Here is a 41674-nt window from a genome sequence, read left to right as displayed (position 1 = left end):
GAAGACCTCTTAGATTCAGTTGGCAGTTGTGGTAAACCACCAACCTAAGAGGTCTTCACCCTTTCACCGTGTAACCAACGTCCTGTCGCAGTACACCTAGTCGGCGGGGATCTTTGGGCAAACCCGGCCGCCGTGACCGGGATGAAGGTTCGATTTCTCTCTGTGTCGGCGGACTGCTAGAGTTTTATTCGCTTCATTCCCCCGTAGCTCAATTGGCAGAGCATTCGACTGTTAATCGAAGGGTTACTGGTTCGAGTCCAGTCGGGGGAGCTCGAGAGAAAAAGATCCCGCACCGTTGACCGGTTGCGGGATCTTTTTTATGGGGCGGTGTCTATCTGGTTGCTCGCCGCGACCTGCGCATACCAGCGCCCGCTGTCTTTGACCGTCCGCTCCAAGGTGTTGTACTCCACCCGGGTCAATCCGAAGCGTTTGTGATAGCCCCAGGCCCACTCGAAGTTATCCATCAGGGACCAGCCGAAGTAGCCCCGAAGATCCACACCGGTCTGGATCGCGCGATGGCATTGAACGATGTGGGCGCGCAGGAACTCGAGCCGCTGCGGGTCGTGGACGGCGCCGTCGCCGGCGACCTCGTCATCGAAGGCCGCGCCGTTCTCGGTGATGTAGAGCGCCGTCCCGGCCGGTCCACTGTATTCGTCCTGCAGCCGCAAGAGCAGCCGGTACAGCCCCTCGGGTTGGACTTCCCAGCCCATGGCCGTCGTCGGCAGGCCGCGGGAGACCGAACTGACATGGTCGGCTGCCGGATAGGCCGGCGCCACAGGGCGGTCCACCGGGGCGGCATGGGCGTTTGCGGCATCCTCACGCGGATGCCCGGTCACCGCTTCACCGTGGTAGTAATTGACCCCCAGCGTGTGGATCCGGGTCCGGATCAGGTCAAGGTCTCCGCCCCTGATCCTGGCCTCCAGTCCGTACTGCTCCACGTCCGCCAGAAAATCGGGCGGATACGCCCCGTGGAAGATCGGGTCGAGGAAGGAGCGGTTGAACTGGCCGTCGATCCGCCGGGCGGCATCGACGTCGACCTCGTCGTCCGGGTCCAAAGGATCCGCCACGGTGAAGTTCAGGGTCAGGCCGAGCTTGGCGCCCGGATCACGGCGGCGCAGTTCGTCGACAACCAGACCGTGGCCGAGGAGCAGGTGGTGCATGGCGGCCAGAGCCTGGGGCCGTGACTGTATGCCAGGCGCATGGACCCCTGAACCGTAGCCCAGGAAGGCCGAGCACCACGGCTCATTGAGGGTGGTCCAAACCCGCACCCGGTCCCCGAGCGCCTCGTGGACGTTGAGCGCATACTCGGCGAAGCGGTAGGCCGTGTCCCTGTTGGCCCACCCGCCCTGTTCCTGCAGAGCTTGGGGCAGGTCCCAGTGGTAGAGCGTGAGCCAGGGCTTGATGCCCGCTGCGCAGAGCTCATCCACGAGCCTCGAATAGAAATCCAGGCCGGCCGGATTCACCGCGGCGTCGTTCGGCTTGATCCGCGGCCATGCGGTGGAAAACCGATAGGCGCCCAGATTCAGCGAGGACATCAGGGCCACATCCTCGCGGTACCGGTGATAGTGGTCGCACGCCGTCGCGCCGGTGTGGCCGCCGACCACGGCTCCGGGCATCCTGCAGAAGGCATCCCAGATTGAGTCGGTGCGGCCGTCCTGATCCGACGCACCTTCAATCTGGTACGCGGCCGTTGCCGCACCCCAAAGGAATCTCTTCGGAAACTGCAGGACCTTGCGCATCGGTTTGTCTCCTGGCGGGTGCGGACACGGACTGCCTGCCAGCCTAGATGGCGCGCCAGACGAACGTAAGCGTTTACTCATATTTTTTGTCCCACGGCACTTCTGTGAATGTCCTCCCTACGACTGAGGGGCCGAGCTGGGGCAGAATGATAATTTGATGGTGTGGACACTCGCGCACTACCGACAATGATGGAGGCAGAGCCCATGACCGCTCCGGAAGGCCCCAGGAGCACCGCAACCGGTGCGAAGATGTCGACGGTGGAACTGGCACAGCTCGCAGGCCAACTGACACCGCGCCAGCTCCAAGACGAATTCTCGCTGGCCCTGCTCGAGCTCAAAGGCAAGGGCGTCAAAGTCGGCGTTGCCGCCGGGATCCTGCTGGTGGCCGTGGTGTTCTTGGTCTCCATGGCCATTTCCATCTTGGTGGCGGCGATCATGGGCCTGGCGCTGGTCATGCCTGCGTGGCTGGCGGCGCTGATCGTGGCGGCGGTCTTCCTGGTCGTGGGAAGCATCCTGGCACTGATCGGATACTTGGCGATGAAGAGGACCGTGCCCCTCCTGCCGGCAGAAGCCATCCGGGGCGTCAGATACGACGTCGGTGTGCTGCGTGAGGGCAGCAGCTTCGATCCGGCGACGCTGGAGGAGAAGCCGGTGAAGGAGGCCAAGCCGGAGAAGGCGGAGCGGGAGGAACCCAAGCCGCCGGCTCCGACGCTGGAGGAACTGCGTGCCCGCACATCCGAACGCCGCGATCATCTGGCCACACTCAGGGACGATCTTGGCCGCCGGGTCGACCTCCGTCCCCGGGCGGAGCAGGCCAAGGCCCGCGCGAAGCATGCAGCGGATGCCGCCACCGAGCGGCTGGTAGCCGGTGCGGACTCGTTCGGCGAGGCCGCCCCGGAGTTGAAGGAGCGCTGGAAGCCGCTGGCGACGCTGGCAGTCTCGCTGACGGCGCTTGGCGTCATGCTCCGGCGCCTGCTGCACAAATAACCAATGCAGTGGTGCCGCACAGCGGCATGGCAGCCGGCTGCAGCGCAGCCGGCTGCCGAGCGTGGAACGACGGCTGAGGGGAGGGACAGCGTGAGGATTATCGGTGCCGGGACGCGGCGCGACTTCGAGTACCGTGAACTGCACACGTTCTGGACCATCCCGAACCTCGTCACCGTGCTGCGCTTTCTGGCGGTGCCGCTGTTCGTCTGGTTCATCGCCCGCGGAGCGTACGGCGCTGCGACCATCACACTGGTCGTGCTGGGGTCCACTGACTGGGTCGACGGTTATATCGCGCGGCGCTTCAACCAGATGTCTTCCGTTGGAAGGTGGCTGGACCCCGTCGCAGACCGGCTGGCGCTCATCATTGTGGCCATCACCTTCGTTGCCGCAGGCATTGCACCCTGGTGGCTGCTGCTGTCCATCATCATCCCGGACGCCATCCTGCTGGTGTTTTCGCTGATCCTTTTCCACGGCAGCCCGGATCTTCCCGTCACAAACATCGGCAAGATCCGCACCGCGTTGCTGCTGGTGGGGACTCCGTTGCTGCTGCTCCACAGGGTGGAAGGCTTCGGCCACGACTGGCTTCTGGCAGTTTCCTACATCATCCTGGCTGCGGGGTGCATCGGCCACGTGCTCGCCTGGCTGGGGTATATGCGGGCTGCATGGCGGAAATACAAGGCCCTGCCCGCCGCAGCCGGGGACGGGCCCAGCCGTGGTTGAGCCGCGATCGGTGCAGCACCGGGCCTCTGCTGACGGGGCCTCATGGTCTGGTTAGCGATCCTCTGCGCCCTGCTCGGCGCCTTCTTCCTCGCGCTCGGAACGCAGCGCCAAGCCAGTGCTGTGCAGGCCAACACCGGCGGCCTGGCCATGAGCGTGTCAGGCTTGCTGCGGATGCTCCGCAACCCCCGCTGGGTTCTGGGCCTGTTGATGTTGGCCGTCGGCATGGGCCTGAACGTCTTCGCCTTAGTCAGCGCACCGCTGACCGTGGTGCAGCCGATCGGCGCCATTGCTTTGGTGATCACCACCATCATCAATTCCAAGGACCAGGGGATCCGGCTCAACCGGATCACCGTCGTGGCGATCTCCGCCTGCGTGGCAGGCAGCGCCGTCTTCGTCCTGCTGGCCGTCAATGTCACCGGCGAAAGCCATCAGGTGCGGCCGGATGAGGAACTCTCGGCAGTCTTGCTGCTGGCTGTTGTTATTGCCGTCTTCCTCTCGCTGGAACTGATGTTCCGGCACCGGCTAAACGCCTTCGCCTACATCCTGGGCGCCGGCATGCTGTTCGGTTTCGTCGCCGTTCTGGTGCGGATCATCGGATTGCGGTTGCTCGAACCCGGCGGCGGTTTCATAGCCAACGTGCCCATCTATACCCTGATTGCCGTTGCCGCCGCGGGCGGGTTGGGGTCATGGTTTGTGCAGAGCGCCTACGCCAGCGGACCACCCGATCTGGTGATCGCCGGACTGACCGTCATCGATCCGCTGGTGGGCATCTCGATCGGCATTTTCATCCTCGGGGAACTCCGGCCGGACGTCGAGCCGGTCTTCGCGATCGGCATGGTGGGAGCGGGATTGGTTGCTATTGTTGGGGTCATCGCCCTCTCGAGGCACCATCCCGACGTCCTGCAAAAGCAAGAAGAAGCCCGGCGCCGGGCCCAAGCCTCGGGCAAGAAGCCGTAGGCCAAGTGCCGATGAAGAAAACTGTCACAACCAACCAAGGAGTCCTGCCGCAGGTGAGCGACGACATCGGACCTAAGCCCCTGAAGATCCTGATTGCTGCCGATACCTACCCGCCGGATGTCAACGGAGCGGCGGTTTTCGGATTCCGGTTGGCCACAGCGATGACCAAACGCGGTCACAGCGTGGACATCATCGCCGGCAGAAGCGACAAGGGCCCGACCTTTGTGGAACAGCGTCCGGAGGCGCAGGTGCACCGGCTGCGCTCGCACTCGGTGCCGACGCACGAGACGTGGCGCATCTGCCTGCCCTGGGAAATCAAGCGCGACATCAAGCGGATCTTCGATGAGGTGCAGCCGGATGTGGTGCACATCCAGTGCCATTACATGATTGGCCAGGCGACCATCGCCGAAGCGGTGCGCCGCGGCATCCGCACCATTGCCACCAACCACTTCATGCCGGAGAACCTGGAGCCGTTCCTGCCATTCCCGCAGTGGTTCCTCAACATCGTCGCCAAGAATTCGTGGCGCGACATGGGCAAGATCATGGGCAAGGCAGCCGTCGTCACGACGCCGACTCCGCTGGCTGCCAAGGCCATGCGGGACCATGCCTTCCTGCACAAGGTGCTGCCCCTGTCCAACGGTATCGACGCCGCCGCCTATGAATTGGCGACGGGGGAGACGATCAACAAGCCGGAGCACCCGACGGTGTTGTTTGCCGGTCGGCTCGCCGTGGAGAAGAACGTGGATACGTTGATCGAGGCGCTGGCCATGACGGACCCCGCCCTGAATGTCCATCTCGAAATAGTCGGCGACGGCGACGAGCGGAAAAACCTCGAAGGCCGGGTCGCCGCCATGGGGCTGGGCCGACGGGTTTCCTTCCTGGGCCATGTCGACGACGACGAGCTGCGCCGGGCGTACCTGCGCGCTACTGTTTTTTGTCAACCGGGAACCGCGGAACTGCAGTCTCTGGTGTCGCTGGAGGCCATGTCCGCCAGCAAACCGGTGGTGCTGGCCAATGCGATGGCCTTGCCGCATCTGGTTGAGGACGGAGTCAACGGGTACTTGTTTGCTCCCCGCGACCCTGCCGACCTGGCGGCCAAGCTCAACGCGGTCCTCGGGCAGAGCCCGGATCGGATCGAGGCGATGGGCGAGGCAAGCCATGCGAAGGCGGTACGGCACGGCATCGACGAGACCATGGACACCTTTGAGCAGCTCTACCGCGGCGGTTCTGCGGACGATTACCTCAAGTAGGCCGCCGCGGCCGGCAGCGCCGGTTTCAACATCGCGGCCTGCATTCAGTAACATCGTAGGGCACGGGGCGGTAGCTCAGTCGGTTAGAGCAAACGACTCATAATCGTTCGGTCGTGGGTTCAAGCCCCACCCGCCCTACAGTGTGCAACGCGGACCGGGTCCGGAAGCCAGCGCTCCCGAACCCGGTCCGCTCTTTTGTGCGACGGAACGTGAGTGCAGCGGCCCCCAGTCGACGGTGCCCGCTCACAGAAATGTGCGGAGCAGCGGGTGGATGATCCCGCCGTTCCGCACATCTGGTCCGGAGCCTCACCCCGGGTAACTAGTGCCAGTTTTAGTAACGGTCGTGGTGCCGGTAGTCGCAGTCCCTGTACCAGCCGTAATCCCAGTGATCGTGGTGGCGGTACCAGCCGTAGTTCCACTCGCACCGATCGTGATGCCGACGGTGTCCGCGGTCGTGACGGTCACGGTGGTCCCGATGGTCGCCTCGATGGTCGCGGTCACGGTGGTCGCCCCGATCATGATGGTAATTGGTCGACACGCTTTGAACCGTGCTGGCCGACGCAGGAGCGGCGGTCATTGCCAAGCCAGTGAAGCCGAATGCAGCAACAAGCAGCGAGGACCCGACAATGCGCAGCTTTGTGTTGTACATGGTGTTTCTCTTTTCCAGTTTTACCTCTACAGCGAATGGGATTTTTCGCTGCAGTTCCGGACAAGAAAAACGCTACTCGTCCTGTGATCTACGTCACCCGAAGAAGCATTTGTTACGTGGTGAACCGTCACGACACGCCGGTCATGAGACGCGCGGTTAAACGTGCGAGATCGTCCCCGAGGGGCGCAAATAATGGCATCGACATGGTTGCTGAAACGTACAAACTTCATCTGAATATTAACGTTCTATCAGGCAACCTCCGGCGCTCGTCCCGGGCCGAAACCGCGGCATCGCTGTTGCCTCCCTTCGGCGACCTGGCAGCGGGGCCCGCTGGGGGAACCAGGCGGTGGTGGCCGGCAGTCCGGCGCGCGCTCCGGGTGTTAGTGAATGCCGCTGCTGGACGAGGGGGCCGGCGCCCGGGACGAAGGAGAAGGGCGTATGGCGCCTCAGGGCGGAAAGCAGGGAAACCGTTGCCTGCGGACTCGTTCGTGCGCTATGTTACTGCTCAGTAACTTCGCGGCGTCCGCCCCTACCATCTGCACGGCGCCTGCCTGACTGAAAAGGAAGCCACTATGGGCCAGCGCGTTATCGATCCGAACGATCTTCCCTACGCCGACGGCGACTTCTATGCTTTCGAGTCCCTGCTTTCCGAGACGGAACGTGCACGGCTGCGCGACGTGCGCGACTGGCTGGCCAAGGAAGTCCGTCCGATCGCGGTGGACTATTGGAACCGGGCCGAGTTCCCGATGGACATCATTCCGAAGCTGGCGGATCTGGACATCGTCAGCCCCGTCCGCCGGCAGGGCTACTCGAATCTGTTCGCCGGTCTGATGCACGCTGAATTCACCCGCGCTGACACCTCGATTGCCACTTTCATGGGAGTCCACGACGGGCTGTTCACCGGGTCAATTGAAGCGCTGGCGTCGAAAGAGCAGCGGGACGCCTGGCTGCCGGACATCTACGCCATGAAGAAGATCGGCGCCTTCGGCCTGACGGAACCGCTGGGCGGCTCCGACGTCGCAGGCGGCACCCGCACCACCGCCCAGCGCGACGGAAACAACTGGATCCTCAATGGCGCCAAGCGCTGGATCGGCAACGCGACCTTTTCGGATTGGGTGGTCATCTACGCCCGCGACGTGGCCGACAATCAGGTGAAGGGATTCCTGGTGGACACCTCCACGCCCGGCTACAACGCTACGAAAATTGAGAACAAGATCAGCCTGCGGACGGTGCAGAACGCGGACATCACGCTGGTGAACCTGGTGGTCTCCGATGACTTCCATCTCAAGGGCGCCAACAGTTTCCGGGACACCAACAAGGTCCTGAAAGTAACTCGGCTCGGGGTGGCCTGGCAGGCGGTAGGGCAGCAGTTGGCTGCCTTCGATGTAGCGCGGCGCTATGCAGTGGAGCGGCACCAATTCGGAAAGCCGCTGGCGTCCTTCCAGCTGGTGCAGGATCAGCTGGTCCAGATCCTCGGCAACGCCGTGGCCTCGATGGGCATGATGGTCCGGTTGGCGCAGATGGAGGACGCCGGCCAAGCCAAGGACGAGCACTCGGCGCTGGCCAAGGCGTTCACTACGGCGCGGATGCGCGAAAGCGTCGCCTTGGGCCGCGGCATCCTGGGCGGAAACGGCATCGTTGCCGACTACGAGATGGCCAAGATCTTCGCCGATGCCGAAGCCATCTACTCCTACGAAGGGACCCACGAAATCAATTCCCTGGTCACCGGACGGGCTATCACCGGAGTGGCGGCGTTCGTCTAACCATCGGGCACCGGCAGCAACACCGACGGGCGCAGGTCCATGACGAACTGCAGGGGATTGATATAGGTCTCGCCGCGCCGCACGCCCCAGTGCAAGCAGGCGGACGGGCAGTGTCCGCTGTCGGCGACCTGTCCTACCGGATCGTCGGCGGAGACGGCGTCGCCGGCCTGCAGCTCGGATTCCACCGCCAGCAAGCTGCTGCGCAGCCCGTTGCCATGGTCCACCGTGATCACCTGGCGGTCCACGACCCAGCCGGAGAAGCTGACTCGGCCGTCGGCGGGGGAGCGGACCGTGGTCCCTGCCGGAACGGCCAAGTCGACCCCGCGATGGCCGCTCAACCATGGTTTGGGCGGCGGGTCAAAGCTGCGCAGCACGGCGGGCGCCGGTGACACTGGCCAGCTCCATAGCGGATCGACTGGGTCTGCGGGCGGGGCGGCCGGACCGGCCGCCAGCAGCAGCATGGCCCAGGCCGTGGGGGCTGCGCAGCGAGTGAAGGGGTTCATGCCACCCATCGTCACCGCACGTACAGGCTCGGTGGCGGCCCTCGCCCAAGGTGTGCGCTAATCCGCTCGGATCTGCGGCTGTGGAGGACCAGAACGGGCGGGAACGGCTCCCCTCCTGTAGTACACTGGGCGAAGCAGTTTTCCGTCCATGACGCATGTCCGGACTGAGGCTGACTACGCGTGTCTGAAATCCACCGCCGCAATTTTGCTGCGATGGAATGTGCCCAGGCGGTCCGGAAACCCGGTCCGGGCGCATGCACCGCCGTCCAGGCGGAGCCGACAGATGCCAGGAGCTTCGCCCGCCGGGCGAGAAGCTAATAACCGTCTATGAGGCAGCAGATCAGGCACAGCCGGATGCTGCCGGAAGGAGTGACGACATGCCAGTCGTTACCATGCGCCAGCTGCTCGACAGCGGCGTGCACTTCGGTCACCAGACCCGCCGTTGGAACCCGAAGATGAAGCGCTTCATCTTCACCGAGCGCAACGGCATCTACATCATCGACCTGCAGCAGTCGCTGTCCTACATCGACCGCGCCTACGAGTTCGTCAAGGCCACTGTTGCCCACGGCGGCACCGTGCTCTTCGTCGGTACCAAGAAGCAGGCTCAGGAAGCCATCGCCGAGCAGGCCACCCGCGTTGGCCAGCCGTACGTCAACCAGCGTTGGCTCGGCGGCATGATGACCAACTTCCAGACCGTCTCCAAGCGCATCTCGCGCCTGAAGGAACTCGAAGAGATCAACTTCGACGACGTTGCTGCCTCCGGCCGCACCAAGAAGGAACTGCTCCTGCTGCAGCGCGAGAAGAACAAGCTCGAAACCACGCTGGGCGGCATCCGCAACCTCACCAAGACCCCCTCGGTCATCTGGATTGTGGACACCAAGAAGGAACACTTGGCCGTCGACGAGGCCCAGAAGCTCGGCATCCCCGTGGTGGCCATCCTGGACACCAACTGCGATCCGGACGAGGTCGACTTCCCGATCCCGGGCAACGACGACGCCATCCGGTCCGTCAACCTGCTGACCCGCGTGGTCGCCGACGCCGTTGCCGAGGGCCTCATCGCCCGTAACAACCGCGCCGCAGGCAACGCCGAAGCTCCGGCCGAGCCGATGGCCGAGTGGGAGCGCGAACTGCTCGAGGGCGCAGCCGAAGCACCGGCCGCCGCCGCCGAAGCACCCGCCGCCGAAGCACCGGCCGCTGACGCTGCCGCCGCCGAAGCACCGGCTGCAGAAAGCCCGGCTGCCGACGCACCCGCCGCGGACACCGAGAAGTAAATCCGACTCAACCGGCGGCGCCTTGTGCGCCGACGGACTTCCGCTGGCGGCCGGGCCCATTGGGGCCCGCCGCCAGCGGCACCGCACACTACGTATTACGGGAGGACTGGAGTCCAAATGGCGAACTACACCGCTGCTGATATCAAGGCCCTGCGCGAGCGCACTGGCGCCGGCATGATGGATGTCAAGAAGGCCCTGGACGAGGCCAATGGAGATGCCGAGAAGGCCATTGAGCTAATCCGCATCAAGGGCCTGAAGGGCGCCACCAAGCGCGAAGGCCGTTCCACCGCCGAGGGCCTGGTTGCTGCCAAGGTCATCGACGGAACCGTCGGTGTCATGATCGAGGTCAACTGCGAGACCGACTTCGTCGCCAAGTCCGCCAAGTTCATTGAACTCGCTGACAAGGTACTGGCCGTGGCCGTTGAATCGGGTGCCGCCGACCTCGAGGCGCTGCTGGCGGCAAACGCCGACGGCAAGCCGCTGGGCGACGTCGTCGTCGAAGAAGGCGCCGTGCTGGGCGAGAAGGTCGTCGTCCGTCGCGTGGCCCGCGTCGAAGGCAAGACCGTCGATGCTTACCTGCACAAGACGTCCAAGGACCTGCCGGCTCAGGTTGGCGTCCTCTTCGCTGTCGACGGCGAAGGCGACTCGGCCTTCGAGGCCGCCCACGACGTTGCAGTGCACAGCGCTGCCTTCGCGCCGACCTACCTGACCCGCGACGAGGTCCCGGCCGAGACGGTGGAGAACGAACGCCGCATCGCCGACGAGACCGCACGCGCCGAGGGCAAGCCCGAAGCCGCGCTCACCAAGATCGTCGAAGGCCGGCTGAACGGTTTCTTCAAGGAGATCGTGCTGCTGGACCAGCCGTTTGCCAAGGACCCGAAGAAGTCCGTCGGCAAGGTGCTGGAAGAGGCCGGCGTCAACGCAACCGCCGTTGCCCGCTTCCGCGTCGGGGCGTAACCTCGGTCCAACCGCCACGGCGAACTGACTGATTTCAATGACGAGGGGGTGGTCACCAACCGGTGACCGCCCCTTTTTCATGTCCGGATCGGCAGCTGGCCCGCGCCGCGCGGCAGCCGCTAAGCCTTCACGTAATCTTTCCCCCAGAACCACGCACGCCGGGAGGCACCATGGAATCCCAGACCACCCAGACCACCACCGATACCGTCAAGCGCCGCCGTGTGCTGCTGAAGCTGTCCGGCGAAGTATTCGGCGGAGGCAAGCTCGGCGTCGACCCTGACACCGTCCGCGGCATCGCCAAGCAAATTGCCGCCACCGTGGGGCAGGTGGAAGTAGCGATCGTCGTTGGCGGCGGCAACTTCTTCCGCGGCGCCGAGCTCTCGACGTCGGGCATGGACCGCTCCCGGGCCGACTACATGGGCATGCTCGGCACCGTCATGAACTGCCTGGCCCTGCAGGACTTCCTCGAGCAGGCCGGCGTTGACACCCGCGTGCAGAGCGCCATCACCATGGGCCAGGTCGCCGAGGCCTACATTCCGCGCCGCGCCATCCGGCACATGGAAAAGGGCCGCGTGGTCATTTTCGGCGCCGGAGCAGGACTGCCCTATTTCTCCACGGACACCGTGGCCGCCCAACGTGCACTCGAGGTACACGCCGACGTTGTCCTGATGGCCAAGAACGGCGTGGACGGCGTCTACACGGCTGATCCCAAGAAGGATCCGGCTGCCGAAAAGCTGGACACCTTGACCTACGACGAAGCCATGCGCCGGAATATCCGGGTCATGGACCAGACCGCGTTCAGCCTGTGCCGCGACAACAAGCTCTCCATGGTGGTCTTTGGGATGGAGGGCGAGGGCAACGTGACGCGCGCGATTCTGGGCGAGCAGATCGGCACCTACGTCACCGCCTGACGGTCGCCGGCCCAACGGCCGGATAGCCTAGGATGGAAAGCAGAGCCAGGACCGCGGACCCCGCGGAGTGAACGAAGGACGTGAAGGAGAGACCGTGATAGACGAGACGCTGCGCGAAGCTGCCGAAAAGATGGACAAAGCAGTCGAAGTGGCCAAGGAAGATTTCGCCACCATACGCACCGGCCGCGCCAATCCGTCCTTGTTTTCCAAGGTCACGGTGGACTATTACGGTTCGCCGACCCCGCTGCAACAGCTGGCGTCTTTCCAGAACCCTGAGCCCCGCACGCTGCTGATCACCCCGTACGACAAGGCTGCCCTGAACGATATCGAGAAGGCCCTGCGCGAATCCGACGTTGGCGCCAATCCTGCCAACGACGGCGTGGTGATCCGCGTGGTCCTGCCCGAGCTGACCCAGGAACGCCGCAAAGAGTACGTCAAGGTCGTCCGCGGCAAGGCCGAAGACGCCAAGGTCTCCATCCGCAACATCCGCCGCAAGGCCATGGACACCATCGGCAAGATGGTCAAGGACGGCGACGTCGGCGAAGACGAGGGCAACCGGGCCGAGAAGGACCTGGACGCCAAGACCAAGTCGCACACGGACAACGTGGACGAGCTTCTCAAGCGCAAGGAAGCCGAGCTGCTCGAGGTCTGATGAGTACGGACCAGCCTCAACCCATGGCTGGCGGTTCGCCGACTCCGGCGGCTGGTCCGGGATCGCCGTCGGGCGGGTCCGGCCGGCGTGCGCTGCGTGCCGCCGCCAAGCCTTCCCGCGCCGGACGCAACCTGCCGGCAGCCATCGCCGTCGGGCTCGCGCTGATGGCTGTTGTCCTGGTTGGGCTTTTCCTCCTGCCCAGTACGCTCGTTGTGGTGGTGGCGGCATTCTCCGCTGTCGGTGTGTGGGAGGTTTCCCGCGCCCTGACCGTGAAGAACATCAAGGTGCCGCTGCCGCCGCTGTTCGCGGGAGCCCTGGCTATGCCGGTGGCCACCTACTACGGCGGGCCGGAAGGGCTGGCTTTCGCGCTGGTGGTGACATGCGTTGCCCTGATGGTGTGGAAGTGCCTGGACAGTACGGACGGAGCGGTCCGCAGCGTGCTCAGCGGCACCTTCATCCTTTGCTGGGTGCCGTTCTTCATCAGCTTTGCCCTGCTGTTGCTGCTGGAGGAATCGGGGGCGCTAAAGGTTGCCACCATGCTGCTGCTGGTGGTGTCCAACGACACCTTCGGCTACATCGTTGGCGTACTGTTCGGCAAGCATCCGATGGCGCCCAAGATCAGCCCCAAGAAGTCCTGGGAAGGTTTCGCCGGTTCGGTCAGCGGTGCCATTCTGGTCGGCATTCTGTGTTCGGTGCTCCTGCTGGACTTGCAGTGGTGGTTCGGGCTTGTGCTGGCGGTCGCCACGGTGGCCGCTTCCACCGTGGGCGACCTGGCCGAATCCATGGTTAAGCGCGAACTGGGCATCAAGGACATGAGCAACATCCTGCCGGGCCACGGCGGGGTGATGGACCGGCTGGATTCCATCGTGTTTGCCGCTCCGGTCGCCTACCTGCTGGCATCGCTGCTGGCGCCGGGAGCGGTGTAGGCGCGGGGAATGCCCCGGAATCCCCGCCACTCCGGCATAGACTGGGCAGCGTAGACAAGCGGATCGTTTGAAGGAACAGGAACTCACAGGACACCATGGCGCGACGAACCATTGAAGCCGGCAAGGGCACTGCCCCGTTCGACCATGTGGACCGACGGGACTTCGGCTACAACGCCCGCCAGGTGGACGACTTCCTCGGTCGGGCCCGGGAGTACTACAACAACCCCGAGCCCGACGACGTCCCGATCACCAGCCGCGATGTGCGGGCCATGACGTTCGATCCGGCCAAGGGCGGATACGACCCGCGCGCCGTGGATGCCGCGCTCGACCGGCTGGAGGATGTTTTCGCCCAGCGGGAACGCGACGCGCTGATCAGGCGCGAAGGTGAGCAAGCATGGCTGACGCAGATTGGCCGCACGTCCGCGATGCTGCGCGCCAGGCTGCATCGCGCCCCCGGCGAACGCTTCCGCCGCCCGACCAAGCGGAATGCCGTTAGCTATGACATCGAGGATGTCGACGCACTCTGCGTTGAACTGCTGGGCTATTTTGAGCACGACCAGCCGATGAGCGTAGACGTGGTCCGCCGGGCCGTGTTCCGTGAAGCCAAGGGCAAGGACGGCTACGAGGAAAACCAGGTGGACGCCTTCCTGGACGGCGTGGTCGAACTGATGGCTTCCATCGACTAACCAGCCCGGCGGGGCGGGTCAATTCTGCGGCCCGGGTCCATTCGAGCGGTCGGGTCATTCCGCGGGACCAGCGTTCCCGGCCCGGAAGACCGGCTCCCGGACTTCCGTACGTTCGGGGGTGTGCAGACGCGCCATTACGCGGGCAACCGTAGCCGGCCTGCGCGCAGCGGTGGCCCGGGAAACGGCCACGGTGACCAGGAAGGCGGCCGGAACGGTCCACGCCGCCGGCTGTCCCAGCGGCTCGGCCCAGCCGCCAAGGGCCGGCCCGGCCACCGTGGCCGCCAGCAGCGAACCGCCGCAGAGCACGGCTCCGGACACCATGCCTGCGATGGCGCCGACGTCGGTGAGCCCGCGCCACCAGATGCCCAGCAGCAGCAGCGGGCAGATTGTCGACGCTGTGAAGGCAAACACCGCGCCCACGCTGCCGGCCAAGCCCAGCGATTCGGTGCCCATCGCGATGCCCAGCGGGACGATCGCCGACAGCACCGCGGCGAGGCGGAACCCCTTGACGCTGCCGCGGAACAGGTCCTGGCTGACCACGCCGGCCAGCGACACCACCAGCCCGGACGTGGTGGAGAGGAACGCGGCGAAGGCTCCCGCCACCACGCAGGCGCTCAGGAGGTCGCCGGCCAGCCCGTCCACAATCCGGCCCGGCAGCAGCAGCACCGTCGCGTCGGACTGGCCGCCGCCCGCGAGCCGGGGCGTATGCAGGCGGCCGAGCACGCCGTAGATGGTGGGGAACAGGTAGAACAGCGCCAGCAGGCCCAGCACCAGCTGGGTGGTGCGGCGGGCCGCGGCGCCGTCGGGGTTGGTATAGAAGCGGACCAACACATGCGGCAGGCCCAGAGTGCCGAAGAGCAGCGCGACGATCAGCGAGATATTCCGGTACAGCGATGCATCACCGGAGACGTCCAGCGCCGGGTCGAAGGCCGCGCCGCCGCCGGTGGGCGATTGGCCCGAACCGGTGAGGACCAGCAGGATGAAGACCACCGGGACAGCCAGCGCGGTGAGCTTGAGCCAGTACTGGAAGGCCTGCACAAACGTGATGGAGCGCATGCCGCCGGTCACCACCGACAGCACCACCACGACGACGACGACGACGGCACCGGCCCAGCCCGGCAGGCCGGTGGCGATGCGCATGGTCAGTGCAGCGCCGTGCAGCTGCGGCACAATGTAGAGCCAGCCGACCGCCACCACCAAGAGGCTGGTCACACGCCGGGCCGCGGTGGAATCGAGCCGGGCCGCGGCGAAGTCCGGAATGGTGTACGCGCCGGAGCGGCGAAGCGGAGCTGACACAAACAGCAGCAGCATCAGGTAGCCGGCGGTATAACCGACGGGGAACCACAGGGCGTCGATGCCCGAGATCAAGATCAGCCCGGCCACGCCCAAGAAGCTGGCCGCGGAGATGTATTCACCGCCGATGGCCGACGCATTCCACCATGGCTTGACCGTCCGCGAGGCGACGTAAAAGTCACCGGTGGTCCGGGAAATCCGTAGTCCGTAGATGCCAATCAGCACGGTGGCGGCACACACCGCTGCCACGGCTGCCAGACCGACGGCCGTGTTCACTGCTTGGCCCCCGGCTCGGTCCAGTCTGCCGTCAGGTCGCGGAATTTGCGCTCGTTGCGCGCCGCGGCACGGTTGAACAGCGCGGCACAGGCCAGGATGACCGGGTAGATCCCGATGCCCAGCAGCAGCCAGGGGAGCGGGATGGTGGCGATCGTCAGCGTGGCGGTGACGGGCACCAGCGCGATCAGGACGGCGACGCCCAGCAGGATCAGCCCGAAGCCGGCCGCCACGACGACGGCCAGGCGCAGCTGCGAACGGACCAGGGACCGGACGAAGAGCTCGCCGATTTCGGACTGCTCTGCCAGCTCGTGGGAGAAGGTGTAGCCGCCCGGCGACTGGGGTGCGGCCGACCGCGGCGCAACGACCCGGACCCGCTGGCGGAAGCCGCCCGACGCGAGCTCGGCATCGCCGTCGGGCAAGGGGGCGCCGCCGTCGGGCAGCGGGGCCTCTTCGCCGCCGTTCGGGGCACCGCTCATCCTCGGGGCCTGACGCGGGTGGCTTCCAGCTTGTCCCGGACGGCGGGCAGGTGCCGCCGGCTGACCGGCAGTTCGGCTCCACCCACCAGAACGCTGGCCCTGCCGGCGCTCATCCGCATCTGCTGGATCTGGTCCATGGCCACCAGATACGACCGATGGATCCGGATATAGCCGGCGTCGGCCCACTGGCGTTCCAGGTCATTCAACGGCACGCGGATTAGGTAGCTCGCCTCGGCCGTGTGCAGCCGCGCATAGTCGCCCTGGGCCTGCACGTACTTGATCTCGTCGCGCCGGATCATCTTGGTGATGCCGCCCTGGTCCACGGTGATGACTTCCGGCTTGGCCGCCGCACCGTCTTCCATCAGTTCGCAGATCCGGCGCACCGATTCCGCCAGCCGGTCGGCGCGCACCGGCTTGAGCAGGTAGTCAACGGCGGCAAGTTCGAATGCCTGCAGCGCCTTGTCCTCGTCGGCGGTCACGAACACGACGGCGGGCGGCCGGCTGAAGCGTGAAATCACCTTGGCGATGTCCAGCCCGGTCAACGCCGGCATGTGGATGTCCAGGAAGAGCGCATCCACGTCGTGGCGCTCCAGAGCACGGAGCGCTTCGGCCCCGCTGGTGGCTTTGTGGATTTCCCCGATCCGGGAATCCTGTGCCAGCAAATACGCCAGGGCCTCGACGGCGGGGGCTTCGTCATCGGCGACAACCACATTGACCATGGGCCACAGTCTATTCGCCTGAGCGGGGCCCATGCGGCGCCGCCCCGGGTGGCCCTATTCCACCCGGTTGCCGGGCTGGAACTTCGGCACGCGCAGGGTGACCAGCGTGCCGGCGCCGGGGGCCGTGTCGATAACCAGGCCATGTTCTTCGCCGTAGACCTGCCGCAGCCTCACATCCACGTTGCGCAGGCCCACGTGGTCGCCCTCGGCGTGCCCGGCCAGCACAGCGCGCAGCCGCTCCGGATCCATGCCCACGCCGTCGTCTTCGATGGTCACCTCGGCGTAGGCGCCTGCGTCCTGGGCGGTGATGGTGATCCGGCCGGGGCCTTCCTTGGCTTCCAGCCCGTGCCGCACCGCGTTCTCCACCAGCGGCTGCAGGGACAGGAACGGGATCACTGTGCTGAGGACCTCCGGGCCGATCTGCAGGCTGACCTTGAGCCGGTCGCCGAACCTGGCACGTTCCAGCAGCAGGTAGCGGTCGATCGACTTCAACTCCTCGGCCAGCGTGGTGAAGTCGCCGTGCCGGCGGAAGGAGTAACGGGTGAAGTCGGCGAACTCGATCACCAGGTCCCGTGCGCGCGCAGGGTCGGTGAGGATGTAGGACGCGATGGCATTTAGCGCGTTGTAGATGAAGTGCGGGCTGATCTGGGCCCGGAGCGCCCTGACCTCGGCCTCCATCAACAGTGTTCGGGAGGTGTCCAGCTCGGCGAGCTCGATCTGTGTGGCCACCCAGGCCGCGACTTCGGTGGTGGCCCGCACCAACGAAGCCGCCACGTGGCCGGTATAGGCGCCGACGGTACCCACCACGCGGTCCTGGACCCGGATCGGGGCGAAGACCGCCTCTTGCAGTCCGTGCCGGGCGCCGGCATCCGGCGGGACGCGGCCGTCCGGCAGCAGCTGGTTGCCGCGGAAAACCTGGGTGCGGCCGGATTTCATCGTCTTGCCGGCCAGGCGCAGGGCCGATTCCGGCGGCTGTCCGGCCCCGTCCCAGCCCAGCACGTCGTCCGGGCCGGTCAAGACCAGTACATCGGATCCCAGCAACCCGCGCAGATGCTTGCTGGCCTTGGTCGCGCCGGCCGGTGTCAGTCCGGCGCGCAGGTACTGCCCGGCGAGTCCGGCGGTATGCAGCGTGGTGTAGGTTGCGCGATCGGCCTCGGAACCCAGATCCCGGTACGAACGGGTCAGCTTGAAACCCACCAGCGCAATCACCGCCACGGCCACTACGGCGATGGCGGCGATGATCGCGATGTCCACGGCCGGGCTGAGCATGCTGACAAGCCTAGCGGCAGGCCCGTTCTGCGGCGTGCAGCTCGGCGCAGATGAGCGCCATTCACCGCACCTGCCGAACCGTTCAGCGATGCGCCCCGCACGGCTGCTGGCCTGCGGAACCGCGAACTAGCAGAGTGAGCGCAGTCACACCCTGCTGTGCCCGATGAGGAGGAAAAGATGGGTAACGACCCCAACCCGGACGCCGGCACCGCCGCCGCCGTGGACTTCCAGGTGGTCCAGAGCAGTCCGGAGTTCACCGAACTCCGCAAGCGCCACCGTTCGTTTGTGTTTCCCATGGCAGTGGCCTTCCTGCTGTGGTATTTCGCCTATGTGCTGCTGGCCGACTATGCGCACGACTTCATGTCCACCAAGCTCTGGGGCAACATCAACATCGGCTTGGTGCTGGGCCTGCTGCAGTTCGTGAGCACGTTCGCCATCACCACCTGGTACGTCCGCTACGCAAACAAGAAGCTGGACCCGATCGCCACTGACATCCGGCACAGCCTCGAACACGAGGGTGTCGGCCTACCGGAGGACACCAAATGAGCCACGCCGTGAACATTCCGCTGGCCGTCACGGCGGACGACATCAAGGATTCCACCTGGATCAACATTCTGATCTTCGCGCTGTTTGTCGGCGTGACGCTGGTGGTGGTGCTGCGCGCCAGCCGGAACAACAAGACCGCGGCCGACTACTACGCCGCGGGCCGGTCCTTCAGCGGCGGGCAGAACGGTACGGCCATTGCCGGCGACTACCTCTCGGCGGCGTCTTTCCTGGGCATTTGCGGTGCGATCGCCATCAACGGCTACGACGGCTTCCTCTACTCGATCGGTTTCCTGGTGGCCTGGCTGGTGGCCCTGCTGCTGGTGGCCGAGCTGCTGCGCAACACCGGCAAGTTCACCATGGCCGACGTCCTTTCCTTCCGGCTGCGGCAGCGCCCGGTGCGGATCGCCGCCGCCATCACCACGCTGGCCGTGTGCTTCTTCTACCTGCTGGCACAGATGGCCGGAGCGGGGGCGCTGGTATCCCTGCTGATCGGCATTGACTCCAGGCTGGGACAGTCCCTGGTGATCACCGTCGTCGGCGCCCTGATGATCCTCTATGTCCTGGTCGGCGGCATGAAGGGCACCACCTGGGTGCAGATCATCAAGGCCTGCCTGCTGATCGCCGGTGCGTTCATCATGACCGTGTGGGTGCTGGCACTGCACGGCTTCAACCTGTCCGAACTGCTCGGCGCCGCCGTGGACACCGCCGGCAACCCCGAGTTGCTCAACCCGGGTCTGCAGTACGGCGTCTCGGAGGCCTCCAAGCTGGACTTCATCTCGCTGGCGCTGGCCCTGGTGCTGGGCACCGCGGCCCTGCCGCACGTGCTGATGCGCTTTTACACGGTGCCCACCGCTCGGGAAGCCCGCAGGTCCGTGGTCTGGGCCATCTGGCTGATCGGCGCGTTCTACCTGTTCACCCTGGTGCTGGGCTACGGGGCCGCTGCGCTGATCGGTCCGGAGGCCATCAAGAGCGCTCCGGGCGGCGTCAACTCCGCCGCACCGCTGCTGGCCTTCGCGCTGGGCGGCCCGGTGCTGCTGGGTCTGATCTCGGCCGTTGCCTTCGCCACCATCCTGGCGGTGGTCGCCGGCCTGACCATCACCGCGGCTGCCTCCTTCGCGCACGATATCTACGCGAACGTGGTGCGCAAGGGCCAGGTCGACTCGGCCGGCGAGGTCAAGGTGGCCCGCCGCACCGTGGTGGTCATCGGCGTCGTCTCCATCCTCGGCGGTATCGGTGCGCAGGGCCAGAACGTGGCCTTCCTGGTGGCGCTGGCCTTCGCGGTGGCCGCCTCGGCGAACCTGCCCACCATCGTCTACTCGCTGTTCTGGAAGCGCTTCACCACCCAGGGGGCGGTGTGGAGCATGTACGGCGGCCTCGGCGCAGCCATCGTGCTGATCACGTTCTCCCCGGTGGTCTCCGGGCGCGAGACGTCGATGATCCCCAGCGCGGACTTCGCGATCTTCGGCCTGAACAACCCGGGCATCGTCTCCATCCCGCTCGCGTTCTTCCTGGGCTGGCTGGGCACCGTGCTGGACAAGAACCGCGAGAATGCGGCCAAGCAGGCGGAGATGGAGGTCCGTTCGCTCACCGGCGTCGGTGCCGAGAAGGCGGTGGACCACTAAAACAACGACGGCGGCGCGCACCGGAGGCGGTGCCCCGCCACCCCACCACGCGGGCCCGGGAGCTGACTGCCGGGCCCGCGTAGGTGTGCGCAGTGTCAGCCGTGGTGGGCCAGCCGGACCGGTTCGGAAACGATTTTGCCGGCCCGGGTGCTGAGCCCCGGGAGCAGTTCAGGGCGGATCCGGGATGCGGCGTCGAAGCCCTCGTCTGCGATCAGTTTTGCGTAGGGGAGCGTGGCGTTGGTCAGGGCGTAGGTGGAGGTGCGCGGCACCGCGCCGGGCATATTGGCCACGCAGTAAAAGACCGCGTCGTGGACTTTGAAGGTGGGCTCGGCGTGCGTGGTCGGCCGGGAGTCCTCGAAGCAGCCGCCCTGGTCGATCGAGACGTCCACCAGGACCGCTCCCGGCCGCATCTGGCTGACCATCTCGTTGGTCACCAGCTTGGGTGCTTTGGCGCCGGGAATCAGCACCGCCCCGATCACCAGGTCCGCGGCCAGGACGGCTTCGCGCAGCTCCAAGGCGTTGCTGGCCAGCGTCACCACCCGGCCCTGGTACTGGTCGTCGAGCTGCTGCAGCCGGCGGACGTTGGTGTCCAAGACAGTGACGTTGGCGCGCATGCCCACAGCCATGGACACCGCATTGGCTCCCGCCACGCCGGCGCCAATCACCACGACGTCGGCATGTTGGGTGCCGGGGACGCCGCCCATCAGCACGCCACGGCCGCCCAGTGGCTGCATCAGCGAGTACGCACCCACCTGGGCGGCGAGCCGGCCGGCGACTTCGGACATCGGGGCCAGCAGCGGCAGCGATCGGTCGGGCAGCTGGACGGTTTCATAAGCTATCGCGGTAGTGCCGCGGGAGCACAGCTCTTCGGTGAGCGCGGGGTCGGCAGCAAGATGCAGATAGGTGAAGAGCGTCAGGTCGCTGCGGAGCCGGTGGTATTCCTCCGCCACCGGTTCTTTCACCTTCAGCACCAGCTCCGCCTCCTCCCAGACGGCGTCGGCCGACTCGATGATGCTGGCGCCGGCCGAGGCATAGTCCTCGTCGGTTATGGAGGAGCCCCGGCCCGCCCCGGCCTCCACCAATACTTGGTGGCCGGCGGTGCTGAGCTCGTTGACCCCGGGCGGCGTGATGGCCACCCGGAATTCGTTGTTCTTGACCTCGCGTGGCACTCCAATGCGCATGGACGCCGTCCCTTCTGGTCGGCCGCCGGCGGGTGCGGTGGACGTGAACGACGCGGGCCGGCGGAACAGGACTTGCTCGATGGACCGAGCTTACATCCAGCTGCGCCTGGGCTAGCCGTCGGTCCGGACTCCGCGGGCCAGCAGCGGCTCGATCCGGAACGGGATCAGTTCGTGCATGGCCAGCGACGTGTCGGTCCGCTCCACCCCGTCGATGGCCAGGATGGTGCCGTTGATCCGGAACAGGTCTTCCGCGCCCTCCGAGACCACCCGGGCCAGGATGTCCGCCTGCCCGGTGACGCCGAAGGCTTCCAGCACTTCCGGAATGCGGGCCAGTTCGTCGGTGATCTGCTGCAGTTTTGGCTGGTGCACGTGGATGTGGATGAAGGCCGCCAGCGGATAGCCCAGCGCGGCCGGGTCGATCCGACGCTCGAAGGAAAGGAAAACCTGCTCTTGCTCCAGCCGGGACATGCGTGCCTGCACCGTGTTGCGGGAGAGGCCGAGCTTCTGCGCCAGGGCCACGACGGTCCGGCGGGGATCCTGCGCCAGTGCTCCGAGCAGCCGCAGATCGGTGCCGTCAAGATTCCGCATAATGCGCAGGCTAGCACGCCCATCCCGGGCCGGATAGGGCACAATGCTCAATCCTGTCGCTGATCATTGCGCTACTTGCGGGACGTGAGTAGTGTCACAATCATCCGCCGGCAAAGGTGCCGGCGGGGCTGTCCGGTGCCGGGGATCCACAAGATTATCCCGGCCCTGAAGACGCAAAGGGAGTGTCGCAAGTGTCCTTACCAGGCACGGACCCGGCCGGTCCGGTCAATGATGAAAGCTATATCCAACTGCTCGCTCCGGACGGAACGCGGACAGCCAGCGAGGAGTTCGACCCCTGGCTGGAGGATATCGACGGCGACCGGCTCGCCGGCCTCTACCAGGACATGGTGGTGGTCCGCCGGCTGGACCAGGAAGCCACCGCCCTGCAACGTCAGGGAGAGCTGGCCCTGTGGCCGCCGCTGCTGGGACAGGAAGCGGCACAGATCGGTTCCGGCCGAGCCCTGCGCAAGGACGACTTCGTCTTCTCCAGTTACCGCGAGAACGGCGTAGCTTACTGCCGCGGTGTGGACCTGACGGACATGATCCGGGTGTGGCGCGGCAACAGGCCTTCCGGCTGGGATCCATACGAGATCAACATGGCCACCCCGCAGGTGATCATCGGCGCGCAGACGCTCCACGCCACCGGCTATGCCATGGCAGCCAAGTTCGATGGCGACGACGCGGTGGCCGTGGCGTACTTCGGCGACGGTGCCACCAGCCAGGGCGACGTCAACGAGGCCATGGTCTTCGCGGCGAGCTTCCAGGCCCCGGTCCTCTTCTTCTGCCAGAACAACCAGTGGGCGATCTCCGAGCCGGTAGGCCTGCAGGCCCAGGGCAAACTCTCCGACCGTGCCCCGGGATTCGGCATTCCCAGCTACCGGGTGGACGGCAATGACGTGCTGGCCTGCCTGGCCGTGACCCGCAAGGCGCTCGACCACGCACGCGTCGGCGGCGGTCCGTCCTTCATCGAGGCTGTCACCTACCGGATGGGACCGCATACGACGGCTGACGACCCCACCCGCTACCGCGACGCCAACGAGCTCGAGGACTGGAAACGCCGCGATCCGATCGACCGGCTGGCCGCCCTGCTGAGCGCCGAAGGGCTGCTCGACGACGGGCTGCGGCAACAGGTCCAGCAGGCTGCGGACCAAGCCGCCGCCGAGATGCGGGCCGGTTGCATCAACATGGCCGAACCTGCCGACCTTGAATTGTTCGAGAACGTCTATGCGGCGCCGCACCCGGTGCTGGCACGCCAGCGCCGGCACTACGAGCGCTACCTTGATTCATTCGAAGCTGCTGAAGGGGGCCAGCGATGACCATCATGACGTTCGGGCGGGCCATCAACACCGGCCTGCGCAAGGCCATGGAGAACGACCCGAAGGTGGTGATCATCGGCGAGGATATTGGTGCCCTGGGTGGCGTCTTCCGGATCACCGACGAGCTGCAGAAGGACTTCGGGGCGCACCGGGTGATCGATGCTCCGCTGGCCGAATCGGCGATCCTGGGCACCGCCGTCGGAATGGCCTACCGCGGTTACCGGCCGGTCTGCGAGATCCAGTTCGACGGCTTCATCTACCCGGCGTTCGACCAGATTGTCAGCCAGGTGGCCAAACTGCACTACCGCACCCGCGGCCGGGTCAAGATGCCGCTGACCATCCGGGTGCCGTTCGGCGGAGGGATCGGAGCGGCCGAGCACCACTCCGAATCGCCGGAAGCATATTTCACCCACACCTCCGGACTGCGCGTGATCGCGGTGTCGAATCCGCAGGACGCCTGCACCATGATCCAGCAGGCCATTGCCAGCGACGATCCGGTGCTCTACTTCGAGCCGAAGCGGCGGTACCACACCAAGGGCGAGGTGGAGGAGATTCCGCTGGAGGACGCGCTGCCGCTGGACAGCGCACGGGTGGAAGTGTCCGGAACCGACGTGACGCTGGTGACCTATGGCGCGCTGGTCCAGACTGCCCGCGAGGCGGCACAGGCGGCCGCGGACGACGGCATATCGGTGGAAGTCATCGACTTGCGCTCGCTGTCGCCGCTGGACTTTCCCACGGTGGAGGCGTCCGTGCGCAAAACGGGCCGGCTGGTAGTGACGCACGAGGCGGCACAGACCGGCGGGCTCGGCGCGGAGCTTGCGGCCAGCCTGACCGAACGCTGCTTCTACTACCTGGAACACGCCCCTGTGCGGATCACCGGGATGGATATTCCCTATCCGCCGGCCAAGATGGAGCGGCACCATCTGCCGGACCTGGACCGCATCCTTGACGGGGTGGACCGGGTGCTCGGCCGGCCCAACTCGCTGACCGGACTGGAGGACTGAACCCGTGGGGATCAAGGTATTCAAACTGCCGGATCTGGGCGAAGGGCTCACCGAGTCGGAGATTGTCAGCTGGCATGTGGCCGAAGGCGATGCGGTGCAGCTGAACCAGATCCTGGGCGAGGTCGAAACGGCCAAGGCCGTGGTGGAGCTGCCCTCGCCGTTCACCGGCGTGGTCCGCACGCTGCACGAAGGTCCCGGTACCACGGTCAGCGTCGGGGAACCGATCGTTTCCATCGAGGTGGACGAGCCAGGACAGGACGACGCCGGGAATGCGCCGGGGGAGCCCTCGTCGCAGCGCCGGCCGAACCTGGTGGGCTACGGCGCTGCCGCCGAGAGGAACGGCCGTCCGGCACGGCGGCCTCGCCGGACGGTTGCGGTAGCCGGCGCCGCATTGGCGCCAATGGCCGGCGTCGAGGCCGTGCCGCGGGGTGTCGACGCGGACCCTAGCGGAAATGCGGGGGCTTCAGCGTCCGGCCAAACCCGGAACATGCCCCACGTGGCGCCGGCTGACCCGGGTACGGAGCGTGGGGCGGCTGCCCCGGCTACGGAGCAATGGACCGCCGAACTCGCTGCGGAGCGGCCCCGCTCCACCCCGCCGGTGCGGAAGCTGGCCAAGGATCTCGGCGTCGATCTGGCGCAGGTCACTGGAACGGGGGACCGGGGGCTGATTACCCGCGCGGATGTGCAGAGTTTCCACGACGCCGGTGCGGCTGCCCCGGCGGAGGTGCCGGCCACTGGGGCAGGCGGCTGGTTGGCCGGCGCGGCCGAGGCGGAGACACGCATCATCATCAAGGGAGTGCGGAAACTGACGGCCGCGGCCATGGTGGCCAGCGCGTTCACCGCACCCCATGCGTCGTCGTTCCTGACCGTCGATGCCACGGCCAGCATGGAACTGATCCAGCGGTTGAAAGAGAACAAGGCGTTCGCCGGGCTCAAGCTCACACCGCTGACCATCGCGGCCAAGGCGGTGTGCCTGGCACTGGGGCGCCATCCGGAACTGAATGCCCGCTGGGACGAGGCGGCCGGCGAGATTGTGCAGCAGAACTACGTGAACCTGGGTATTGCGGCGGCCACCCCGCGCGGGCTGACGGTGCCGAACATCAAGGGCGCGCACCGGCTGGATCTGCGCCGGCTGGCCGAGGCCCTGGGGGAGCTGGCCGAAACCGCCCGGGCCGGCAAAACCGCCCCGTCCGACCTGCGCGGCGGGACCATCTCGATTACCAACATCGGTGTCTTTGGCATCGATGCCGGCACTCCCATTCTCAATCCGGGGGAATCAGCCATCCTGGCCGTCGGTGCAGTGCGCCGGCAACCGTGGGAGTATCGCGGCGAGGTGGCGCTGCGCGAGGTGGTGACGCTGAGCCTGTCCTTCGACCACCGGGTAGTGGACGGCGCGCAGGCCGGGCGCTTCCTGGCCGACGTCGGCACCATCTTGCACGACCCCGGTATGGCGCTGACCATGGTGTAGGGCCAAGTTTCCTGCCCATTACTGCCGCACCCGCCGATGAAAGCCAGTGCCAAGGAAAGCCAGCCTCAAGGAAGTCAGGTGGATATGGGCGGTCACGGGGACTTCGTGGCGTTGCTTGAGCTTCTGGCCGCGGTAAGAGATGCCACCCTGCGCGGACCCCTGTCAGCCGTAGTGGACAGGACGGACCACAAAGGCATCAGTGACAGCGTGAAGGTCAGAATCAGTGATGGTGAGGGCCGCTGGAGAGTGGAAGACGACGACGGCAGCATCGCCTTTGATCCCATAGCGGGCCTCGTGACCCGGGCCGGAGGCATTGTCGAGACGATTGGATACGAACGACCGGACTGGCTTCCGGATGGGTCCGGCTCTTCTATCCGCTCACCATGCGGATCTGGGGCGGCCACCAGGACAACCAGCGAATCGCCGGGGCGGAACGCACGCAGAACGGCATCCGCCTGTCGATGGTCTCAGGCCAGTTCGAGGATCTCCTCGGTGACCACGGCGCCGCGGGCGTTGGCGAAGCCCTGGGCCTCGCCAACGGTCCGGAAGCCCAGCTTGTGCAGGACCTTGACCGAACCCAGGTTGTCCTTGACCACCCGTGCGCGGATCGGGCGGGCGGTGAATTCTTTCAGGAACGCCTCGACGGCGGCGGTGGTGACGCCCTTGCCCCACTGCGACTTGGCCGTCCAGTAGCTGAGTTCCGGGTATCCCTCGTTCGGATAGGCCAGCACGCTTCCCACCACTTCGCCGTCGACGGTGACGGTTCGAACGGTGATGGTCTTGTCATCGAGCAGGCTTTGCCAGTGCAGGTTGAAGACGCCGCGGTCGGAGGGATTCTTGGCGGCGAATGCGGCCATATGGTTGGCGTCGGGATCCTGCTGGTACTCGAAAAACTCGTCGAGGTCGGCAGGTTCTACAGGACGAAGCTCAATCACAGTAGACCTTTCGGCTAGTTGGTATCTGATACACCCTACTCGGCTTTCAACGCCGCCCATGCCATTTGTTCCAGTAGATTGCGGCGCCAGGCTTCCCGCAGCGGCCGGCTCCGGTGGGTCGAATGCGGGGTGGAGTTGATCAGTCCGAAAGCGGCGTGCGCGCGCACCCGCAGCTGCGCCGCGTCGGCCTCGGGCAGCAGCCGCGCCAGCACGGAAACCCACACTTCCACGTAGGTGCGCTGCAGCGTCCGGACGATCGCGGAATCGTCGGCGGGCAGGCTGTCCAGGTCCCGGTCATGGACGCGGATCACGTCCGGATTTTTCAAGGCGAAGTCCACATGGAAGGCGACCAGCCCGCGGAGTGCTTCCTCGGCGTTGTTCCGGCTGGCCGCTACTTCCTGGCCGCCGTCCAGCAGGTCCTGGCTGACGCCCGTGAGCAGGGCGGCCAGGACGGCATGCTTGCTGTTGAAGTGCCGGTACACCGCAGGGCCGCTGACGCCTACCGCCGAGCCCAGGTCCTCGATCGAGACGCCGTTGAAGCCGCGCTCGGCGAAAAGGCGGGCGGCCGCATCCAGCAGCGCGGCCCGGCGGGTGGCCTTGGCCCGGCTGCGCCCGGTCTGCCGAATCTCGGCGTCGGCATGCGGTGCGCTCGGCATGGATCGGCTCCCTCGGGCAAATGCTGGGTGAGTGCTGGACAAGACAGTGGGCGGCTACTAGCCTGATTTCAGTTAGTACAGACTAACCAAAATGCGTCTTGCAGGCCAGTTGTTTCTGCTGCTATCAGCGGCGGGCTGCGGGATGCGCAACGGCTTCGGCCAGGAAGGTGTCGATGGAGACACTGGCTTCCCGGGTGGACACTACCAGTGAAAGCTTCCGGACCAACGATGTTGCGCAGCGCAAGCTCGCGGCCGAACTGCACGACCGCTTGGCCTCGGCGGCGCAAGGCGGGCCGGAGAGTGCGCGCGCCCGCCACCTTGGCCGCGGCAAGCTGTTGCCGAGGGAGCGGGTGGACGCCCTGCTGGATGACGGCAGCCCGTTCCTGGAGATCGCCCCGCTCGCGGCGGAAGGGATGTACGACGGCGATTCGCCCGGCGCCGGGATGATCGCCGGCATCGGTCTGGTCCACGGCCGCCACGTGCTGGTGGTCTGCAACGACGCGACCGTCAAGGGCGGCACGTACTACCCCCTGACCGTCAAGAAACATCTGCGCGCCCAGGAAGTGGCGCTGGAGAACAACCTGCCCTGCATCTATCTGGTGGACTCCGGCGGCGCCTTCCTGCCCAAGCAGGACGACGTCTTCCCGGACCGCGAGCACTTCGGCCGGATCTTCTACAACCAGGCGCGGATGTCGGCGGCCAAGATCCCGCAGATAGCCGCGGTGCTGGGTTCCTGCACCGCCGGCGGCGCGTACGTCCCGGCGATGAGCGATGAGACGGTGATTGTCCGCAACCAGGGAACCATCTTCCTGGGCGGTCCGCCGCTGGTGAAGGCGGCGATCGGCGAGGTGGTCACCGCCGAGGAGCTGGGCGGCGGCGACCTGCATGCCCGAACCTCCGGCGTGACGGACCATCTGGCGGAGAACGACCTGCATGCGTTGGAGATCGTGCGCGACATTGTCTCCACCATCCCCTGCACCGCGCCGGCGTGGGAGACGGCGCCGGTCGAAGCGCCGGCAGCCGACGCGCAGGAGATCTACGGCGCCGTGCCGGTGGACGTGAATGCCAGCTACGACGTCCGGGAAGTGATCGCCCGGCTGGTGGACGGCAGCCGCTTCCATGAGTTCAAGCGCGAGTACGGCAGCACCCTGGTCACCGGCTTCGCCCGGCTGCACGGGCACCAGGTGGGGATCGTGGCGAACAACGGCGTACTCTTTTCCGAATCCGCGCTCAAGGGCGCACATTTCATTGAACTGTGCGACCAGCGCGGCATCCCGCTGGTCTTCCTGCAGAACCTCTCCGGCTTCATGGTGGGCCGCGACTACGAGGCAGGCGGCATCGCCAAGCACGGCGCCAAAATGGTCACCGCCGTCGCAACGGCGCGCGTGCCGAAGCTGACCGTGGTGATCGGCGGCTCGTTCGGCGCCGGCAACTACTCCATGTGCGGACGCGCCTACTCGCCGCGATTCCTCTGGATGTGGCCGGCCGCGCGGATCTCGGTGATGGGCGGCAACCAGGCGTCCTCGGTCCTGGCCACCGTCAAGCGCGACCAGCTGGAAGCCCGCGGCGAGCAATGGAGCGCCGAGGCGGAGGAAGAATTCAAGACCCCCATCCGGGAACAGTACGAGGCCCAAGGGAACCCGTACTATTCCACCGCCCGGCTCTGGGACGACGGCATCATCGACCCGGCGCAGACCCGCACGGTGCTCGGCCTGGCCCTCGATGTCTGCGCCAACAGCCCGCTGCCGGAATCCGCTTTCGGCCTGTTCAGGATGTGAGAGAAGTGTTCGAGACCGTCCTGGTTGCCAACCGCGGCGAAATTGCCTGCCGAGTCATCCGTACGCTACGCGGCATGGGCATCCGCTCCGCCGCCGTCTATTCAGACGCCGACGCCGGTGCCCGCCACGTGCGCGAGGCCGACGTCGCGGTGCGGATCGGGCCGGCGCCCGCTACGGAGAGTTATCTGCGCATCGACGCAGTGATCGAAGCGTGCAAGGCCACCGGTGCCGAGGCGGTTCACCCCGGCTATGGCTTCCTCAGCGAGAATGTGAACTTTGCCCAGGCTCTGGAGGCGGCGGGCATAGTCTTCATCGGGCCCAATGTGGGCGCCATCGGGATCATGGGGGACAAGATCCGCTCCAAGAACCATGTGGCCTCGCACGGGGTTCCGGTGGTCCCCGGGATCGACGAACCCGGACTCGACGACGAGCGCCTAGTCCTGGCCGCGGAGAAGGTCGGTTACCCGCTGCTGATCAAGCCGTCGGCCGGCGGCGGCGGCAAGGGGATGGTGGCCGTGCAGCGGCCCGAGGAGCTGTCCGCTGCGCTCGCCGCCGCCCGGCGCGTGGCCGCCTCCGCCTTCGGCGACGACACGTTGTTCCTGGAGCGGCTGATCGCCCGGCCCCGGCACATCGAAGTGCAGGTGCTCTGTGACCGGTTCGGCAATGCCATCCACCTGGGCGAGCGCGAGTGTTCGTTGCAGCGCCGGCACCAGAAAGTCATCGAGGAGGCGCCGTCGTCGTTGTTGGACGAAGCCACCCGCGCCAGGATCGGCGAGGCGGCCTGCGAGGCCGCCCGTTCGGTGGACTACACCGGCGCCGGGACCGTGGAATTCCTGGTCTCCGACGACACCCCCGACGAGTTCTTTTTCATGGAGATGAACACCCGGCTGCAGGTGGAACATCCGGTCACCGAGTTGGTGACCGGGCTGGACCTGGTCGAATGGCAGGTGCGGATTGCGGCCGGCGAGGCGCTCCCGATGGCGCAGTCCGACGTCGTGCTCACCGGACACGCGGTGGAAGCCCGCGTGTATGCCGAAGACCCCGCCCAGCAGTTTCTGCCGTCGGCCGGTACGGTGCTGGAACTGGCCGAAGCATCCGGCGAGGGCATCCGGGTGGACAGTTCGCTGCTGCCCGGCCTGGCCATCCCCTCCGACTACGACCCGCTGCTGTCCAAGGTGATCGCGTGGGGCGTGGACCGGCAGCAGGCCCTGGCGCGGCTGGACGGCGCGCTGGCCGATACCAGCGTGCTGGGCATTCACACAAACATCGAGCATCTTCGCAGCCTGCTGGCCGACGACGATGTGCACGCCGGCCGGCTCGACACCACGCTGATCGACCGGAAGATCATGCACCAACAGTTCCGGCGGCCCGACGACGCGGAACTGGCCGTGGCCGCGGTGTACTGGCTGCTCCGGGAACGGCAGACGCGGGGCCAGACCGGGGCGGCGGGACGTGCCGGGTCCGCCTGGCGGAGCGACGGCTGGCGGTTGAGCGGGCCGCGCCCGCGCACCGTCAGCTTCGACCTGGGCGGCGGCGAGCACCGGGAGGTGGCCGTAACCTGGGCCGGGGAAGCGGCAGCGGACCCGCCCGGCGGTGCGGTTGTCAGCACAGGCGGCGGCAGCTACGCCGTCGTGCCCTCCGTTGACGGGCAGGCCGTTGAAATCGACGGGGTCCGCCGGCCGCTGCGCCATGCCTTTGGCGAGGACGGCGCGCTCTGGCTGGGCGATGCAGGCTGGTCGGCCCGGTTGGCCGTCCGCAGCCGGGAGAGCCGGCTGGCGGACGCGCTGGCTGAGGTCCAGCGGGCCGACGGGCAGGTGTCGCCCGAGGTACGCTCGCCGATGCCGGGCACGGTGACCTCGGTGGCGGTGGTAAATGGCGAACAGGTGTCGGCCGGCCAGCCGCTGCTCACGGTGGAAGCGATGAAGATGGAACACCAGCTGAGCGCCGGGATCGCCGGCGAAGTCAGCATCAACCTGAAACCCGGCGATCTGGTCAAGGCCGACCAGATTGTCGCCGTCGTGCGGGCAGCAGATCCTGCCCCGGAACATGAGCAGAAAGGGGCATGACCATGCCTGATTTTTCCCTCAGCGAGGACCATCAGGACCTGGTGGAGACGGTCCGCGACTTTGCCCGCGAGGTGGTCGCCCCGGTCTCCGCCAAGCACGACGAGGAGCACAGCTTCCCGTACAAGGTGGTGGAACAGATGGGCGAGATGGGCCTGTTCGGGCTCCCCTTCCCGGAGGAGTACGGCGGGATGGGCGGCGACTATTTCGCGCTCGCGCTGGCGCTGGAGCAACTCGGTGCGGTCGACCAGTCGGTGGCAATCACCCTGGAGGCAGGGGTCTCGCTGGGCGCAATGCCGATCTACCGCTTCGGCACCGAGGAACAAAAACAGCAGTGGCTGCCGATGCTGGCCAGCGGCGAAGCGCTCGCCGGCTTCGGACTGACCGAACCCGAAGCCGGCTCGGACGCCGGCGGCACGAAGACGCGGGCCGAACTGGTCGACGGGCAATGGGTGCTCAACGGGCACAAGGAGTTCATCACCAACTCCGGTACCGAAATCTCCAAGCTGGTCACCGTCACCGCCGTCACCGGCACCTCCGAGCGCGCAGACGGCTCGGTCAAGAAGGAAATCTCCACCATCCTGGTTCCCACCGACACACCGGGTTTCACCGCCGAGAAGGCCTACAACAAGGTGGGCTGGAACGCCTCGGACACGCATCCGCTCACCCTGGACAACGTGCGCGTGCCGGAGGAGAACCTGCTGGGGTCGCGGGGCCGCGGCTACGCCAACTTCCTGCAGATCCTCGACGAGGGCCGGATCGCGATCGCGGCGCTGGCCACCGGGGCGGCACAGGGGTGCGTGGATGAGGCGGTGCGCTACGCCAAGGAGCGGCAGGCCTTCGGCACCAACATCGGCGCCTTCCAAGCCATCCAGTTCAAGATCGCCCGCATGCAAGCCCGCGCGCATACCGCCCGGTTGGCCTATTACGACGCGGCCGCCCGGATGCTGGCCGGCCAACACTTCAAAACGCAGTCCGCGATTGCCAAGATGGTGGCAGGCGAAGCCGCCATGGACAACGCCCGCGATGCCACCCAGATTTTCGGCGGCTTCGGATTCATCAACGAGTTCCGGGTGGCCCGCCACTACCGTGATTCGAAGATCCTGGAGGTCGGCGAAGGGACCACCGAAGTGCAGCTCATGCTGATTGCCCGCGAGCTGGGCCTGTAACCGACCCCCGGTGATCGACCAAGGGCCGCCACCCACCCCCGGTGATCGACCAAGGGCCGCCACCCACCCCCGGTGATCGACCAAGGGCCGCCAGGCCCGCGTGGAGATCCGGGGCCGTTTGCACCAGACCGAGGAGGACTCAATGATCAACAAGGTAGTAGCAACCGCCGCGGAGGCGGTGGCGGACATCCCCGACGGCGCCTCGCTGGCCGTGGGCGGCTTCGGCCTGTGCGGCATTCCCGTGGCGCTCATCCAGGCGCTGCACGACGCGGGCACCACTGACCTGGAGACCATCAGCAACAACTGCGGCGTGGACGACTGGGGCCTCGGCGTGCTGCTGGCGGACGGCCGGATCCGGCGCACCATCAGCTCCTATGTGGGCGAGAACAAGGAATTCGCCCGGCAGTTCCTGGCCGGCGAGCTGGAAGTGGAGCTGACTCCGCAGGGCACGCTGGCGGAGAAGCTGCGCGCGGGCGGTGCCGGCATCCCCGCTTTCTACACCGCGGCCGGCGTCGGCACGCAGATCAGCGAGGGCGGCCTGCCGCGCAAGTACGACGCCGATGGGTCGGTGGCCATGGCCTCGGAACCGAAGGAGGTGCGCAGCTTCGGCGGCGCCGACTACGTGCTGGAGGAATCGCTGCGGCCGGATTTCGGGCTGGTGCACGCGGCCAAGGGTGACCGGCTGGGCAACCTGGTCTTCCACGTCACGGCGATGAACTTCAACCCGCTCTGCGCGATGGCCGGCAAGATCACCATCGCCGAGGTGGAGGAACTGGTGGAACCGGGCGAACTGGACCCCCAGCAGATCCACACACCCGGCATCTTCGTCCAGCGCGTGGTGCTGGCGCCGGACGTGGAGAAACGGATCGAAAAACGCACTGTGCAGCTGGCCGGCCGGGGCACCGGCTCAACCGGGAAGTAGAAGGAGCACGCCATGGCACTAACGCGCAACGAGCTGGCCGCCCGTGTGGCCCAGGAGTTGGAAAACGGGCAGTACGTCAACCTCGGCATCGGGATGCCCACACTGATCCCGAACTACATTCCCGACGGGGTGGAAGTCATCCTGCATTCGGAAAACGGCATCCTGGGCGTCGGACCCTATCCGACCGAAGACAAGCTCGATCCGGACCTGATCAACGCGGGCAAGGAAACGGTCACGCTCAACCGCGGGGCGGCCATCTTCGACTCGGCCGCATCCTTTGGCATGGTCCGCGGCGGGCACGTGGATGTGGCCGTGCTCGGTGCCATGCAGGTGGCGCAGAACGGGGATCTGGCCAACTGGATGATCCCGGGCAAGATGGTCAAGGGAATGGGCGGGGCCATGGACCTGGTCTTCGGTGCCAAGCAGCTGATCGTCATGATGGAGCACCTGGATAAGAGCGGGAACCCCAAGATCCTCACCGAATGCACGCTGCCGCTCACCGGCAGGGCCTGCGTGGACAAGATCATCACCGATCTTGCCGTCATCGACGTCACCGAGCAGGGCCTGGTACTCCGCGAGACGGCCCCGGGCGTGGATGTCCAGGACGTGGTCGCCGCCACCGGCGCCGAACTCCGGATCGATCAGCTCCAGGCGGGTGCCCGGTGAACACCGACGCCGGGGCCGCGGCTACCCCCTCCGAGGCAGCCGGTGCCCAGAAGGTGATCATCCAGCGCGGGCTGTACTTCGAGGAGATCGAGGCTGACGTCATCTACGCCCACCGTCCGGGCCGGACCGTCACGGAGGCGGACAACGTGCTCTTCACCACCGCCACCATGAACAACCAGGCCCTGCATCTGGACGCGGCGTGGGCGGCCGAACAGCCGTTCGGGCAGCGCCTGATGAACTCCATGTTCACCCTCGCGACGGTGGTGGGGCAGTCGGTCGGCCAGCTGACCCAGTCCACCATCGTGGCGCAGCTGGGCCTTACGGACGTGACCTTCCCGCACCCGCTCTACCACGGGGACACGCTGTATACCGAGACGGTGGTCACCGACAAGCGGCTCTCCAAGTCCCGGCCCGGGACCGGCGTGGTCACCATGCACCACACCGGACGGAACCAGCACGGCGATGTGGTGGCCACCGTGACCCGCAGCTGCCTGATGTGGACGGAGGACGGCCACGCCGCCGCCATTGCGGGCTCGGAAACCAGCGACGCCGAGTTGTGGGACGGCCGGCCCGAAGGCGGGCACCGGTGACGGACTTCGACATGGGACCGGCCATCCTGTTCTGTCCGGCAGACCGGCCGGACCGCTACGGAAAGGCCGCCGAGCGTGCCGACGCGGTGATCCTTGATTTGGAGGACGCGGTGGCGCCGGCGGATCGTGCCGCGGCCCGGGAAGCCATCCTCGGCCACCCGCTGGATCCGGCCCGGACCATGGTCCGGATCAACGCAGTCGGCACCGCGGACCACGCCCTGGACCTGGCGGCCGTCGCACGGTCCGGCTACCGGACCATCATGCTGGCCAAGGCGGAGGACGTGTCGGCGGTGCGGGGGCTGGGGGAGTATTCGGTGGTGGCGCTTTGCGAGACGGCCCTTGGCGTGCTGCAGGCCGCTGAGCTGGCCGGCTGCCCGAATGTCACGGCGCTGATGTGGGGCGCCGAAGACCTGGTCGCCTCGCTGGGCGGCAGCTCCAGCCGGCTCGCGTCCGGGACCTACCGGGACGTTGCCCGGCAGGCGCGCTCGCAGGTGCTTCTGGCCGCGGGCGCCCGCCGCAAGGCGGCGATCGACTCGGTCTACATCGACATACCGGACCTGGACGGGCTGGCGGCGGAAGCGGAGGATGCGGCCGCGTCGGGCTTTGCGGCCAAGGCCATCATCCACCCGAGCCAGGCCGACGTCGTCAGGGGTGCCTACCGTCCAGGCCAGGCGGAGGCTGACTATGCGGCCGCCCTGCTGGCGGCCGCCGCCAACGAGCCGGGGGCCTTCCGGTTCCGCGGCAAGATGATCGACGGACCGCTGCTCAAGCACGCGGAGCTGACCCTGCGGCGGGCCAGGCAGATGAGTTCTCAGCCGCCGGTCAGCAGGTAGAACTTCTCCGGCCGGCCGGCGGCGCCGTACCGCGGCGTGATCCGGGCCTCGCCGCGCGACACCAGGTACTCCAGATAGCGCCGCGCGCTCACGCGTGCCAGCCCCAGCCGTCCGGCGACTTCGGAGGCCGACGACGCGGCGCCGGTGGCGTTCAGGTCGGCGATGACGGCCTCCAAGGTGGGCAGGGACAGGCCCTTGGGCAGCGCGACGGACACCCGGGAAGCCGGGATGGTGGCCAGCGGGGCCCCGGCGGGCGCCAGCAGCCGGTCGATGCCGTCCTGGTCCAGCACGACCGCCTGGCCGCTGCTGCTGATATGCCGCCGGTGCTCCACATAGGCGTCGAGCCGGTCCATCAACACCCGGGCCGTGAACGGCTTGACCAGATAGTGGAGCACTCCGCCCGCCATCGCCGCCCGCACCGTGTCCAGTTCCCGTGCGGCGGTGATCGCGATGACGTCGACCGGCTCGCCCGGCAGGTTCCGGACTGCCCGCAGGACCTCGATGCCGCTCAGGTCCGGCAAATGAATGTCCAGCAGCACCAGCTCGGGGCGAAGGTCCGCAATCATGGCCAGCCCGTCGGTCCCGGTGTAGGCGGTGCCCACCGCTTCGAAGGCGCCGTGGGCCAGCAGGAAGCCGGTATGCACGCCGGCGACTTCCTTGTCATCGTCGACGACGACGGTGCGGATCTGGCTCATGGGACCGGGATTCCTTGCTGGCTGGCCTTGGACGGGGTCGGCGAGAAGCTTACCGTGAACTCGGCGCCGCCGGAGGCTGACGGCGCAACCCGGGCCGTGCCGCCGCGCCGGGCAGCCACCCGGCTGACCAGCGCGAGGCCGAATCCGCGGCTGCCCGGCAGCGCAGCTTCCTTGCTCGAGACGCCCGGTTGGAAGATCCGCCCGCGCTCCTCCGGCGGGATGCCGGGACCGTCGTCGGCGACCGTGATGGTGCAACCATCGGCGCCCTCCGCGATGGACACGGTGATGGTGCCCTGCGGCCCCACGGCCTCCATGGCGTTGTCCACCAGGTTGCCCAGCACCGTGACCGGATCCGTGGTGCCGTCCGGCGCCAGCACGGAGGCCGGATCAATGAGCAGCTGGATGCCTTTTTCGTCGCAAATGGTTGTCTTGGCCATCAGCAGGCTGGCGGCATCCGGGTCGGTGATCCCCGGAGCCAGTTCGCCGGCCACCACCGAACCGCCGTGCCCGGAACGGGAGATGAAATCCACTGCCTGCTGCGTGCGGCCCAGTTCCAGCAGGCCGGAGATCACGTGCATCTTGTTGGAGAATTCGTGCGCCTGCGCGCGCAGCGCCTGGGTCACGTCCCGCGCGCCGTCAAGATCCTGCAGCAGCTGGTGCAGTTCGGTGCGGTCGCGCAGGATGATCACGCTGCCCACCCGGCGCGAGTCCACCGTGGCAGCGTTGGCCCGGGCCAGCAGCACGCGTTCGCCGGCGAGCACCGTTTCGTCGGCCCCGCCGTTGGCGGCCAGCATCGCCGCCAGCCCCGGTTCCAGGATCGTGGTGGCCGGGCGGCCCAGCGCGGTGTCGGAGACATCCAGCAGGCGTTTCGCCTCGTCGTTGAGCAGCGCGATGCGCCCGCGGTCGTCGACGGCCACCACGCCTTCGCCGATGCCGTGCAGCATGGCGTCGCGGGTTTCGAGCAGCGCGGCGATCTCTTCCGGCTCCAGCTGGTAGATCCGCCGCCAGACTAGGCGCGAGATGTAGATGGCGCCGGCCGAGCCGACCAGCGCGGCCGCGATGAGCCACGCCAGCAGGATCGGCAGGTCGTCGTTCAGGTCTTTGCGCAGCGTGGACTCCAACGTGCCCACCGAGGCCGTGCCGATCACTGTGGCACCCGACCGGTCATAGATCGGTACCTTCACCCGCCACGATTCGCCCAGCGTGCCGGTCTGCCTGCCAATGAACGTCTCGCCGGACAGCGGGATGGATGGGTCGGTGGAAACCATCTGTCCGATCAGCGAGTGGTTCGGATGCGAGTAGCGGATGCCGCGGTGGTCGGTGACCACCACATACGTCACCCCGGTGGATTGGGCGATCAGCTCGGCGATCGGCTGGATGGTCTGGCTGGGGTTGGCGTCGTCGAAGGCCTCCACGATGGAGGGCAATTGCGCCACCGAGCGGGCCACGCCGACCATGCGCCCTTCGTAGGCATCGCGGATCTGTTGTTCCTGCATGGAGATGGCGACCGAACCCGCCACCAGCACGACGACGAGCAGGATGAACAGCTGCAGCACGAACAGTTGGGAGCGCAGGGACAGGGATCGGAACACCCCGCCATCTTCGCATGTTGTTAGCTGCGCCACAGGGGCGTGTGCCGATGACCACAATGACCAATACGGCCACAATGACCGCATTCTTCCGCCGGACCGGGCCGCTCCCTACGCTGGGGCGACGGCGTGGTGATGCCCATCACGCCGGTTGGAGGAGGAAGAACCTACATGAAGCTCGACCGTACGATGAGACGCCGTTCGGCCCTGGTGGCCGCCGCGGCAGCATCCGCCCTGATGCTGGCAGCCTGCGGCTCCACCGGCTCCAGCGGCTCCGGCAACGGCTCCGAAGAAGCCGGCATCGACAAGCTCAACATCATTGTCCCGGCGGATCCGGGCGGCGGCTGGGACCAGACGGGCCGTTCCATGCAGAAGGACCTGCAGGAGAACGACCTGGTTTCCAGCGCCTCGGTGGTCAACATCGGCGGGGCCGGCGGCACCAATGGCCTGGCCAAGCTGGCCACGGAACAGGACCCGAACACCCTGATGGTGATGGGGTACGTGATGGTGGGCGCCGTGGAGACCAACAAGTCCGCCAACCGGATCGAAGACACCACACCGATCGCCCGGCTCACCGAAGAGCCGCTCGTCGTCGTGGTGCCGGCCGATTCGCCCTACCAGACCATCGATGACCTGATCGCCGACGTCAAGGCCAAGGGCAAGGGCGTTTCCATCACCGGCGGCTCCGCCGGCGGCGCCGACCACATCCTGGCCGGCATGATGCTCAAGGAAGCCGGCGTTGGTGCCGACAGCCTGAACTACATCCCGTACTCCGGCGGCGGCGAATCCCTGGCAGCGCTGCTGGGCAACAAGGTCTCCGCCGGCATTTCCGGTGTGGGCGAGTACGCCGAGCAGGTCAAGGCCGGCAAGCTGCGTGCCCTGGCCGTCTCCGGTCCGGAAGCCGCCCCGCAGCTGCCCGAGGTCAAGCCGTTGAAGGAGCAGGGCGTGGATCTGGTGCTGACCAACTGGCGCGGCGTCGTGGCTCCGGGATCCATCGACGATGCGCAGGCAGAAAAGCTCACAGCGCTGGTCACCGAACTGCACGGCACCGACGCCTGGCAGAAGACCCTGACCACGAACAACTGGGCGGACGCTTTCCTGGCCGGCGAGGAGTTCAACAGCTTCCTGACCGAGGACATCGAGACGGTCACCGCAACGCTGACGGATATCGGTCTGCTGAAGTAACCATGGCTCCTTCCACTACTGGAGCGGTCCGGGGCGGCAGCGATGCCGCCCCGGTCAAGCCGCTCGGAGAAATCATCTTCGCGGCGGTGATCCTGAGCATTGGGATCGTCGGCTTCGTTGCCGGCGCCGGGATCCAGACGCCCGACTCGGCGAGCGACATCGGCCCGCGGGCGCTTCCCTACCTCGTCTCCGGCCTGCTGGTGATCGTCGGCGCCGGGCTGATCGTGCAGCTGCTGCGCGGCAAGACCGGCGAGGCCGATGAAGGCGAAGACATTGACCCGGACGTCCGGACCGACTGGCTGACCGTCGCGAAGATGGCGGGCACCGTCGTCGTCCATATTTTCCTGATCATTCCGCTGGGCTGGCCGGTTGCCGCGGCGGTGCTGTTCTTCGGCGCCGCGTGGGCTCTGGGGGCAAAGCCGTTGTGGCGGGCCGCCGTGGTGGGCGTTGTCATGGCGCTGGTGCTGCAGTTCGCCTTCGGCGGGCTGCTCGGCGTCTCGCTGCCGGCCGGTGTGCTCGAAGGGGTGCCGTTCCTGAATGGATAACTTCTACGCCCTCCTCGAGGGCTTCTCCGTGGCGATGCAGCCGATCTACCTGCTCTACGCCTTGGGCGGGGTGCTGGTCGGCACGGCAGTGGGCGTGCTGCCCGGCATCGGCCCGGCCATGACCGTTGCCCTGCTGATGCCGATCACGTACAGCCTGGAGCCGACGGCGGCAATCATCGTCTTCGCGGGCATCTACTACGGGGGCATGTACGGCGGGTCGACCACCTCGATCCTGCTCAATACGCCGGGCGAATCCGCCTCCATTGTCACCGCACTGGAGGGCAACCGGATGGCGAAAGCCGGCCGGGGCGCCGCGGCGCTTGCGACGGCGGCGATCGGTTCCTTCATCGCCGGAACCGTGGCCACCGTGCTGCTGAGTTTCGTGGCACCCTATGTGGCAGCGTTCGCCGTGCAGATCGGTCCGGTGGAGTATGTGGCCCTGATGGTGGTGGCGTTCTTGACCGTGGGTGCGCTGCTGGGCGCCTCGGTGCTGCGCGGTCTCGCGTCGCTGGGCCTGGGGCTGTTCCTGGCGTTCATGGGCGTGGACCTGATGACCGGGCAGCAGCGCTACACGTTCGGCAGCCCGTTCCTGGCGGACGGCGTCGACGTGGTGCTGGTCGCCGTCGGGCTCTTCGCCCTGGGTGAGGCGCTGTATGTGGCCTCGCGGCTGCGGCACGGGCCGGTCAAGGTGATCCCGGTGACCGGCGGCTGGACCTCGTGGATGAAGAAGGAGGACTGGAAGCGGTCCTGGAAGCCTTGGCTCCGCGGGACATTCATCGGCTTCCCGATCGGTACCATGCCGGCCGGCGGCGCCGACGTTGCCACCTTCCTGTCCTATGCGGCGGAGAAGAAACTGGCCAAGGGTGCACGCAAGAAGCAGTTCGGCCGCGGCGCGATCGAAGGCGTGGCCGGGCCGGAATCGGCCAACAACGCTGCCGCTGCCGGCGTGCTGGTGCCACTGCTGACGCTGGGCATTCCGACGACGGCCACGGCGGCGATGATGCTGGTGGCGTTCCAGCGCTACAACATCCAGCCCGGTCCGCTGCTGTTCGAGGTGGAGGGCGCCCTGGTCTGGGCGCTGATTGCCAGCCTGTACGTGGGCAACCTGATGCTGCTGGTGCTGAACCTGCCGCTGGTGGGCATGTGGGTGAAGATCCTGCAGATCCCGCGGCCGTACCTCTACGCCGGCATCCTGGTCTTCGCGGCGTTGGGCGCGTTCTCGGTGAACTTCACGCCGGTGGATGTGTTCGTGCTGCTGGTCATCGGCGTGCTGGGCTTCTTCATGCGCCGCTACGGCTATCCGATCGCCCCGCTGGTGGTGGGCATGATCCTTGGCCCGATCTTCGAGAGCCAGCTGCGGCGTTCGCTGGCCATTTCGCAGGGCGATCCGCTGGCCTTGGTATCCACGCCGATCGCGGCCGGAATCTACATCTCTTTGGTCGTCATTTTCGTGCTGTCCTTCTGGATGAAGAAACGCCAACGCGTGATGGAATCGGCAGCGCTCGACGACGAGAGCCCGCGGGACAAGGAGGTCAGCGCATGAGCACGATCGTGGTGGGGTATGTCCCCAACGCCCTCGGCGATGCGGCCCTGGCAGCCGCCATTGACGAGGCCGGCCGCCGGGCGGCCAAGCTGCTGGTGGTCAACGCCACCCGGGCAGACCGTTTGGTGGATCCCGGCTACGCAGACGCCGCCGACGTGGCCCGCTTGGAAGCCGTGTTGGGTGGGGCAGGAGTCGGCTTCAGCATCCGGCACGGAATCTCGGACGGGCTGCCCGCCGAGGAAGTGCTGGACGCCGCCGAGGAGTCCGATGCCGAGCTGATTGTCATCGGGGTGCGCAACCGTACGCCGGTGGGAAAGCTGCTGCTCGGTTCGACCGCGCAGACGATCCTGCTGTCAGCCCCGTGCAACGTGCTGGCTGTCCGGCAGCCCTGACGTCGGCGCGCCGCAGGGCCGGGTGGCGCAGCGTGCCCGCGGTGTCGCCCGCGCGACGGCGCGCCGCACTTCAGCCGGCGCTGCAGGCGTTGACGGCTACCGGTTTCAGCTCAGCACCATTCGCCGCCGGGGCAGGGTCCACCAACCCTGCCCCGGCGGTTTTCTACTGTCCCGGCCGCCGGATGGGGCTGGAAGCGTCCCTGAGGTCAGGCGTTCGCGTCGAGATGACCCGCTACGGAGGGTCATCTGGCCACGAGCACAGGGGATGGTTTCGAGAGCACCCCCTGTGCGGTAACTGTCAACCTGTTTGAGATTTTTTAGGCGGCTTGTTGTGGGTCGTTCATCTCGGTCAGCGGCTCGGTATGCGGGTGGGGTTTGTTGATC

The 41674-nt window shown here is 66.8% G+C and carries 40 protein-coding genes and 2 tRNA genes; 30 read left to right on the top strand and 12 right to left on the bottom strand.

The annotated features are described in order from the left end of the window. The first annotated feature begins 197 nt into the window (after positions 1-197). Positions 198-270 (top strand) — tRNA-Asn (locus AB0N75_RS18115). 47 nt (positions 271-317) lie between these two features. Here AB0N75_RS18115 and AB0N75_RS18110 read toward each other — a convergent pair. Next, positions 318-1739, bottom strand: coding sequence for a GH1 family beta-glucosidase (locus AB0N75_RS18110; RefSeq protein ID WP_364652334.1), 1422 nt, complete (start codon positions 1737-1739; stop codon positions 318-320). A 204-nt stretch (positions 1740-1943) separates the two neighbouring features. On the opposite strand from AB0N75_RS18110, the gene AB0N75_RS18105 reads away from it, so the two are divergent. The 7 genes from AB0N75_RS18105 to AB0N75_RS18075 all read left to right on the top strand — a co-directional run bounded on the left by AB0N75_RS18105 (position 1944) and on the right by AB0N75_RS18075 (position 8065). Next, on the top strand, positions 1944-2726 hold the full coding sequence (locus tag AB0N75_RS18105) for a phage holin family protein (protein WP_364652333.1): 783 nt from the start codon (positions 1944-1946) through the stop codon (positions 2724-2726). Between the two features lie 90 nt (positions 2727-2816). Further along, complete coding sequence (locus AB0N75_RS18100) at positions 2817-3446, top strand: CDP-alcohol phosphatidyltransferase family protein (RefSeq protein WP_364652332.1); 630 nt, start codon at positions 2817-2819, stop codon at positions 3444-3446. Between the two features lie 42 nt (positions 3447-3488). After that, positions 3489-4403, top strand: coding sequence for a DMT family transporter (locus AB0N75_RS18095; protein ID WP_364652331.1), 915 nt, complete (start codon positions 3489-3491; stop codon positions 4401-4403). Positions 4404-4456: 53 nt separating this feature from the next. Continuing rightward, positions 4457-5653 carry a glycosyltransferase gene (locus tag AB0N75_RS18090; RefSeq protein ID WP_364652330.1) on the top strand — a complete coding sequence of 399 codons (1197 nt, stop codon included), beginning with the start codon at positions 4457-4459 and terminating at the stop codon, positions 5651-5653. 64 nt (positions 5654-5717) lie between these two features. Further along, positions 5718-5791: transfer RNA gene (locus AB0N75_RS18085), tRNA-Ile, on the top strand. A gap of 316 nt (positions 5792-6107) precedes the next feature. Continuing rightward, a complete protein-coding gene (locus AB0N75_RS18080; protein WP_364652329.1) occupies positions 6108-6389 on the top strand; it encodes a hypothetical protein in 282 nt (93 codons plus the stop codon). 485 nt (positions 6390-6874) lie between these two features. Next, positions 6875-8065 carry an acyl-CoA dehydrogenase family protein gene (locus AB0N75_RS18075; protein ID WP_364652328.1) on the top strand — a complete coding sequence of 397 codons (1191 nt, stop codon included), beginning with the start codon at positions 6875-6877 and terminating at the stop codon, positions 8063-8065. Here the strand turns inward: AB0N75_RS18075 and AB0N75_RS18070 are convergent. Further along, complete coding sequence (locus tag AB0N75_RS18070) at positions 8062-8526, bottom strand: M23 family metallopeptidase (RefSeq protein WP_364652335.1); 465 nt, start codon at positions 8524-8526, stop codon at positions 8062-8064. The two genes, AB0N75_RS18075 and AB0N75_RS18070, sit on opposite strands and share 4 nt — an antisense overlap. 419 nt (positions 8527-8945) lie before the next feature. Here AB0N75_RS18070 and rpsB point away from each other — a divergent pair, with 419 nt between their 5' ends. From rpsB to AB0N75_RS18040, 6 genes are all read left to right on the top strand, one after another. Beyond that, a complete protein-coding gene (gene rpsB, locus AB0N75_RS18065; RefSeq protein ID WP_364652327.1) occupies positions 8946-9839 on the top strand; it encodes a 30S ribosomal protein S2 in 894 nt (297 codons plus the stop codon). A 117-nt stretch (positions 9840-9956) separates the two neighbouring features. After that, positions 9957-10796, top strand: coding sequence for a translation elongation factor Ts (gene tsf / locus AB0N75_RS18060; RefSeq protein WP_364652326.1), 840 nt, complete (start codon positions 9957-9959; stop codon positions 10794-10796). Positions 10797-10966: 170 nt separating this feature from the next. Further along, a complete protein-coding gene (gene pyrH / locus AB0N75_RS18055) occupies positions 10967-11707 on the top strand; it encodes a UMP kinase (protein ID WP_364652325.1) in 741 nt (246 codons plus the stop codon). A 94-nt stretch (positions 11708-11801) separates the two neighbouring features. Continuing rightward, on the top strand, positions 11802-12359 hold the full coding sequence (gene frr, locus AB0N75_RS18050) for a ribosome recycling factor (RefSeq protein ID WP_127511775.1): 558 nt from the start codon (positions 11802-11804) through the stop codon (positions 12357-12359). Positions 12360-12382: 23 nt separating this feature from the next. Next, positions 12383-13285 (top strand): phosphatidate cytidylyltransferase, encoded by a 903-nt coding sequence (locus AB0N75_RS18045; protein ID WP_364652324.1) that lies wholly within the window; start codon positions 12383-12385, stop codon positions 13283-13285. A 95-nt stretch (positions 13286-13380) separates the two neighbouring features. Next, positions 13381-13971: a DivIVA domain-containing protein gene (locus AB0N75_RS18040; protein WP_364652323.1), complete on the top strand. Its 591-nt coding sequence runs from the start codon at positions 13381-13383 to the stop codon at positions 13969-13971. Positions 13972-14025: 54 nt separating this feature from the next. On the opposite strand, the gene AB0N75_RS18035 is transcribed toward AB0N75_RS18040, so the two are convergent. Genes AB0N75_RS18035 through AB0N75_RS18020 form a run of 4 tightly spaced genes read right to left on the bottom strand, consistent with a single transcriptional unit; the run spans position 14026 to position 18004 of the window. Further along, on the bottom strand, positions 14026-15540 hold the full coding sequence (locus tag AB0N75_RS18035) for a cation acetate symporter (RefSeq protein WP_364652322.1): 1515 nt from the start codon (positions 15538-15540) through the stop codon (positions 14026-14028). Continuing rightward, entirely contained in the window at positions 15537-16016 is a 480-nt protein-coding gene (locus AB0N75_RS18030) for a hypothetical protein (protein ID WP_364652321.1), read from the bottom strand. Before AB0N75_RS18030 ends, AB0N75_RS18035 begins: the two co-directional genes overlap by 4 nt. Continuing rightward, positions 16013-16735: a LytTR family DNA-binding domain-containing protein gene (locus AB0N75_RS18025; protein ID WP_127511771.1), complete on the bottom strand. Its 723-nt coding sequence runs from the start codon at positions 16733-16735 to the stop codon at positions 16013-16015. Before AB0N75_RS18025 ends, AB0N75_RS18030 begins: the two co-directional genes overlap by 4 nt. 54 nt (positions 16736-16789) lie before the next feature. Further along, positions 16790-18004 (bottom strand): histidine kinase, encoded by a 1215-nt coding sequence (locus AB0N75_RS18020; RefSeq protein ID WP_364652320.1) that lies wholly within the window; start codon positions 18002-18004, stop codon positions 16790-16792. A gap of 177 nt (positions 18005-18181) precedes the next feature. Between AB0N75_RS18020 and AB0N75_RS18015 the strand changes: the two genes are divergently transcribed. Together AB0N75_RS18015 and AB0N75_RS18010 are read left to right on the top strand one after the other, a co-directional pair. Continuing rightward, positions 18182-18550, top strand: a complete 369-nt coding sequence (locus AB0N75_RS18015; protein WP_364652319.1) for a DUF485 domain-containing protein — start codon at positions 18182-18184, stop codon at positions 18548-18550. Then, positions 18547-20172 (top strand): cation acetate symporter, encoded by a 1626-nt coding sequence (locus AB0N75_RS18010; protein WP_364652318.1) that lies wholly within the window; start codon positions 18547-18549, stop codon positions 20170-20172. Before AB0N75_RS18015 ends, AB0N75_RS18010 begins: the two co-directional genes overlap by 4 nt. A gap of 95 nt (positions 20173-20267) precedes the next feature. Here the strand turns inward: AB0N75_RS18010 and ald are convergent, their stop codons facing one another. Both ald and AB0N75_RS18000 read right to left on the bottom strand, forming a co-directional pair. Further along, a complete protein-coding gene (ald, locus tag AB0N75_RS18005) occupies positions 20268-21353 on the bottom strand; it encodes an alanine dehydrogenase (RefSeq protein WP_364652317.1) in 1086 nt (361 codons plus the stop codon). A 111-nt stretch (positions 21354-21464) separates the two neighbouring features. Beyond that, a complete protein-coding gene (locus tag AB0N75_RS18000; protein ID WP_364652316.1) occupies positions 21465-21941 on the bottom strand; it encodes an Lrp/AsnC family transcriptional regulator in 477 nt (158 codons plus the stop codon). 191 nt (positions 21942-22132) lie between these two features. Between AB0N75_RS18000 and pdhA the strand changes: the two genes are divergently transcribed. The 3 genes from pdhA to AB0N75_RS17985 are packed head-to-tail and all read left to right on the top strand — an operon-like array spanning position 22133 to position 25729. Then, on the top strand, positions 22133-23257 hold the full coding sequence (pdhA, locus tag AB0N75_RS17995; protein WP_364652315.1) for a pyruvate dehydrogenase (acetyl-transferring) E1 component subunit alpha: 1125 nt from the start codon (positions 22133-22135) through the stop codon (positions 23255-23257). Beyond that, on the top strand, positions 23254-24261 hold the full coding sequence (locus AB0N75_RS17990; RefSeq protein ID WP_364652314.1) for an alpha-ketoacid dehydrogenase subunit beta: 1008 nt from the start codon (positions 23254-23256) through the stop codon (positions 24259-24261). Before pdhA ends, AB0N75_RS17990 begins: the two co-directional genes overlap by 4 nt. 4 nt (positions 24262-24265) lie before the next feature. Beyond that, positions 24266-25729: a dihydrolipoamide acetyltransferase family protein gene (locus AB0N75_RS17985; RefSeq protein WP_364652313.1), complete on the top strand. Its 1464-nt coding sequence runs from the start codon at positions 24266-24268 to the stop codon at positions 25727-25729. Positions 25730-26196: 467 nt separating this feature from the next. On the opposite strand, the gene AB0N75_RS17980 is transcribed toward AB0N75_RS17985, so the two are convergent. Both AB0N75_RS17980 and AB0N75_RS17975 read right to left on the bottom strand, forming a co-directional pair. Next, positions 26197-26664: a GNAT family N-acetyltransferase gene (locus AB0N75_RS17980; RefSeq protein ID WP_364652312.1), complete on the bottom strand. Its 468-nt coding sequence runs from the start codon at positions 26662-26664 to the stop codon at positions 26197-26199. A 35-nt stretch (positions 26665-26699) separates the two neighbouring features. Continuing rightward, positions 26700-27320 carry a TetR/AcrR family transcriptional regulator gene (locus AB0N75_RS17975; RefSeq protein WP_241913194.1) on the bottom strand — a complete coding sequence of 207 codons (621 nt, stop codon included), beginning with the start codon at positions 27318-27320 and terminating at the stop codon, positions 26700-26702. Positions 27321-27493: 173 nt separating this feature from the next. Here AB0N75_RS17975 and AB0N75_RS17970 point away from each other — a divergent pair, with 173 nt between their 5' ends. From AB0N75_RS17970 to AB0N75_RS17940, 7 genes are all read left to right on the top strand, one after another. Then, complete coding sequence (locus AB0N75_RS17970; protein ID WP_364652311.1) at positions 27494-29098, top strand: carboxyl transferase domain-containing protein; 1605 nt, start codon at positions 27494-27496, stop codon at positions 29096-29098. After that, a complete protein-coding gene (locus AB0N75_RS17965; RefSeq protein ID WP_364652310.1) occupies positions 29095-31164 on the top strand; it encodes a biotin carboxylase N-terminal domain-containing protein in 2070 nt (689 codons plus the stop codon). The genes AB0N75_RS17970 and AB0N75_RS17965 overlap by 4 nt, the downstream gene beginning before the upstream one ends. 2 nt (positions 31165-31166) lie before the next feature. Beyond that, positions 31167-32330: an acyl-CoA dehydrogenase family protein gene (locus AB0N75_RS17960; protein WP_364652309.1), complete on the top strand. Its 1164-nt coding sequence runs from the start codon at positions 31167-31169 to the stop codon at positions 32328-32330. Between the two features lie 142 nt (positions 32331-32472). Next, positions 32473-33252 carry a CoA transferase subunit A gene (locus tag AB0N75_RS17955; RefSeq protein ID WP_364652308.1) on the top strand — a complete coding sequence of 260 codons (780 nt, stop codon included), beginning with the start codon at positions 32473-32475 and terminating at the stop codon, positions 33250-33252. Positions 33253-33264: 12 nt separating this feature from the next. Continuing rightward, complete coding sequence (locus tag AB0N75_RS17950; protein WP_364652307.1) at positions 33265-33918, top strand: CoA transferase subunit B; 654 nt, start codon at positions 33265-33267, stop codon at positions 33916-33918. Next, entirely contained in the window at positions 33915-34508 is a 594-nt protein-coding gene (locus tag AB0N75_RS17945) for a MaoC family dehydratase (protein ID WP_364652306.1), read from the top strand. The genes AB0N75_RS17950 and AB0N75_RS17945 overlap by 4 nt, the downstream gene beginning before the upstream one ends. After that, positions 34505-35341 carry an aldolase/citrate lyase family protein gene (locus AB0N75_RS17940; RefSeq protein ID WP_364652305.1) on the top strand — a complete coding sequence of 279 codons (837 nt, stop codon included), beginning with the start codon at positions 34505-34507 and terminating at the stop codon, positions 35339-35341. Before AB0N75_RS17945 ends, AB0N75_RS17940 begins: the two co-directional genes overlap by 4 nt. Here the strand turns inward: AB0N75_RS17940 and AB0N75_RS17935 are convergent. Together AB0N75_RS17935 and AB0N75_RS17930 are read right to left on the bottom strand one after the other, a co-directional pair. Beyond that, the gene (locus tag AB0N75_RS17935; RefSeq protein WP_364652304.1) at positions 35320-36036 is read right to left on the bottom strand and encodes a response regulator; all 717 of its coding nucleotides are present in this window, start codon (positions 36034-36036) and stop codon (positions 35320-35322) included. The two genes, AB0N75_RS17940 and AB0N75_RS17935, sit on opposite strands and share 22 nt — an antisense overlap. Then, complete coding sequence (locus AB0N75_RS17930; RefSeq protein WP_364652303.1) at positions 36033-37628, bottom strand: sensor histidine kinase; 1596 nt, start codon at positions 37626-37628, stop codon at positions 36033-36035. The genes AB0N75_RS17935 and AB0N75_RS17930 overlap by 4 nt, the downstream gene beginning before the upstream one ends. A 168-nt stretch (positions 37629-37796) precedes the next feature. On the opposite strand from AB0N75_RS17930, the gene AB0N75_RS17925 reads away from it, so the two are divergent. Genes AB0N75_RS17925 through AB0N75_RS17910 form a run of 4 tightly spaced genes read left to right on the top strand, consistent with a single transcriptional unit; the run spans position 37797 to position 41290 of the window. Beyond that, positions 37797-38810: a tripartite tricarboxylate transporter substrate-binding protein gene (locus AB0N75_RS17925; protein ID WP_364652302.1), complete on the top strand. Its 1014-nt coding sequence runs from the start codon at positions 37797-37799 to the stop codon at positions 38808-38810. Positions 38811-38812: 2 nt separating this feature from the next. Continuing rightward, positions 38813-39355 carry a tripartite tricarboxylate transporter TctB family protein gene (locus AB0N75_RS17920; RefSeq protein ID WP_364652301.1) on the top strand — a complete coding sequence of 181 codons (543 nt, stop codon included), beginning with the start codon at positions 38813-38815 and terminating at the stop codon, positions 39353-39355. After that, complete coding sequence (locus AB0N75_RS17915) at positions 39348-40898, top strand: tripartite tricarboxylate transporter permease (protein ID WP_364652300.1); 1551 nt, start codon at positions 39348-39350, stop codon at positions 40896-40898. Before AB0N75_RS17920 ends, AB0N75_RS17915 begins: the two co-directional genes overlap by 8 nt. Next, entirely contained in the window at positions 40895-41290 is a 396-nt protein-coding gene (locus tag AB0N75_RS17910; RefSeq protein ID WP_364652299.1) for a universal stress protein, read from the top strand. The genes AB0N75_RS17915 and AB0N75_RS17910 overlap by 4 nt, the downstream gene beginning before the upstream one ends. The last annotated feature ends 384 nt before the right edge of the window (positions 41291-41674 follow it).

Source organism: Arthrobacter sp. NPDC089319, assembly GCF_040684925.1.
Taxonomy (GTDB): Bacteria; Actinomycetota; Actinomycetes; order Actinomycetales; family Micrococcaceae; genus Crystallibacter.
Note: the sequence above shows the minus strand (reverse complement) of the source record. Positions and strands in the feature narration are given on the sequence as shown.

Coding starts and splice junctions, on each gene's coding strand:
- AB0N75_RS18110 (WP_364652334.1), bottom strand. CDS start 1,739: ATGCGCAAGGTCCTGCAGTTTCCGAAGAGATTCCTTTGGGGTGCGGCA.
- AB0N75_RS18105 (WP_364652333.1), top strand. CDS start 1,944: ATGACCGCTCCGGAAGGCCCCAGGAGCACCGCAACCGGTGCGAAGATG.
- AB0N75_RS18095 (WP_364652331.1), top strand. CDS start 3,489: ATGGTCTGGTTAGCGATCCTCTGCGCCCTGCTCGGCGCCTTCTTCCTC.
- AB0N75_RS18075 (WP_364652328.1), top strand. CDS start 6,875: ATGGGCCAGCGCGTTATCGATCCGAACGATCTTCCCTACGCCGACGGC.
- AB0N75_RS18070 (WP_364652335.1), bottom strand. CDS start 8,526: ATGCTGCTGCTGGCGGCCGGTCCGGCCGCCCCGCCCGCAGACCCAGTC.
- rpsB (WP_364652327.1), top strand. CDS start 8,946: ATGCCAGTCGTTACCATGCGCCAGCTGCTCGACAGCGGCGTGCACTTC.
- tsf (WP_364652326.1), top strand. CDS start 9,957: ATGGCGAACTACACCGCTGCTGATATCAAGGCCCTGCGCGAGCGCACT.
- pyrH (WP_364652325.1), top strand. CDS start 10,967: ATGGAATCCCAGACCACCCAGACCACCACCGATACCGTCAAGCGCCGC.
- AB0N75_RS18045 (WP_364652324.1), top strand. CDS start 12,383: ATGGCTGGCGGTTCGCCGACTCCGGCGGCTGGTCCGGGATCGCCGTCG.
- AB0N75_RS18040 (WP_364652323.1), top strand. CDS start 13,381: ATGGCGCGACGAACCATTGAAGCCGGCAAGGGCACTGCCCCGTTCGAC.
- AB0N75_RS18030 (WP_364652321.1), bottom strand. CDS start 16,016: ATGAGCGGTGCCCCGAACGGCGGCGAAGAGGCCCCGCTGCCCGACGGC.
- AB0N75_RS18025 (WP_127511771.1), bottom strand. CDS start 16,735: ATGGTCAATGTGGTTGTCGCCGATGACGAAGCCCCCGCCGTCGAGGCC.
- AB0N75_RS18020 (WP_364652320.1), bottom strand. CDS start 18,004: ATGCTCAGCCCGGCCGTGGACATCGCGATCATCGCCGCCATCGCCGTA.
- AB0N75_RS18015 (WP_364652319.1), top strand. CDS start 18,182: ATGGGTAACGACCCCAACCCGGACGCCGGCACCGCCGCCGCCGTGGAC.
- AB0N75_RS18010 (WP_364652318.1), top strand. CDS start 18,547: ATGAGCCACGCCGTGAACATTCCGCTGGCCGTCACGGCGGACGACATC.
- ald (WP_364652317.1), bottom strand. CDS start 21,353: ATGCGCATTGGAGTGCCACGCGAGGTCAAGAACAACGAATTCCGGGTG.
- AB0N75_RS18000 (WP_364652316.1), bottom strand. CDS start 21,941: ATGCGGAATCTTGACGGCACCGATCTGCGGCTGCTCGGAGCACTGGCG.
- AB0N75_RS17990 (WP_364652314.1), top strand. CDS start 23,254: ATGACCATCATGACGTTCGGGCGGGCCATCAACACCGGCCTGCGCAAG.
- AB0N75_RS17975 (WP_241913194.1), bottom strand. CDS start 27,320: ATGCCGAGCGCACCGCATGCCGACGCCGAGATTCGGCAGACCGGGCGC.
- AB0N75_RS17970 (WP_364652311.1), top strand. CDS start 27,494: ATGGAGACACTGGCTTCCCGGGTGGACACTACCAGTGAAAGCTTCCGG.
- AB0N75_RS17960 (WP_364652309.1), top strand. CDS start 31,167: ATGCCTGATTTTTCCCTCAGCGAGGACCATCAGGACCTGGTGGAGACG.
- AB0N75_RS17955 (WP_364652308.1), top strand. CDS start 32,473: ATGATCAACAAGGTAGTAGCAACCGCCGCGGAGGCGGTGGCGGACATC.
- AB0N75_RS17950 (WP_364652307.1), top strand. CDS start 33,265: ATGGCACTAACGCGCAACGAGCTGGCCGCCCGTGTGGCCCAGGAGTTG.
- AB0N75_RS17935 (WP_364652304.1), bottom strand. CDS start 36,036: ATGAGCCAGATCCGCACCGTCGTCGTCGACGATGACAAGGAAGTCGCC.
- AB0N75_RS17925 (WP_364652302.1), top strand. CDS start 37,797: ATGAAGCTCGACCGTACGATGAGACGCCGTTCGGCCCTGGTGGCCGCC.
- AB0N75_RS17920 (WP_364652301.1), top strand. CDS start 38,813: ATGGCTCCTTCCACTACTGGAGCGGTCCGGGGCGGCAGCGATGCCGCC.
- AB0N75_RS17915 (WP_364652300.1), top strand. CDS start 39,348: ATGGATAACTTCTACGCCCTCCTCGAGGGCTTCTCCGTGGCGATGCAG.
- AB0N75_RS17910 (WP_364652299.1), top strand. CDS start 40,895: ATGAGCACGATCGTGGTGGGGTATGTCCCCAACGCCCTCGGCGATGCG.